Source organism: Camelimonas lactis (assembly GCF_004342915.1).
Taxonomy (GTDB): domain Bacteria; phylum Pseudomonadota; class Alphaproteobacteria; order Rhizobiales; family Beijerinckiaceae; genus Camelimonas; species Camelimonas lactis.
Genome location: NZ_SLWL01000007.1, coordinates 115,344 through 173,014, shown reverse-complemented (window position 1 = coordinate 173,014; position 57,671 = coordinate 115,344). Strand labels below are relative to the sequence as shown.

Annotated in this window: 44 protein-coding genes (2 of these 44 cut by a window edge); 21 read left to right on the top strand and 23 right to left on the bottom strand. The window is 65.9% G+C overall.

Annotated elements, in window-relative coordinates:
* A protein-coding gene (locus EV666_RS09845; protein WP_132006838.1) for a multidrug efflux RND transporter permease subunit crosses the window boundary here: on the top strand, positions 1 to 1,614 show its 3' portion. The gene continues 1,578 nt to the left of window position 1, outside the view; only the last 1,614 of its 3,192 coding nucleotides appear in the window; its start codon lies off the left edge, out of view; the stop codon is at positions 1,612 to 1,614.
* A gap of 87 nt (positions 1,615 to 1,701) precedes the next feature.
* Here EV666_RS09845 and EV666_RS09840 read toward each other — a convergent pair whose 3' ends face one another.
* The 3 genes from EV666_RS09840 to EV666_RS09830 all read right to left on the bottom strand — a co-directional run bounded on the left by EV666_RS09840 (position 1,702) and on the right by EV666_RS09830 (position 7,224).
* Complete coding sequence (locus EV666_RS09840; protein WP_207906389.1) at positions 1,702 to 2,799, bottom strand: Zn-dependent alcohol dehydrogenase; 1,098 nt, start codon at positions 2,797 to 2,799, stop codon at positions 1,702 to 1,704.
* A 131-nt stretch (positions 2,800 to 2,930) separates the two neighbouring features.
* Positions 2,931 to 5,483 (bottom strand): spermidine synthase, encoded by a 2,553-nt coding sequence (locus tag EV666_RS09835; protein ID WP_245514332.1) that lies wholly within the window; start codon positions 5,481 to 5,483, stop codon positions 2,931 to 2,933.
* A gap of 148 nt (positions 5,484 to 5,631) precedes the next feature.
* Positions 5,632 to 7,224, bottom strand: a complete 1,593-nt coding sequence (locus tag EV666_RS09830; protein ID WP_132006832.1) for an arylsulfatase — start codon at positions 7,222 to 7,224, stop codon at positions 5,632 to 5,634.
* A gap of 368 nt (positions 7,225 to 7,592) precedes the next feature.
* On the opposite strand from EV666_RS09830, the gene EV666_RS09825 reads away from it, so the two are divergent.
* The 3 genes from EV666_RS09825 to EV666_RS09815 all read left to right on the top strand — a co-directional run bounded on the left by EV666_RS09825 (position 7,593) and on the right by EV666_RS09815 (position 9,907).
* Positions 7,593 to 8,612, top strand: a complete 1,020-nt coding sequence (locus tag EV666_RS09825) for a SphA family protein (protein WP_165909960.1) — start codon at positions 7,593 to 7,595, stop codon at positions 8,610 to 8,612.
* A 114-nt stretch (positions 8,613 to 8,726) separates the two neighbouring features.
* Complete coding sequence (locus EV666_RS09820) at positions 8,727 to 8,972, top strand: DUF3302 domain-containing protein (RefSeq protein ID WP_132006826.1); 246 nt, start codon at positions 8,727 to 8,729, stop codon at positions 8,970 to 8,972.
* A complete protein-coding gene (locus EV666_RS09815) occupies positions 8,969 to 9,907 on the top strand; it encodes an HlyD family secretion protein (RefSeq protein ID WP_132006823.1) in 939 nt (312 codons plus the stop codon). Before EV666_RS09820 ends, EV666_RS09815 begins: the two co-directional genes overlap by 4 nt.
* Positions 9,908 to 10,011: 104 nt before the next feature.
* Here EV666_RS09815 and EV666_RS09810 read toward each other — a convergent pair whose 3' ends face one another.
* From EV666_RS09810 to EV666_RS09785, 6 genes are all read right to left on the bottom strand, one after another.
* The gene (locus tag EV666_RS09810; protein WP_132006820.1) at positions 10,012 to 10,803 is read right to left on the bottom strand and encodes an SDR family NAD(P)-dependent oxidoreductase; all 792 of its coding nucleotides are present in this window, start codon (positions 10,801 to 10,803) and stop codon (positions 10,012 to 10,014) included.
* 52 nt (positions 10,804 to 10,855) lie between these two features.
* The gene (locus EV666_RS09805) at positions 10,856 to 12,403 is read right to left on the bottom strand and encodes an acyl-CoA synthetase (RefSeq protein WP_132006817.1); all 1,548 of its coding nucleotides are present in this window, start codon (positions 12,401 to 12,403) and stop codon (positions 10,856 to 10,858) included.
* Between the two features lie 43 nt (positions 12,404 to 12,446).
* Positions 12,447 to 13,613 (bottom strand): acyl-CoA dehydrogenase family protein, encoded by a 1,167-nt coding sequence (locus tag EV666_RS09800; protein WP_132006814.1) that lies wholly within the window; start codon positions 13,611 to 13,613, stop codon positions 12,447 to 12,449.
* Positions 13,614 to 13,728: 115 nt separating this feature from the next.
* Positions 13,729 to 14,790, bottom strand: a complete 1,062-nt coding sequence (locus EV666_RS09795) for an acyl-CoA dehydrogenase family protein (RefSeq protein WP_132006811.1) — start codon at positions 14,788 to 14,790, stop codon at positions 13,729 to 13,731.
* 1 nt (position 14,791) lies between these two features.
* Positions 14,792 to 16,048 carry a CaiB/BaiF CoA transferase family protein gene (locus EV666_RS09790; RefSeq protein WP_132006808.1) on the bottom strand — a complete coding sequence of 419 codons (1,257 nt, stop codon included), beginning with the start codon at positions 16,046 to 16,048 and terminating at the stop codon, positions 14,792 to 14,794.
* 369 nt (positions 16,049 to 16,417) lie between these two features.
* Positions 16,418 to 17,179: an IclR family transcriptional regulator gene (locus tag EV666_RS09785; protein ID WP_132006805.1), complete on the bottom strand. Its 762-nt coding sequence runs from the start codon at positions 17,177 to 17,179 to the stop codon at positions 16,418 to 16,420.
* A 175-nt stretch (positions 17,180 to 17,354) separates the two neighbouring features.
* Here EV666_RS09785 and EV666_RS09780 point away from each other — a divergent pair, with 175 nt between their 5' ends.
* On the top strand, positions 17,355 to 18,185 hold the full coding sequence (locus EV666_RS09780) for an SDR family oxidoreductase (protein ID WP_132006802.1): 831 nt from the start codon (positions 17,355 to 17,357) through the stop codon (positions 18,183 to 18,185).
* Between the two features lie 58 nt (positions 18,186 to 18,243).
* Here the strand turns inward: EV666_RS09780 and EV666_RS09775 are convergent, their stop codons facing one another.
* Positions 18,244 to 19,476, bottom strand: a complete 1,233-nt coding sequence (locus EV666_RS09775) for an MFS transporter (protein ID WP_132006799.1) — start codon at positions 19,474 to 19,476, stop codon at positions 18,244 to 18,246.
* 230 nt (positions 19,477 to 19,706) lie between these two features.
* Complete coding sequence (nikR, locus tag EV666_RS09770; protein ID WP_132006796.1) at positions 19,707 to 20,114, bottom strand: nickel-responsive transcriptional regulator NikR; 408 nt, start codon at positions 20,112 to 20,114, stop codon at positions 19,707 to 19,709.
* A 348-nt stretch (positions 20,115 to 20,462) separates the two neighbouring features.
* Here nikR and nikA point away from each other — a divergent pair, with 348 nt between their 5' ends.
* From nikA to nikE, 5 genes are all read left to right on the top strand, one after another.
* Positions 20,463 to 22,070, top strand: coding sequence for a nickel ABC transporter substrate-binding protein (gene nikA, locus EV666_RS09765; protein WP_132006793.1), 1,608 nt, complete (start codon positions 20,463 to 20,465; stop codon positions 22,068 to 22,070).
* A 71-nt stretch (positions 22,071 to 22,141) separates the two neighbouring features.
* Positions 22,142 to 23,086: a nickel ABC transporter permease subunit NikB gene (gene nikB, locus EV666_RS09760; RefSeq protein ID WP_132006907.1), complete on the top strand. Its 945-nt coding sequence runs from the start codon at positions 22,142 to 22,144 to the stop codon at positions 23,084 to 23,086.
* Positions 23,083 to 23,991 (top strand): nickel ABC transporter permease subunit NikC, encoded by a 909-nt coding sequence (nikC, locus tag EV666_RS09755; RefSeq protein ID WP_132006790.1) that lies wholly within the window; start codon positions 23,083 to 23,085, stop codon positions 23,989 to 23,991. Before nikB ends, nikC begins: the two co-directional genes overlap by 4 nt.
* On the top strand, positions 23,988 to 24,776 hold the full coding sequence (locus tag EV666_RS09750; RefSeq protein WP_376884255.1) for an ATP-binding cassette domain-containing protein: 789 nt from the start codon (positions 23,988 to 23,990) through the stop codon (positions 24,774 to 24,776). Before nikC ends, EV666_RS09750 begins: the two co-directional genes overlap by 4 nt.
* Positions 24,773 to 25,567 carry a nickel import ATP-binding protein NikE gene (gene nikE, locus EV666_RS09745; RefSeq protein WP_132006787.1) on the top strand — a complete coding sequence of 265 codons (795 nt, stop codon included), beginning with the start codon at positions 24,773 to 24,775 and terminating at the stop codon, positions 25,565 to 25,567. Before EV666_RS09750 ends, nikE begins: the two co-directional genes overlap by 4 nt.
* A 163-nt stretch (positions 25,568 to 25,730) precedes the next feature.
* On the opposite strand, the gene EV666_RS09740 is transcribed toward nikE, so the two are convergent.
* From EV666_RS09740 to EV666_RS09710, 7 genes are all read right to left on the bottom strand, one after another.
* Positions 25,731 to 27,875 carry a TonB-dependent receptor gene (locus EV666_RS09740; RefSeq protein WP_207906388.1) on the bottom strand — a complete coding sequence of 715 codons (2,145 nt, stop codon included), beginning with the start codon at positions 27,873 to 27,875 and terminating at the stop codon, positions 25,731 to 25,733.
* A 200-nt stretch (positions 27,876 to 28,075) separates the two neighbouring features.
* The gene (locus EV666_RS09735) at positions 28,076 to 29,884 is read right to left on the bottom strand and encodes an ABC transporter ATP-binding protein/permease (protein WP_132006784.1); all 1,809 of its coding nucleotides are present in this window, start codon (positions 29,882 to 29,884) and stop codon (positions 28,076 to 28,078) included.
* Positions 29,881 to 30,771 carry a ChaN family lipoprotein gene (locus EV666_RS09730; RefSeq protein ID WP_132006781.1) on the bottom strand — a complete coding sequence of 297 codons (891 nt, stop codon included), beginning with the start codon at positions 30,769 to 30,771 and terminating at the stop codon, positions 29,881 to 29,883. The genes EV666_RS09735 and EV666_RS09730 overlap by 4 nt, the downstream gene beginning before the upstream one ends.
* Before the next feature lie 126 nt (positions 30,772 to 30,897).
* Entirely contained in the window at positions 30,898 to 31,605 is a 708-nt protein-coding gene (locus EV666_RS09725) for a ChuX/HutX family heme-like substrate-binding protein (protein WP_132006778.1), read from the bottom strand.
* Between the two features lie 178 nt (positions 31,606 to 31,783).
* The gene (locus EV666_RS09720) at positions 31,784 to 34,150 is read right to left on the bottom strand and encodes a TonB-dependent hemoglobin/transferrin/lactoferrin family receptor (protein ID WP_132006775.1); all 2,367 of its coding nucleotides are present in this window, start codon (positions 34,148 to 34,150) and stop codon (positions 31,784 to 31,786) included.
* 416 nt (positions 34,151 to 34,566) lie between these two features.
* On the bottom strand, positions 34,567 to 36,156 hold the full coding sequence (locus EV666_RS09715) for a fatty acid--CoA ligase (protein ID WP_132006772.1): 1,590 nt from the start codon (positions 36,154 to 36,156) through the stop codon (positions 34,567 to 34,569).
* Positions 36,157 to 36,226: 70 nt separating this feature from the next.
* Positions 36,227 to 37,435, bottom strand: coding sequence for an ABC transporter substrate-binding protein (locus tag EV666_RS09710; protein ID WP_132006769.1), 1,209 nt, complete (start codon positions 37,433 to 37,435; stop codon positions 36,227 to 36,229).
* A 299-nt stretch (positions 37,436 to 37,734) separates the two neighbouring features.
* Between EV666_RS09710 and EV666_RS09705 the strand changes: the two genes are divergently transcribed.
* Positions 37,735 to 38,490, top strand: coding sequence for a TetR family transcriptional regulator (locus EV666_RS09705; RefSeq protein WP_132006766.1), 756 nt, complete (start codon positions 37,735 to 37,737; stop codon positions 38,488 to 38,490).
* 173 nt (positions 38,491 to 38,663) lie between these two features.
* Here the strand turns inward: EV666_RS09705 and katG are convergent, their stop codons facing one another.
* On the bottom strand, positions 38,664 to 40,838 hold the full coding sequence (gene katG / locus EV666_RS09700; protein WP_132006763.1) for a catalase/peroxidase HPI: 2,175 nt from the start codon (positions 40,836 to 40,838) through the stop codon (positions 38,664 to 38,666).
* A 146-nt stretch (positions 40,839 to 40,984) separates the two neighbouring features.
* Between katG and EV666_RS09695 the strand changes: the two genes are divergently transcribed.
* From EV666_RS09695 to EV666_RS09675, 5 genes are all read left to right on the top strand, one after another.
* On the top strand, positions 40,985 to 41,935 hold the full coding sequence (locus tag EV666_RS09695; RefSeq protein ID WP_132006760.1) for a LysR substrate-binding domain-containing protein: 951 nt from the start codon (positions 40,985 to 40,987) through the stop codon (positions 41,933 to 41,935).
* Between the two features lie 227 nt (positions 41,936 to 42,162).
* A complete protein-coding gene (locus EV666_RS09690) occupies positions 42,163 to 42,627 on the top strand; it encodes a hypothetical protein (RefSeq protein ID WP_132006757.1) in 465 nt (154 codons plus the stop codon).
* 16 nt (positions 42,628 to 42,643) lie between these two features.
* Positions 42,644 to 43,297, top strand: a complete 654-nt coding sequence (locus EV666_RS09685) for a L,D-transpeptidase (protein WP_245514331.1) — start codon at positions 42,644 to 42,646, stop codon at positions 43,295 to 43,297.
* Between the two features lie 120 nt (positions 43,298 to 43,417).
* Positions 43,418 to 44,455: an amino acid ABC transporter substrate-binding protein gene (locus EV666_RS09680; RefSeq protein ID WP_132006754.1), complete on the top strand. Its 1,038-nt coding sequence runs from the start codon at positions 43,418 to 43,420 to the stop codon at positions 44,453 to 44,455.
* Between the two features lie 254 nt (positions 44,456 to 44,709).
* Positions 44,710 to 46,011, top strand: a complete 1,302-nt coding sequence (locus tag EV666_RS09675) for a class I SAM-dependent methyltransferase (RefSeq protein ID WP_132006751.1) — start codon at positions 44,710 to 44,712, stop codon at positions 46,009 to 46,011.
* A gap of 27 nt (positions 46,012 to 46,038) precedes the next feature.
* Here EV666_RS09675 and EV666_RS09670 read toward each other — a convergent pair whose 3' ends face one another.
* Both EV666_RS09670 and EV666_RS09665 read right to left on the bottom strand, forming a co-directional pair.
* Positions 46,039 to 47,685 carry an AMP-binding protein gene (locus EV666_RS09670; RefSeq protein WP_132006748.1) on the bottom strand — a complete coding sequence of 549 codons (1,647 nt, stop codon included), beginning with the start codon at positions 47,683 to 47,685 and terminating at the stop codon, positions 46,039 to 46,041.
* 185 nt (positions 47,686 to 47,870) lie between these two features.
* Positions 47,871 to 49,091 (bottom strand): ABC transporter substrate-binding protein, encoded by a 1,221-nt coding sequence (locus EV666_RS09665; protein ID WP_132006745.1) that lies wholly within the window; start codon positions 49,089 to 49,091, stop codon positions 47,871 to 47,873.
* A 309-nt stretch (positions 49,092 to 49,400) separates the two neighbouring features.
* On the opposite strand from EV666_RS09665, the gene EV666_RS09660 reads away from it, so the two are divergent.
* The 3 genes from EV666_RS09660 to yghU all read left to right on the top strand — a co-directional run bounded on the left by EV666_RS09660 (position 49,401) and on the right by yghU (position 53,921).
* Positions 49,401 to 50,462, top strand: a complete 1,062-nt coding sequence (locus tag EV666_RS09660; protein ID WP_132006742.1) for a glycosyltransferase family 4 protein — start codon at positions 49,401 to 49,403, stop codon at positions 50,460 to 50,462.
* 246 nt (positions 50,463 to 50,708) lie between these two features.
* A complete protein-coding gene (locus EV666_RS09655; protein WP_245514339.1) occupies positions 50,709 to 52,886 on the top strand; it encodes an amylo-alpha-1,6-glucosidase in 2,178 nt (725 codons plus the stop codon).
* A gap of 162 nt (positions 52,887 to 53,048) precedes the next feature.
* Entirely contained in the window at positions 53,049 to 53,921 is an 873-nt protein-coding gene (yghU, locus tag EV666_RS09650; RefSeq protein WP_132006739.1) for a glutathione-dependent disulfide-bond oxidoreductase, read from the top strand.
* Between the two features lie 62 nt (positions 53,922 to 53,983).
* Here yghU and EV666_RS09645 read toward each other — a convergent pair whose 3' ends face one another.
* Both EV666_RS09645 and EV666_RS09640 read right to left on the bottom strand, forming a co-directional pair.
* Entirely contained in the window at positions 53,984 to 55,033 is a 1,050-nt protein-coding gene (locus EV666_RS09645) for an NAD(P)-dependent alcohol dehydrogenase (protein WP_245514338.1), read from the bottom strand.
* Between the two features lie 92 nt (positions 55,034 to 55,125).
* The gene (locus tag EV666_RS09640) at positions 55,126 to 55,917 is read right to left on the bottom strand and encodes a PaaX family transcriptional regulator (RefSeq protein WP_132006733.1); all 792 of its coding nucleotides are present in this window, start codon (positions 55,915 to 55,917) and stop codon (positions 55,126 to 55,128) included.
* Positions 55,918 to 56,068: 151 nt separating this feature from the next.
* Here EV666_RS09640 and EV666_RS09635 point away from each other — a divergent pair, with 151 nt between their 5' ends.
* Both EV666_RS09635 and EV666_RS09630 read left to right on the top strand, forming a co-directional pair.
* On the top strand, positions 56,069 to 56,857 hold the full coding sequence (locus tag EV666_RS09635; RefSeq protein WP_132006730.1) for a crotonase/enoyl-CoA hydratase family protein: 789 nt from the start codon (positions 56,069 to 56,071) through the stop codon (positions 56,855 to 56,857).
* Positions 56,858 to 56,910: 53 nt separating this feature from the next.
* Positions 56,911 to 57,671, top strand: partial view of a class I adenylate-forming enzyme family protein gene (locus EV666_RS09630; RefSeq protein ID WP_132006727.1) — the beginning only. 769 nt of this gene lie beyond the right edge of the window; only the first 761 of its 1,530 coding nucleotides appear in the window; the start codon lies at positions 56,911 to 56,913; its stop codon lies beyond the right edge, outside the window.

Genomic DNA, 57,671 nt, shown 5'->3' with positions numbered 1-57,671 from the left:
GGCGCCGGGGTGGCGCGGCTGCTGAAGCGCTCCGGCCGGGTGATGGTGGTTTACCTGATCCTGCTCATGGGCCTCGGCTACGCCTTCGTGCGCATGCCGGAAGGCTTCCTGCCGCTGGAGGACCAGGGCTTTTTCACCGTCGATATCCAGACGCCGCCAGGCGCCTCGTTCAACCGCACCCTCGCGGCGGTGAAGAAGGTGGAGGAGCATCTGTTGGCCCAGCCAGGCGTCGCCAGCGTCACCATCGTCAACGGCTTCTCGTTCTCGGGCCAGGGGCAGATGACCTCGCAGGCGTTCGTGACGCTGAAACCGTGGAAGGAGCGAAACGCGGCCAATTCGGTGAAGAACCTGGTCGATGGCGCGAACCAGGCGCTTGCCTCCTACAAGGATGCGGTGATCCAGGCGCTGGAGCCGCCGCCGATCGATAACCTGGGCAACGCCTCCGGCTTCAGCCTGCGTCTGCAGGATCGCGGCCAGAAGGGCTATTCCGCCCTGATGGCGGCCCAGGAGCAGTTGCTGTCGCTGGCGCGCAAAAGCCCGATCCTGCGCAACGTCTATGTGGAGGGCCTGCCGCCGGCGCCCCAGGCCGAACTGGTGATCGACCGGGAGAAAGCCGCAGCGCTGGGCGTCAACTTCGAGGACGTCAACAACACCATCCAGGTCAATCTGGGTTCGGTCTATGTCAACGACTTCCCCAACCGGGGGAAGATGCAGCGCGTCATCGTCCAGTCGGCTGACATGCAGCGCCTCAACCCGTCCGACATCCTCAATTACGGGGTAAAGAACGCCCAGGGCGCCATGACCCCCATTTCATCGTTCGCGGAACTGAAATGGAGCATGGGCCCGGCGCAGATCGTCGGCTTCAATGGCTACCAGTCGGTGCGTTTCACCGGCGAGCCGGCCCCGGGGTACACCTCGGGCCAGGCGATCGCCGAGATGGAGCAACTGATGAAGCAGTTGCCGCGCGGCTTCGGCTACACCTGGACTGGCCAGTCGCAACAGGAAAAGGAAGCGGGATCGCAGGCAAGCCTGCTGCTTCTGCTGTCGATTGTCATCGTCTTCATGTGTCTGGCGGCGTTGTATGAAAGCTGGTCGATCCCGTTCGCGGTGATGCTGGTCATTCCGCTCGGCGTCGTTGGCGCGGTGCTCGCGGTCAACCTGCGCGGCATGCCCAACGACGTTTATTTCAAGATCGGCCTGATCACCATCATTGGCCTGTCGGCCAAGAACGCCATCCTGATCGTGGAGTTCGCCAAGGAACTCTGGAAGCCCGGCGTATCCCTGATCGACGCCACGGTGGAGGCGGCGCGGCTGCGTTTCCGTCCGATCGTCATGACGTCGCTGGCCTTCATCTGCGGCGTCGTCCCGCTGGCCATCGCCACCGGCGCCGCCTCGCAAAGCCAGCAGGCGATCGGCACGGGCGTGATGGGCGGCATGATCACCGCGACCGTGCTGGCGATCTTTTTCGTGCCGGTGTTCTTCGTGGTGGTGATGCGCCTCTTCGGGCGCAAGGAGCACGCTGCGGAAGGCGCCGCGCCGGAGAAAACCCCGCAGGACGGGCCGCAGGCGCAACCCGCCCCCTCCGGCGACGCCATCGCCAGCGCGGAGCGTTGACGCGACAGGCGCGGCCCGCGCGCCGGGCCGCGCCTGCTGTTCCAGCGCATCTCCCACCACGTCGGGTTCCAGGAAACCCGTCGGCGATCAGAAGCAGGTAATGACGCTTCGGGCGATCGCGCCCTGCTTCAGTTCCTGATAGGCCTCGTTGATCTGCGAGATGTTGATTTCGCGTGAAATCAGATCGTCCAGGTTCAGGCGCCCCTGCAAATACAGCTCGGCGTACATGGGGATGTCGTGCTTGATATTGGTGGAGCCCATGACAACGCCGCGCACGCCGCCCTGATTGGCGATGAGCTCGGCCAGCACGTCGATGTTGATTTTCCCGCCCGGCTTGTGCAGGCCGATCATGTAAGCCTCACCGCCCTTGCACAGCATGCGGACCGCCTGCTCGGAGGTCTGCTGCAACCCGATAACCTCGAACGCATGGTCAACGCCCCCGTCGGTCAGGGCCCGCGTCGCCGCCACAGGATCACCGGCGCCGGCGTTGACGAAGTCGGTGGCGCCGAACCGGCGGGCCAGCTCCTCCTTCGACGGTTGCAGGTCGATGGCGATAATCCGCGCCGCGCCCGCCAGCTTCGCCCCCGATATGACATTGAGGCCAACGCCGCCGACGCCAATGACGGCGACGGTGTCTCCTGGCCGCACCCTGGCCGTATTGATCGCCGCGCCGATGCCGGTGATGCAGCCGCAACCGAGGATCGACGCCTGCGGAAACGGCAGGGCTTTGGGCACTTTGGCGAGCTGGTTTTCATGGACAAGGGCGTATTCGGCAAAGGCGGCGGTGCCGAACACCGGGGTGAGCGGCTGGCCATCGCGGGAAAGCCGCTGCGGCTCCTCCGGCGTCCGCAGGGTCGCCTCGGGATGGGCGCACTGGTAGGTTTTACCGGCAAGGCAGGCCTTGCACTGTCCGCAATACTGGATCAGTGAGCCGACCACGTGGTCGCCGACGGCGAACTCACGCACATCGGGACCCACTTCCTTCACGACGCCCGCCAGCTCATGGCCCAGCACCGCCGGGAGGACGACGCCAAAATTGTTCTCGGCGAAATGAAGATCGGAATGGCACAGGCCAGAGGCCTTTACTTCAACCAGAACCTCCCGCCCCCGCGGGGCGTCGACCTCAACTTCCTCAACGTCAAATAGTCCATTGAGGGCATTGAGTACAGCCGCCTTCATTTTCATGAGCGTCCTCCATATTTATTAAGGCTCGCATGCTAGGGCGGGAATTTCCGACTGTCAGCACAGAAAACGGCAAATTGAGCCGTTTCGCCGCCACGGCGTCTGCCGGCCGCGATGCGGCTCGCTGACGCCGCTCACCCGGCGCCGGGGCCCCTTACCCCCGCGCCGCCGGGGGCGGCTGATCCCCCCGGCCGGCGGGGCCCGCCCGTGAACCAGCTGTAGTAAGGATTGTCGCCGTCGAGCCGCATCAACCGGACAATATCCCGCCGCCATGCCTCGCGCTCGCCGGCCTGCGCATGCAGGCCCGCCGCGTAAAACAGATCCAGCCGTTCCCCTTCCGCGGCGATCGCGGCGGTCAGTTCGTCGCCGGGGTTAACCACGGGCGGCGGCGTCCGCAGGGCCAGCAACGACGGCAAGGTCTGCTGGAAGACGCCGGGCCGCAGCCATGCGCCATATTCGATGCGCGGATGGTCATCGGTGACCGCCGGGACATCCCCGACCCATGCGGCAAGCCCCTTGCGGTCGGTCACCCAGGTCGCCAGCAGGGCCGCTGGCGAAGCAACGCCGACCTCGGCCAGGGTTGCCGCCACCTGTGGTTCAGCCATGCGGCTGGCGATGCGGCCGGCGTCCAGCTCCATTGGCGTCATTGATCCGACGAGCAGCATCTCGTGAAAATCCGTGGTCCACAGCGAGGCGTGCGGGAATACATCGATAAAGGCCCGGACAAGGGAACGGGTGTCCTCGCCATTCTGCGTGGCCAGCGGCAGCCATTGCGCAACCATGCCCCCGGCGTTGAGCCTGTCGCGGGCAAGGGCGTAAAAATCGCGGGAATACAGATTGACCACGCCGGCGGCGGCGGGCGGCGGCGGCTCCAGGGTGATCAGATCATAACGGTCGTTGCTGCGCAGCAGTTCGCGCCGGCCATCCCGCATGCGGATGTCAACGCGGGGATCGGCGGCCACGCCATAATTGCCGGAGAACTGCGACGCCGCGCGCACCACCGCCGGCAACAGCTCAGCAACGACGCGCTTTTCCAGCCCCGGATAGCGCAACAACGCGCCCGCCGTGATGCCGGTGCCCATACCAATGACCAGGGCGGATCTGGGCTCGCCCGAATGGATGACCAGCGGCAGCAGGGCCTGCAGGCGCATGTAGCGCAGCGACGGCATGGCGTCGCCAGAGTTGGACACGCCCTGAATATAGAGCCGGCGAAACCGGTTGCGGCCCATGCTTTGCTCCAGCACCGCCACCGTCGCCCCACGCGTCTCCTCATAGGCGACAAGGGCGCCGCGCCGCGATTCCGTCAGCAGTTCGGCCAGGCGTCCGGCGGGCGTCGTCGTCGCCAGCAAAACGGCGACCGCCAGGGCACCCCAGCCGCCCGCCCGGGCCCGGCGCAGCGCCGGCTTCTCACGCCAGACCGCCAGCAGCCCCAGCACGGCGGCGGCGAGCGCCAGCAGGGCCAGCGTGCGCACCAGGCCAAACGCCGGGACCAGCACAAGGCCGGTGACCAGCGCGCCAAGGACGCCGCCAAGGGTGTTGACGCTGACGACGGCGCCCACATGGCCGCCGGTGCGCCCCGCCTGGCCGCCGGCCACCAGTCGCAAGGCCAGCGGGAACGCCGCGCCGAGCAACAGGGTCGGCGCCAGCACAATGCAGCTCGCGGCGACAAGGAAACGGGCGCTGGCTCCCGCCAGGGCGTTGCCCGTCCAGGTCAGCATCATGGCTTCGGCCGCGGTCTGGGTTCCGGCCAGCCAGCGCCCAAGCAAGGCGACCTCCGCCAGCGCGATCACGCCGGCGCCAGCGAGCAACAGGCCGAAGACCGCCCACGGCCGCCGGATCCGGTCGACGAAACGCGCCAGGATGGCGGCGCCCACGGCAAGGCCGGCCAGATAGGTGGCCAGCACCACGGAAAAGGCGAAGGCGCGGGTGCTGATGAACTGCACGATAACCTGCGACCACACCACCTCATAACCGAGCGCCAGCCCGCCGGCGATGGCGTACAGGCCAAGCGCCAGCCGGGCGTCGGCGGACATGACCGCGCCTGTCGGCGCCGGGGCGCGTCTGGCCGTGGATCGGGCCGTGGGTCGGTCCGTGACGGCGAGCGTCCCCTTAGCGGGTGTCGGCGAAGGCGCCGGCAAAAGCAGCGCGCCCAGACCGGCCGCCACATTGAGGCCCGCCGCCGCCAGCGCCGCGCCCTGCACGCCAAAGACCGGGATGAGGATGAATACCGGGGCCAGGGCGCCAACGACGGCGCCGGCCGTATTGGCGGCGTAGAGCGCGCCGCCCACGAAGCCGGCGCGACCGGCGGCGGGGGCGAGCGCCCGCGCCAGCGCCGGCAGGGTTCCGCCCATCAAAAACGCCGGCGCGCCCACCAGGACAAACACGCAGGCCCACGGCAGCGGCGCGAACCACTGCTCCATGGCGGCGAAGGCCGGCGCGAAGCGCGCGAGAACAAGGGTGGTGATGACAGCGCAAGCGGCGATGGCCAGTTCAAGCGCCAGATAGAACGCCGCCGGCCGCGTCGCGCGGTCAGCCAGCCGGCCAAGCACGAAGCCGCCGAGGCCGAGCCCGGCGAAGAAGGCGCTGACGGCGGTGGTCACCGCATAAACGTCAACGCCGACGACCAGGGAAAGCTGCTTGATCCAGATAATCTGGAAAACGAGGGCGGCCACGCCCGACAGGAACAACAGGGCGCCGGCGAGCCGTTGACGCTGTTGGCGCGGTTCTGGCGCCGTTGTCCGCTGTGGCGCCGCGCGCCGCCCCCGTCCCATGGCCCACCCTCATCACTGGGAGACAACAGCGCTGGCCGCCCAAAGGGGGCGACCAGCGGCGTGGCTATTGCAGGCCGCGTTTTTTGAAGGACTCGTCAATCTTCTCGTCCACGCCGCGACGGATCTGGTCAATGCTGAAACTGGCGACCCGCTGGCTGGGCGGATAGGCGACAAAGGTCTGCAGGAATTCAGCCGCCTTCATCACGCCATTGAAGACCAGGTAGGCGTTCTCGACGCGCCATTGGTCATAGCCGCTGCCGGATATGTCGGCGTGTTCGTACGGATCCATCCGCAGATTATACATCTTGGGCACGCGCAGTTTCGTGAATGGATGGGCCCAGACGTCGAACTGGCCCGGCTGCTCCTGTTTCTCGAACACAAACTTCCAGTCCCCGGTGCGGGTCGCAACCAGATCGCCGTCATCGTTGAAATAGAAGAACTCGTTGCGGGCGCTCCTGTCCGCCTTGCCGGTGAGGTAGTCGAGCTGGTTGAAGCCATCGAGATGGTTGTGGAATGTCGTCTGGCTGCCCCTGGGTTGCCAGCCCTTCAGCAACCGCTCCTTGACATCCGTGTCGCCAGCGGCCGCCAGCAATGTCGGGAACCAGTCAAGACCCGAGACAATGCCATTGCTGATTTCGCCAGCCCTGATCTGCCCCGGCCAGCGGATCATCGCCGGCACGCGGAACGCGCCCTCCCAGTTGGTGTCCTTCTCCGAGCGGAACGGCGTCGTCGCGGCGTCAGGCCAGGTGAAGGCGTTCGGGCCGTTGTCGGTGGTGAAAATGACGATGGTGTTCTTTGAAACGCCCATGTCGTCCAGAGCTTTCAGAAGCTTGCCGACGTTCTGGTCCATCTCCCACATGCCGTCGGCGTATTCATTGCCAGGCATGCCGCTCTTGCCGCGAAAATCCGGACGCACATGGGTGAAAATGTGCATGCGGGTGAAATTCATCCAGGTAAAGAACGGCTTGTTGGCCTTTGCCTGACGTTGCATGAAATCGATCGCGGCGCCGGTGGTTTCATCATCCACCGTTTCCATGCGCTTGCGCGTCAATGGCCCGGTGTCTTCGATCTTGCCGTCGGCGGACGCTCTCAACACCCCGCGCGGCGCATATGCCTTGATAAAGGCGGGATCATTCTTCGGCCAATACGGACGCTCAGGCTCTTCTTCTGCATTCAGGTGATACAGATTGCCAAAGAACTCGTCGAAGCCGTGATTGGTCGGCAGATATTCGTCGCGATCGCCGAGATGGTTCTTGCCAAACTGCCCGGTCGCATAGCCATGCGCCTTCAGCGCCTGGGCGATGGTGATGTCGCCCTTCTGCAAACCGACTGGCGCTCCCGGAACGCCCACCTTGCACAGTCCGGTGCGCATGCAGGCCTGGCCGGTAATGAAGGTGGAGCGCCCGGCGGTGCAACTGTTCTCGGCGTAATAATCCGTGAACATCATGCCTTCTTTGGCGATCCGGTCGATGTTCGGGGTTTTGTAGCCGACGAGGCCATGGGTATAGGCGCTGATATTCGACTGGCCGACGTCGTCGCCAAAGATGACAAGGATGTTGGGGGGCGCGGAGGCGGGCGCCTGGGCTTTCGCCCCGCCGGCTCCCAGACCAACGACGATCGCTGTCGCAGCCGCCGCCAGAAACGTGTGTGGTTTCATGGGACAGTACTCCTGCTCGTGGAATCGCGCCGGTCCAGATCACCGTGGGTCCGCTTGGCGTTTGGGGGCCGCGGCGGCGCGCCGGAGCAGGCTCGCACAACGTCGCGGCCGTCGCCATCGATTACAGCGTGATCTCCCGAACAGGGCGCGTCGCCGGTATTTCACACCGGCGCGCCCGTTTGCGCACCATGCGCCAGCGCCTCCCGGCAAGGGGCTGGCAAAACAGGAAAATTACGCGGCGGCGGCAACAGTCAGGCCCGGCTGAACGGCGCCGGGCCGGGAGCTTCACTTTTTTGTGTGAGCCTTCCCGTGTACTGGTGAACCATCGCATGATGGAACAACAGATGGCGTATAGGGGTAAAAAGCCGATGAAAGCGCATGACAAATTTCTTGCCTGCGCTCTGGCGTATGCTTGCATCAGCCTCGCCCCCTCCATGGCCCACGCCACTGAAAGCGGCGCCAGCCTGTACGTGCCCGGCTTCAAGAGCGCGGTCGCGGGCATCACGCCGCCGCCGGGATTTTACTTCGAAGCCGACGGATATTCGTATTCCGGCCGGCTTTCGGCAGGCAAAACCACGCAATTGGGCGGCGCTGTCCTCGCCAATGTCAAAGTGCAGGCGCGCGCGGGCTTCCTCACCGCCACATGGGTGACGCCAGCGGAAATCCTCGGCGGCAATCTCGGCTTCGCCGCAACCTTGCCGCTGGGCGATCCGCGCGTGAGCGCCGGAGCCCTGGTTGTCGCGCCCCGCTTCGGCCGGGTGCTCGGCGGAAAAATGCGGGATTCGGAGTTTCTGGTTGGCGACCCCGTCCTGACCAGCTTCATCGGCTGGCGCAAGGGCAACTTCAACTGGCAGATCGGCGCGTCGGCCAGCATTCCCTCCGGCTCCTACCGGGACGACGCCCTGTCGAACCTGTCGTTCAACCGGCTGATCGGCGACCTTTACGTGGCCGCCACCTGGCTTGATCCGAAGATTGGCCTGGAGGTGTCGGGGTCGGCCGGCTATGAAATGAACGGGCGCAATTACGCCACCCAATACACCAGCGGCAACGCCGTCCACGCCGATCTCGCCGTCAGCCAGTATCTGACGAAGGATCTGTCAATTGGTTTTCTGGCCGCCCACTATCAGCAGGTGACGCGCGACAGCGGCGCCGGCAATCACCTTGGCTCCTATCGCGGGCGCGTGACAGCCATTGGCGGAACGATTGCATATACGCTCAACGTGGCGGGCGTGCCTGTGTCCACCCGTCTCAAGGTTCTGCGCGAGGTCAAGGTGGAGAACCGTCCGCGCGGCGCGATCGCCCTCCTCACCATCGCGCTGCCTCTTGGCGCGCCGGCGGCGCCAGGAGGCGCCCCGGCGGCGACGCCCGCAGCCCTGCATGATGACTGAAGGCCTGGGCCCGGGAAATATGGAGCGCGGTTTGACGAAAATGGCGGGCGGGCGCGCCCGCCGTCTGATGCGCCGGCATGGCCCGACGCCATGCAGCGACTGCCGGAGGCGACCATGAGTGGGCTTGATATCTTCGCCTGGATTGTCCTGATCGTCCTGGCGGCCAGCACAATCGCCGTTTTCTGCATCGCCGGCTGGTTGCCTGGCCACATCGCCAGCGAGCGGGGTCATCCCAACGCCCAGGCTGTCCGCGTCGCCGGCTGGGTCACCCTGTTCTTCGGCTTCGCCCTCTGGCCGCTGGCCCTGATCTGGGCCTATGTCGACGTGCCCGCCGCCCGCGCCGGGGAGGCTGGCCGATGATCGTCTTTCTGCTGAACGTCTACCTGGTTATCCTGTTCGTTATTGTGAAGGTGGGGCTGGTCCGCTTCAACCTGTTCTGGAAATGCTCGCCCTTCATCGTGTTGCTGCTGCTGATGGTCGGCCTGTTCATTCCCATGGGCTGGGGCGCGCCGTCGGGCGCCACGCTGCTGGGGCGCCAGTCCGTGGCCATCGTGCCCGACGTCGCCGGCGAGGTCATCGACGTGCCCGCCCAGCCGAACATGCCCCTGAAGGCCGGGGACGTGCTGTTCCGTATCGATCCGGCCCCCTATGAAGCGCAGCTGAAAGCGGTTCAGGCCCAGGTGGCGCTGGCGGAACTGCGGTTGACGCAGATGCAGCACCTGCAGCGCGCCGACACGGGACGGGCGTTTGACGTCCAGCAGCGGGATGCGGAAGCGAAACAGTTGCGCGCCCAGCAGGACGCCGCGCAATGGAACCTCGACAAAACCGTGGTGCGCGCGCCCGCCGATGGCTTCGTCACCAACGTGGCCCTGCGCAAGGGCGCCCGCGTGTCGAACCTGCCGCTGTCGCCGGTCATGGCGTTCATCGACACGTCCGCGCCCTTCCTTGGCGTCACGATCAGCCAGAATGACGCCCGCTACATCGCGCCGGGCCAGACGGCCGAGGTCACCTTCAAGTTTTTTCCGGGGCAGATCTTCACCGCAAGGGTGGAGAGCGTGTTGCAGGCGATTTCGGCGGGCCAGACGCAGGTTTCCGGCTCGGCGGTCACCCCGCACGCGCTGCAGGCGTCGCCGCTCGTGGTGAAATTGACCCTCGACAACGCCGACATCGCCCGCCAGCTACCGGCCGGCAGCGTCGGTTCCGCCGCGATCTACACGGATCGCGTGCTCGCCAGCCATATCATCCGCAAGGTCCTGCTCCGGCAGGAGGCCATCATGAACTACGTCCTGCCCTGACCGTCAGCCCAGGATCGGCGGACAACACATGAAAGCAGCGGAACGTGGGCAGGCTGGAGCCGCCGGAACCGGCGCCCGCGGCCTGCCTGGTCCGCTTCTCCGCGCTACAGGGCGAATGAATAGCCGCCATTCACCGGGATGGTCTGCCCGGTCACCCAGCTGCTGGCGTCGGAGGCGAGCAGCAGGACCATGTTGGCAATGTCGTCAGGCTCGCCCATACGGCGGATGACGTAATGGCTCAGCATCTTCGCCGCCATTTCCGGATTACCGGCGCGGGCCGCCGCCACGCCAGGCGTGTTGATGGCGGCGATGGCCACGTTGTTGGCGCGGATATTGTGCCGGGCCAACGTCCGGGCCATGGCGCGGGTCAAACCCGCGGCCCCGGCCTTGGCGCCGGAATAAACCTCGAGGCGCACCTCGCCCATCCGCCCCGCGTCCGAAATGATGGTGACGATGCGGCCGTCCTTCTTTTCGATCATGCCGGGGATGACGGCGGCGCAGGCGTTGAGCACGCCATAGAAATTGACGCCGATGAACGAGTCCCAGTCGGCCCGGTCAGCCTCCCAGAATGGTTTGCGGGCGCCGCCAGTGGGCGTGGCGCCGGCGTTGCCGGCATTGTTCACCAGGATGCTCACCGGACCAAACTTCGCCGCCCCCTCCGCCACCATGCGGTTCACCGCGTCACGATCGGTGATGTCGGCGGCGACGGCCATGGCCTCGCCGCCCGCGGCGGTGATTTCCCGGGCGACCTCTTCGGCCCGCTCCGCGAAGTAATCGTTGACGATCACCCGGGCGCCGTGCGCCGCCAGGTGCAGGGCGATCTGCCGGCCCACGTTCTGGCCGGCCCCCGTCACCAGGGCCGTGTGTCCGCCGACGTTGAGAATACTGTCTGCCATATTTGTGCGTTCTCCCTGAATTGTTTTTGCTTTTCGCGCACGCAAACGCGCGTTATCGCAAGTTATTGCTGGCCAGATACTGGTCGCGCAACGCCTTCTTGTAAAGTTTCCCGGTGGGCAGGCGCGGCAACTCCTCCATGAATGCAATCACGCGCGGCAGGGCGTAACGCGCGACCTTGTCGCCAAGAAACGCGAGCAACCGCACGACCATGGCGTCATCGCCTTCCTCGCCCGGCCGCAGCTGCACGATTGCCCGCACCTCCTCGCCCATCTCCGGGTGTGGAACGCCAATGACGGCGACGTCGGCCACCGCCGGGTGCATCACCAGCGCATCCTCGATGGCCTGGGGGTAGATGTTGACGCCGCCGGAGATGATCATGAAGCTCTTGCGGTCTGTCAGATAAAGATAGCCGTCGCCATCGAGCCGGCCGATGTCGCCGACGGTCAGCCAGTCGTCATGACGGGGGTGACGGGACGCGGCCGTTTTCTCCGCGTCGTCATGGTAGGCGAAGCTGGCGCCGGCCGGCTGCTCGAAATAGATCACGCCAGCCTTGCCTGGCGGCAACTCCTCGCCGCCGTCGTCGCATATGTGGATGGCCCCGCCCCCGGCGAGCCGACCCACCGACCCCGGATGAGCCAGCCATTCCTGGCTGTCGATGCGCGTACGGCCAATCCGTTCGGTCGACGAATAATATTCCCATAGAATTGGCCCCCACCAGGCGATCATGCGCTGCTTCACTTCCACCGGACAGGGCGCGGCGGCGTGGATGGCGACGCGATGGCTGGACAGGTCCCGGGCAAGGCGGATCGAATCCGGCAGCTTCAGCATGCGCACGAACATGGTCGGAACCCACTGGCTGTGGGTGACCCGGCGGGCTTCAATCAGCCGCAGCGCCTCCTCCGCGTCGAACCGCTCCATCACCACCACGGTTCCGCCAAGTTGCAGCACCGCCAGAACATAGCCGAGCGGCGCGGCGTGATAGAGCGGCGCCGGCGACAGATACACCGACCGGTCATCGAGCCCATAGACAGACAGGCCCGCCAGGTCAGCGGTCGCGCCGAAAGGACCGTCCGGCAACGGGCGTTTGATGCCCTTGGGCCGCCCGGTCGTGCCCGAGCTGTACAGCATGACGTCGCCAGCCGTTTGCGGCGGATCATCGGGCGAAGCGCCAGCGATCGCCGCCTCATAGCCAACGAAGCCATCGGCGGCGCCATCCTGGTCCGTCACCAGGCGCAAACCGCACAGGGCGTTGCCGGCAAGCGCCGCGCCGGCCACGGCGACATGGGCTGGCGACGTGACGATCGCCCGCGCGCCGCAATTGGCCAGGATATAGGCGACCTCGCCGGCGGTGAGGTGGTGGTTGACCGGCGTCACATAGAGGCCGGAGCGCACGGCCGCCAGCACCACCTCCATGAAGCGCGGATGGTTTTCCATCAGCAGCGCCACATGGTCACCCTTGCCGAGGCCGTGTCCCGCGAACAGATTGGCCAGGCGGGCGCTGTTCATCTCCAGTTCGCTCCAGGATACGGTCTGTCCCCCGGGCTCGAAGATCAGCGCCGGCCCGTCCGGATTGACCCTGGCGTGGTGGCTGACTGGCATGATGGCGCTTCTTGCGGGTCGCAATGACACGGATGACGGGGGTTCACCGCAGCCCGAGGCCCCGGGCGATAATTCCGCGCAGCACTTCCGTGGTGCCGCCCTGGATGGTCAGCTTGGGGGCGGCCTTCAGATAATATGACAGCCGCTGGCCGAACTGTTCGCGCCAACCGTCGTCGTCCGCCAGCGGGATCAGCGCCGAAAGCTCACGCGCCCGTTGCGGCAGGGCCTGCTCCCAGAGCGTGCCGAGATCCTTGACGATCGCCGCCTCGACCACCGGTTCGCGGCCCTGCTCGAGCATGCCGGCGACCGAGACGGACATGCGGCGCAGGGCATGAAGCTGGGCGGTCAGCTGGCCAAGACCGGCGGCCACGCGCACGTCCGGCTCCGTCCCGGCCAGGCGCGTCACGCCGGCGAGCGCCCCGTATGTCTCCAGGAAACGCTCCGGCCCGCTCCGTTCGTAGGCCAGTTCGCTGGTCGCCTGTTTCCAGGCGCCGTCGATTTCACCAATGACATGATCGTCCGGGATAAACACATCAGTGAACGCCACCTCGTTGAAATCGCGGTGACCGGTCATCATGCCGATGCGATTGCAGACAATCCCCGGCGTCTTCATGTCGATCAGGAAAGACGTCAGGCCGTGGCGGCGGTTTTCCTTCGTCGGCGGCGCGGTGCGGAACAGGCCGATCATGTAGTCGGCCTGGTGGGCGTTGCTGGTCCAGATCTTGCTGCCATTGAGCAGCCAGCCGCCCTCCGTTCGCGTCGCCCGGCTTTGCACGGCGAACAGGTCCGATCCCGAGCCGGGCTCGCTCATGCCGATGCAGAAACAGAGCTCGCCCCGCACGGCGCGCGGCAGGATGCTCTGGCGGATCGCCTCGCTGCCATAACGGATCAGGGTGGGCCCGCTCTGGCGGTCAACAACGAAAAACCGGCGGGTCGGCGCCCGGGCGACGCACATCTCCTCGGTCACGACGTAGCGCTCCAGGAAGCTGCGTTCGCCGCCGCCATATTTCTTCGGCCAAGTCATGCCGATCCAGCCGCGTTCGCCCACCCGGCGGGCGAACGCATCGGCGTTGGCGGAGCCGCTTTCAGGATTGTCAGGATCGAACACGCCATTGGCGATTTCTTCGGCGAGGAACTCACGCACCTCCCGGCGCAGTTCCTGACAGCGCGGCGGCAGGCGAAGGGGATCGAAGCGAAGCGCGGTGGTCATGAAAGTCCCCTGGAGCAGAACCGGTTCACATGAAACCAGCTTTTGCTATATCTGATTGAATTAACGCATAATTTTTTCAAGAAATGGCGGCCATTGCGTCTGCAAAGCGCGCCCGTCAGCGTGAGGCCAGCAGCGGCCAGAGCCGCTGGTCGCCGCCCGTGGCGACAAACTGGCCAAGCCGGACGCTCCACCAGGTTTCGTTGCCGAAATCATCGCGCCAGCCGAGCGCGCGCAATGTGAGCCGATGCAGCACATGCTCATCGGTGAAACCGATGGCGCCATGCACCTGGTGGGCGATGGCCGATCCGGTCCCGGCGGCCTCGCTGGCCCGGATCCTGGCCGACGCCGCCTCCAGCAGCGCCGCATCGCCCCTGACGCCCGTTTCACTGACCGTGTCCGCCGCCGACGCCGCGACAGCGACGGCGGCTGCAACCTCGCCGCCAAGCCTGGCGAGGTTGTGCTGCACGGCCTGAAATTTGCTGATCGGCTTTTCAAAGGCCACCCGGTCCATGGCGTAGCGAACCGAAAGGGCGAGCATGGTTTCCAGGGCGCCGGCAATCTGCTGGGCCCGGACAACAGCGCCCATCAGCATCAGGTCTTCGATGGCGATATCGACCGGCGCGAACTGGACAGGCTCCACAGCCGTGAACGACACGGTATTGGCGGGATCGCCGCCGAGGCCGGAGCCCGGCGCAACCTTCGCGTCCGCAGCGCGAACAAGCGCCACAGCCATGCCGTCCGGCCCATGGGCCAGCACGGCGAAATGCCCGGCTTGGGCGCCGAAGGGGATTGTGCGCGCGGAGCCGCTCAGGCGCCCCTCGGCGTCCATACGCAGGGGCGCGGCGTCCGGCGCCGCCGGAACCACGGTCATGGGACCGGCTGGCGCGGCCATATCCGCCTGCGCCAGCAACCATCCCGCCAGCATGGTCTCCGCCAGCGGCGCCGCCAGAGCGGCCCGGCCCGCGGCGCGCAATACGCCGAACGCCTCATCGAGCGGCGCGCCGGCGCCGCCCAGCGCTTCGGGAACCCAGGCGCGCGTCAGGCCCGTCTGCTCCAGCTCCGCCCACAGCCGCTGTTTCCAGGCGTCGGAGCGCGACAGGATGATGGTTTGCAGATCGGCAAGGTCGGCGAACATCCTGTCCGCCATGTCCACGATGAAACTGTCCGTATCCGCCATGTTATTTTCCTGATGACGCCGGGCTGGCGCCGGCGGGCTGTTGTTCGGGAAGCGGGCCGATCACGCCATCGGCCCGCAGCGCGGCGATCTCGGCTTCCGACATCTGCAACTCGTCCGCCAGCACGGCGTCCGTATCGGCGCCGAGCTGCGCCGAAATCGCGCCCGGCAGGCGGTCCGCGCCATGAAAACGGATGGGATTGCCCGGCAGGACAATGCGTCCGTGCTCCGGGTGGTCGATCCATTCCAGCATGCCGCGCGCGTGCATGTGCGGATCGTTGACGACCTCCACAAGGTCCCGGACCGGGGCGGACGGCACCTTGTGCCGCCGCAGGATGTCGCCAGCCTCGGCCCGGGTGAGATGTTTCATCCAGCCGGCGATCAGCCCGTCGGTTTCCTCAAGGTTGCGGACACGGGCCGTGCGCGTGGCGAAGCGGGGGTCATCGCGCAGGTCTTCCCGCCCGATCGCCGTCAACAGGTTGTCCCAGTGGGCCTCGCGGACGCCGATGATGGCGATATGGCCGTCGCTGGCCGCGTAGACATTGTATGGCGCGACGGCGAGGCCGCCGTGGCGGTTGCCGGTGCGCGGCGGCGTTGCGCCGTTGTTGTAGAAAAAGGTGAGATTGGAGGCGAGCGTCGGAAACAGCGTTTCCTGCATCGCCACCTCAACCAGCCGGCCAACGCCGGTGAACTGGCGCTCGTAAAGCGCGGTGACGATGCCGGCGTAAAGGTGGGTTCCGCTGAGGAAATCCGCCAGCGCCGGCCCCGCCTTCACCGGCGGCCCATCAGGAAAGCCGGTGACGCTCATGACGCCAGACACCGCCTGCACGGTGATGTCCATGGCCAGGTTGTCCCGGTCGGGACCAGACAGTCCGTAGCCGGTTCCCGACGCATAGATGAGACGCGGATTGAGCGCGCTGAGTTCGGACCAGCCTGCCCCGAACCTGTCCATCACTCCCGGCGCGAAGTTCTCGAGCAGAACGTCGGCGCCGCGCGCCAGGCGCTTCAGCACCGCGACGCCCTTCGGCGACTTGAGATCGAGGGTGATGCAGCGTTTGTGGCCGTTGAGCATGGCGAAGGGCGCGCCAGCGCCGCGGCTGACGCTGTTACGCTGGCGAACCGGCTCGCCGGTCAGCGGTTCGATCTTGATGACGTCCGCGCCGGCCTTCGCCATGAGCCAGGCGGCATATGGACCCTGGTAAACCTGCCCGAGGTCGATGACCTTCACGCCGTCAAGCGGCATGTTGCGCCGGGTCGCCATGGCGCGCGCTCCTTCACGAAACGGGCCAGCCGCCGCGCCGCCGTCGCAGACGGCAGGCGTAACCAACCCTGCAAAATATTTACGGGAGATATGATGAAGCTGGGGCTGAAGACCGCGCTCCGTCAGCCTTCGCGCGTCATCGCCGCCAGATAGCAGTGCAACGATGCGGCCAGGAACAGCCGGCATTTCCGTTATTGCTTTGCGCAGACATCGCCCAGCAACGATCTATATATGCTTTTTTCGCGCGCTCACGACGCTTCTCCCACTATCATCATCTGTTTACTTGCGATGTTGCGGGCAGCATGGGGCGAAGCGGCGGGCAAATCCACCTTTTTCAGGTCGATGTCGTCATTTGCATATATCTGAAAATTAATGGGCCATGTCCTCCCCCGGCAGAAACCGGGCGATGCCGTCGCGCATGGCGTTGAGAATATGATCCTGCTTTTCCAGCAATCGTTCGGAAGGACCGCCAACACCCACCGCCAGCAACCGGCCATGGCGCCGCTCGGGCAACAGCATGCCGATCACCCCGGCGCCCTCTGTCACCGTGTTCAGGGAAATGACATGACCGGCGGCGCGGATGTCGCGCAGGCGCTGCATCAGATCGGCGAAGACAATGCGTTTTTCGGGCGCGTCTTCCTCGATATTGATCCGGCGCACCAGCCTGTCGACGGCCTCCTCCGGCCGTGCGGCGAGGATGAGCTGGCCCAGACCCGACCGGGCCAGCGGCCGGATCGTTCCAGGCCGCATGGAAAACTGGATGGCGTGCGACGACGGCGCCACGTGCACATATTGCATGTAGAGGTCGCTTTGCGTGCCGATAATGACCGTCTCTTCCGTCTCCCGGTTCAGATAACGGATGAGGGCCATGATGCTGCCCTCGCCAAACAGCGCGCCCTGGACCCAGCCGCCCAGCTGCACGATGCGCATGGTCGGCATGTAGGTGCGCGTGTAGCGGTCGTAATCGAGGTAACCGAGCGTCACCATGCTCTTGAGCAGGGCCGAGGCGCTGGAGACGGGATAGTCAAAATAGCTGGAAACGTCCTTCAGGCTCAGCGGTCGCTGGACCACGTCGAAGTATTCGATAATGGCGAACAGCCGTCGCGCGGTCTTGATGACGTCGTCCGCCATGACGTGTCCGTCCCCTGTTCAGTTTCACATACATGAAACATTCATTCGAAATGACATGCAAGTTTCCTCCCCCGACGGCCGGCGCTATGACGGGACAGGTCCAGCGGCCATGGGCGACGCCCGGTGGGCGCGGCTCAGGACCCAACGCTTGGCAATCATCTCCGGGAGGATGTCCATGTTTCAGCCCGATCTGCTCGCCGGCAAGCGCGTGCTGGTCACCGGCGGCGGAACCGGCCTTGGCCGCGCCATCGCCCACCGCTATGCGGAGCTTGGCGCATCGCTGGTCTTGTGCGGTCGCCGCGGCGAGGTGCTGGCGGCGACGGCCGCGGAGATCACCGCCGCGACCGGCGCGAAGGTCGATGCGCAAACCTGCGATATCCGCTCTGGCGAGGCGGTCGAGGCCATGATGGAGCGCATCTGGCAGGATGGACCGCTCGATATCCTCGTCAACAACGCCGCCGGCAACTTCCTGGCGCGCACACAGCTGTTGTCGCATCGCGCCGTCGACGCCGTGTTGAACACGGTGCTGCACGGCGCGGCCTATTGCACCATTGCCTGCGGCCGGCGCTGGATCGCGGAGGGACGCCCGGGCGCGGTGCTCAGCATCCTGACCCTGTCCGCCCTGCAGGGCGCGCCGTTCACCGCGCCGTCGGCGATGGCCAAGGCCGGGGTGCTGGCGATGACCCGCAGCCTCGCTGTCGAATGGGGCCGCCATGGCATACGGCTCGTGGCCGTGGCCCCGGGCTCATTTCCGACGCCGGGGGCATGGAAGCAGCTCATGCCGGAGGAGCGGCGGAAGGCGCCGCTCGGCCGATCCATTCCCCTTGGCCGCCACGGCGAACACGCCGAACTGGCCAATCTCTGCGCCTTCCTCGTCTCGGACCAGGCCGGCTACATCACGGGCGAGGCGGTGGTGATTGACGGCGGCAAACGCTTTCTCGGCGGCGCTGGCCCCAGTGAACTGCTGGCCTGGACGGACGCGCAATGGGAGGCGTTGCGCGCCTGACCGCCATGTGCGGCCAGCGCCCACGCCCCGCGCGCCCGCCAGGGTCGGGGCGCGCCGGTCACGCCGCCCGCAACGCCGGCGGGCGCGACGGCCGGATGAGCGCGAACGTGATCTGCACGACGCCGCCGGTCAGGCCAAGCGCCACGCCCAGGCGCCAGGCCATGTCGTAGGAGCCGGACGCGTCGTACAGCAGCCCGCCGCCGAAGGCCCCGAGGAAGCTGCCGAGCTGGTGCACCATGAACGACAGCCCCTGGATCATCGCCTGCCAGCGGATGCCGAACATCTCGGCCACCGCGCCCGCCGCCAGCGGACTGACGCCCAGCCAGAGGAAGCCCATGATGGCGCCGAACAGCAGCGTCGAGCCGGGCGTCGGCGGCAACATGAAGTACCAGGCCAGGGTCAGCGAGCGCAGCACATAGATCAGGCCCAGCAGCGCGAGCTTGTTCCAGCGCTGGCCGGCCCAGCCGAAAAACAGGCTGCCGAGCACATTGAAGCCGCCGATCATGCCAAGGGTCTGGGCGCTCAGCATCGGGTCCATGCCGCAGATCGTCAGGTAGGACGGCAAATGGGTCGTCAGGAACACCAGCTGCATGCCGCAAACCATGAAGGCGACGCTCATGACCACGAAGGACATGTTGCTGTAGGCGGTTTTGACCACCGTGAACGGACTGACCGCGCCAAGCTCGTTCGCCGACGGTTTCGGCAATGGGATTTTGTCAACGCGGCCGGCATACCAGCTTGCCGGGAGCATCAGCAGCGACAGGACGACGAACCCGGCGAGCCCCGCGCGCCAGCCAAAACCGTCCATGAGCATCTGGCCAAGCGGCGCCGAGACCAGGGCCCCCAGCGAACCCGCCGCCGAGACGATGCCGAGCACGGTTGAGCGCACCGATTCCGGCACGGCGCGCGTGGTCACCGACATGCCAATGCCCGTCGCCGTGCAAGCCAGCGAGGCGCCGATCAGCACGCCGGCGCCAATGGTGACGCTGATCATGCCATGGGCCGTGGCCAGCAGGACAAGCCCGGCGCAATAGAACAGGGAGCCGATCACCATGATCGCCCGGAAGCCATGACGCACCGTCAGGGCGCCGGCGACCGGCTGCAGGAAGCCCCACGCCAGGTTCTGCACCGCCACCGCGAGGGTGAAATCGGAAACCGAAATGCCGATGTCCCGGGTCAGCGGCTGCATGAAGATGCCAAGGCTCTGCCGCAGGCCCATGCTGAGCGTCAGCATGAGGGAGGCGCCGATCAGGATCGGCAATGTGGGACGCAGGACTCGCAGCAACGCCATGGTTTCGTTTCCCCCAGGACCCCGGCGCCATCAGGGTCTGACGGTCGCTCCCGGGCCACGCCATGCTTTGCGCATGTGCGTTGTCATTCCCGGGCCAGCGCGTTGCCGCCCGCGATCATTCCGCAGGATGCACCCCGGCGCGGGCGATACAACGTCCATATTTGCAGGGGGGCAACGCGGCGGCGGCATTGCTGCCGGCGCCGCAGATTGCAGCGGCGCGCGGCTACCCCTCAGTCGCCCTGCTGGGGGATGATCTTCAGCTCCCCGTGCGCCACCGATTTCTGGGTAGTGATCCCGTCGGCGAAATGGCGGACGTCGGCGGCGGAGCCCTTGAGAATGCTGACTTCCAGGCAGCGGCCCGCATCGATATGGACGTGCAGCGACGCCACGGAAATATCGTGGTGATGATGGTGCGAACTGGTCAGGCGGCGCGCCAGATCGCGGGCTTCGTGATCGTAGACGTAGCTCAGAACGCCGAAGCAGGCGCCCATTTCGCCCTCGTCGAGCGCGACCTGCTTCATGCCGGCGCGCGCCAGGTCCCGCAGCGCTTCGGAACGGTTGGGATAACCGCGCCGGCGCATCATCTCGTCCAGTTCGACGAGAAGGTCGTCATCGATGGTGATGGTGATCCGCTGCATGCCGGCGCGGCCTCCTTCAGGTCAGTGGCCCAATACCCGCGCCCGCTGTTCGCGCCGGGCCCGGAAACTGTCGGCTCCCGGTTGCGGGCGCCCTCTGCATCCGGACCGGATCGCCAGCCCGGTCCTGTCCAGCGCGCCGGCGGCATACGCCGCGACGCCGCGAACCGCAATTCCCATCCGGTCATGGCGGCGCCGGTCAATGACCTTCAATCAATAGCCTGGTCTGTGGTTTTTCGGAATGCGGGGATGGACGCGCCACCCATATGATGTTTCGTTGAAAAATGCATACTATGGGGCAAACAGCCTCCCGCACGCCTGCGCCGGAACGGGCGCCAACCGGGATCCCGCATGATAAAACGCCTCATCATCGCCGTCCTGTTCGCGTCCAGCCTCGCGCCGGGCGCCGGCCCTTCCGCGATCGCCGCGCCAGCCGGCGCCGAGGGCCAGGCGCGCCTGAATTTCGCATGGCCAACCAACGTCGGGCCACTCAATCCGCATCTTTATGCGCCGAACCAGATGTTCGCCCAGGCCATGGTGTATGAGCCGCTGGTGCGCTACCAGGCTGGCGGGGCCATCATTCCCTGGCTGGCCACGTCATGGGACATCTCGGACGACGGCAAGGTCTATACCTTCCATCTGCGTCCCGGCGTCACCTTCTCCAACGGCGAGCCGTTCAACGCCGACGCAGTTGTCGCCAATATCCGGGCCGTGCTCGACAACCGCGCCAGCCACGCCTGGCTGGAGCTGGCCAACCGTATCGCTTCGGTGGAGGCGACGGGTCCGCTGACGGTCCGGCTGACGCTGCGTGAGCCGTACTATCCGGCCCTGCAGGAACTGGCGTTGCCACGGCCGTTCCGTTTCATCGCGCCGTCCCAGTTCCGCAACGGCGGCACGAAGAGCGGCGTCATTGCCCCCATCGGCACCGGCCCTTGGGTTCTGGCCCAAAGCGCGCCTGGCGAACACGACCTGTTCCGGCGCAATGAATCCTATTGGGGCGCCCGGCCGGGTTTCGCGGAGGTCGACGTGAAGGTCATGCCAGACGCCAACAGCCGCGCCCTCGCCTTCCAGACCGGCGCCATCGATCTGATTTATGGCTCTGAAGGCGCCGTCTCACCGGACGCCTTCGCGCGGTTGCGCCAGATGAAGGGCGTCGCCGCCAGTGTTTCCAGACCCATGGAGACGCTGGTGATCGCCCTGAACAGCAACGCCGCGCCCACCAATGACATCGCCGTGCGCAAGGCGATCAACCACGCCGTCAACAAGGACGCGCTGGTGACGCGGGTGCTGCACGGAACCCAGACGCGGGCCGACGCGCTGTTTTCGGCGGACACGCCATACGCCGACATCAACCTGAAGCCTTACGCATACGATCCGGCGCTGGCGGCGAAACTGCTCGATGACGCGGGCTGGCGGCTGGCGCCAGGGGCGCGCGTGCGAACGCGCGACGACGTTCCGCTGGAGGTGGATCTGGCCTTCACCGGCACGGACGCCCAGTCCAAAGCCATGGCCGAGGTCATCCAGTCGGATCTGGCGAAAACCGGCGTGCGGGTCAGGCTGGTGGGCGAAGAAGAGAGCAGCATCAACGCCCGGCAGCACGACGGCCGCTTCGGCATGATCTTCAGCCGCACCTGGGGGCCGCCCTATGACCCCCACGCCTTCGTCAGCTCCATGCGCGCGCCGGCCCACGCCGATTACCAGGCGCAGCGCGGCCTGCCGGACAAGGCCGACATCGACCGGCTGATCGGCAAGGCGCTTGGCGCCAGGGATGAGGCGGAGCGTCGGGCGCTGTACCGGGACATTCTCACGCGCCTGCATGAAGCGGCCGTGTATCTGCCGCTGACACACCTCACCGCCATCGCCGTGGCGCGCCCGGGCCTTGGCCCCACGCCGTTCGGCGCCATGGCCAGTGAAATCCCCTTCGACCAGATGGGCAAGACGCCGGAGAGCCGGCCATGAGCGCCCTCGCCGCAAAAAACCGGGATACAGAAGACCTGAATGTGAGAGCCCGGCGCAGGCGGGACTGGACCATGGCCGGCTTCATCGTGCGGCGCCTGCTGCTGCTGCCGGTGATGCTGCTGGCGGCGTCCGTCGTCATCTTCCTGATGTTGCGGCTTGGCCCGTCCGATCCGGCGCTGGATTACCTGCGCCTGTCGCGCGTGCCGCCGACGCCGCAGGCGCTCGATGAGGCGCGGCGCGCCCTTGGCCTCGACCTGCCATTGATCACCCAGTACGCCGACTGGCTATGGAAGGCGTTGCGGCTCGATTTTGGCCAGTCCTACGTGACCAGCCGTCCGGTGCTGCCGGATCTGCTGCATTATTTGCCCGCGACCCTGCAACTGGCCGGCGCGGCCCTGGTCATCACCCTCGCCATTTCAGCTCCACTTGGCGTGTGGGCCGCGCGCTATCGCAACGGGCTGCCGGACCAGATCGTCCGGCTGATCGCCGCCATTGGCGTGTCGATGCCCAACTTCTGGCTGGGATTTCTGCTGGCGCTGCTGTTCGCCGTGCACCTTGGCTGGCTGCCGGCCATGGGGCGCGACGGCTGGCGCACGCTGATCATGCCCGCCGCGGCCATTTCGTTCATGACCCTGTCGATCAACGCCCGGCTGCTGCGCGCCAGCATGCTGGAGGCGGCCGGCCAGCGCCATGTGACCTGGGCGCGGCTGCGCGGGTTGTCGCCGCGGGCGGTGGAGCGGTCGCACGTGCTGCGCAACGCCCTGCTGCCGGTGATCACCGCCACGGGCATGTATGTGGGGGAACTGATCGGCGGCGCGCTGGTCATCGAAAGCATTTTCGGCTGGCCAGGCGTCGGACGTTATGCGGTTTCGGCGATTTTCAACCGCGACTATCCGGTGATCCAGTGCTTCACCCTGCTGATGGTCGCCATTTTCGTCATCTGCAATCTCATCGTCGACATTATCTACGCGTGGGCTGACCCGCGCGTGCGGCTGGCGGCGGAGGGCGCGCCATGAGCAGTCTGGACGCAGAACTGGCGGGCGATCTCGCCAGCCATGACCTGATCCCGCCGCATGCCCATGGCCGGCGCGGCTTCTGGCGCGAGGCGCGCTGGCCGGCGCGGATCGCGGCCCTTGTCGTTGGCGCCCTGGCGCTCATCGCGCTGCTGGGCGCGTGGATCACCCCACACGACCCGGACGCCGTCGATCTCGCCATCCGGCTGCAACCGGCCGACGCGGCGCACTGGCTCGGCACGGATCATCTGGGGCGCGACATCCTTTCCCGCCTCATGGCCGGCGCCACCATGTCCCTCGGTTCGGTGGCGCTCGCCATGGCGCTGATCCTGACGGCCGGCGTGATCCTCGGCGGGACGGCCGGCTTCGCCGGCGGGCGCGTCGATCAGATGATCATGCGGGTGGCGGACGTATTCCTCACCTTCCCGACCATTGTCATGGCCCTGTTCATGGTCGGCGTGCTCGGCGTTGGCCTGACCAACGTCATCATCGCCATCGCCGTGACGCACTGGGCCTGGTACGCGCGCATGGTGCGCGGCATCGTGCTGTCGCTGCGGCGGCGGGATTTCATCGCCGCCTCGCGCCTCGCCGGCGCCAGTCCGACGCAAACCTTCATCCGTCACCTGCTGCCGGCGACCATGGCGCAATTGCTGGTGCTGGCCACGCTCGATATCGGCCACATCATGCTGCACGTCTCGGGGCTGTCGTTCCTTGGCCTTGGCGTCAGCGCGCCAACCGCCGAGTGGGGCGTGATGATCGCCGATGCCCGCGAATATGTCTGGACCGAACCTTTGCTGATGTTCTGGCCGGGCCTGGCGCTGTTCATCAGCGTCATGGCGCTGAACACTCTCGGCGACGCCCTGCGCGATCGCCTCGATCCCTCCCTGCGCGCGGAGCACGGACATTGACCCCTTCCTGTCTCGCCATCCGCGGTCTGGGCGTGGAAACCACGCGCCACGGCGCCGCCGTCAGGCTGGTCGACGACGTGTCGCTCGAGGTGCGCGCCGGGGAAACGCTTGCCCTCGTCGGAGCCAGTGGCTGCGGCAAGTCGCTGACCTGCGCCGCCAGCCTTGACGCCGCGCCGCCAGGGGTGCGGCGCACGGCCGGAAGCATCGCCATCGACGGCGTTGAACAGGCGCCGGCGGACATCCGCGGCCGGCTCGTCGCCACCATCCTGCAAAACCCGCGCAGCGCCTTCAATCCGGTGCGGACCATGCGCCAGCACGCCATGGAAGGCCCGGCGGCGCGCGGCGTTCCGGCGTCCGGCCGCGCGCAGCGCATCCGCGTCGCCATGGCGGACGCGGGGCTGGAAGACGCTGACCGCATTCTGGCGCTGCACCCGTTCGAAATGAGCGGCGGCATGTTGCAGCGCATGATGATCGCCCTGGCGCTCGCCAGCGGCGCGCCGTTCCTGTTCGCCGACGAGCCGACCACCGATCTCGACCTCATCGTCCAGCGCGACATCCTGGACCTGTTGCTGCGCCTGACCCGGGAGCAGGGCCTTGGCGTGCTGCTGGTGACGCACGACATGGGCGTCGTGGCGGCGCTGGCCGACCGGGTGGCGGTGATGGACGCCGGGCGCATCGTCGAAACCGGAGCGGTGATGGACATCTTCCACCGCCCGGCCCATCCGGTGACGCGCGGCCTGCGCGACGCCCACCTTTCCCTCTACCGCGACAGGAGCGCGGCATGAGCCTTCTCGCCGCGCGCCAGCTGTCGCGCGTCTACCGCAGCGGGGTCACCGGGCGTGACCGCAGGACCGTGCTCGACCAGGTCACCCTGGATATGAGCCCCGGCGAATGCGTGGCCCTGCTCGGCCGCAGCGGTTGCGGCAAAAGCACCCTGGCGCGCCTGTTGGCGGGGCTGGAGCAACCCGACGCCGGCGAGGTGCGCTTCGGCGGGCGGCCGCTGCCGACATTCGGCAAGGCCGATTGGCGCGCCTTCCGCCGCGCGGTGCAACTGGTGTTCCAGGATCCGGTGGGGGCGGTGAACCCGCGCGAAACCGTGGCGCAGATTATCGCCGAGCCCCTGCGCCATCTGCGCGGCCTGACCGGTCCGGCGGCAATGGAGCAGATACAGGGGTTGCTGCGGGCGGTGGACCTGCCGGCCGACGCCGCCGGGCGGCTGCCGCAACAGCTCAGCGGCGGCCAGCTGCAGCGGGTCTGCATCGCCCGGGCCCTGGCGGCGCAGCCGCAACTGCTGATTCTGGATGAAGCCGTCTCGAACCTCGATCTGCATCTGCAAATCCAGATGCTGGACCTGTTCGCCCGCCTGAAGGCTGACCGGGGCGTGAGCTATCTGTTCATCACCCACGACCTGCGGCTGGCGGAGCGCTTCTGCGACCGCGTGCTGGTGATGGACGACGGACGCATTGTCGAGGAAACCAGAGTGGGCGGAGCCTTCGCGCTGACGTCAAGGGAGGGCCGCGCGCTCCAGAACGCCGTCTTGCCAGCCATGCCGCCCCGGCGCGCCATGGCGGGATAATCCCCGGCTCATTTGCAGGTCAATTCCATTTCCGGGCCATTCCATTTCCGGGCCATTCCTGGCGGCGGCGGCCCGGGATCAAACGCCGCCCGCATGGAAACGGAGCCTCCCTCGGCGCTCCGGTTGGCGCGACGGCCTGGCGCCGCCCTGTCGAGGCCGCTCGTCAGAACGTCATGCGCAGGGTCAGCGAGGCGGTGCGCGGCGGGCCGAGACGCCACATGGATGAGGACAGTTCGTGATGCGCGGCGCCAGAGGTGGCGTAGATCGTATCGAACAGGTTGGAGACGTTGAAGTCGAGCTGCAACATCTCGTGCGGCTTCCAGCGCAGGCCGGCGTTGACCACCGTGTAGGCGGGCCGCGTCATGGTGTTGGCGTCATTGGCCCAGGTCTTGCCGACGTATTGCAGGCCGCCGAACACGGTCCAGTTGTCGAGGAATGTCCAGCTGGCCCAGATGTTGGCGACCCGGCGCGGCACATTGGCGGGCGTTTTACCAGTATAGTCGCCGTCGGCCTGGACGAAGTCATCATAACGGGCGCGCAGCATCACGCCATTGGCGTCGATGCGCAGGCCGTGCCCCAGATCAAAGCCGATGGCGGCCTCGACGCCTTCCGACGACTGCTGCCCGACCTGGCGCACAATGTTGTAGTCAAGCGGATCGCGCGACAGCATGTCTTTCTTGACGATGTGATAGGCTGAAAACGTCGCCTCGCCCCGCCCGCCGAGGAACGTCGCCTTTAACCCGCCCTCGATCTGCTCGCCTTGCGGCAGCTTGAAGTCTTTCAGGGCGTCCGTAAAGGAAATCAGGCTGGCGACGGGGTCGCTCGCCTTCGAATACTGGGCGTAGACCGCGAGATCCTTCACCGGCGTCCAGACCACGCCAATGCGCCAATTGACGGAATCCAGGGTTTTCGTCAGCGTATCGCCGGTGAACGGATTGTCCCGGCGCAGATGCGGGCTGTCGTAACGGACGCCGCCGATAATGGCGATCTGCTCATTCAGTTTCAGCCGGTTGTCGACGAACAGCGAATACTGGTCGAGCGTCGCGTCGATGGTCTGCTTGATCGTATAGGGACCGAAAAAGCCCGGCGCGCCGCCGAACAGCGGCACGATCGAGGAGCCGGGATAGGGCGAGTTGTCGTACTTTCGGAAATCCACGTGATTGACGTCGAAACCAACGACAGTCTCGTTGGCCATGCCAAGGATATTGCTGCGAACCGTTGCGTCAGTGCGGTTGCCGATCTGCCCGAATTCATGCCGGATGGCGATATAGTCATTGCGGATGATGTCGCGCGTCGCCGGCTGCCAGGTGTAATTCTCGACATTGCGCCAGTTCTTGTAACTGGAGACGTAATATGTGCGGCTGTTCACCTCGACGGTGTCGGAAGGCGTCCAGCGTGCGTGCAGCTGGGTGAGATTGTCCTTGAAGCGCAGGTCGTTGTCGGCAACGTTGAAATTACGCTTGCGCAGGCTGGAAAGCAGTTCGCCGTTGACCAGCGGCGTTGCGTAATAGGCCGTCGGTTCGTTGTAACCATAGTCTTCCGACAGGGTCAGTTGCAGGTCTTCGTTGACCTTCCAGGCGATGGCCCCCGAAAAGGCGAGCGAACGCGTGTCGTCGCCTTCGACCCAGCCGCGACTGCCCCGGGTGACCAGGCCGATATTGTAAGCGACGCGGTCGTTGATGGGGCCATTGCTGCTGACGCCAAGGCCAAACATGCCGAAGGAACCGGCCGACGTCATGATTTCATTGCGGCGTTTGTCGAACTGCGGCTTTTTCGGAATCACATTGATGGCGCCGCCGATGGCGCCTTCGCCGTACAGCACCGAGGCGGGGCCGCGCAGCACGTCGATGCGATCCACCGTCCAGGTGTCGAAGGGGAAGGTGATGGCGCCGCCGCCCGCATACATGCGCACGCCGTCATAGAGGCGGGTGATGGAGGTCGCGCCGGTGAAGCCACGCATGGACAGCGCGGTTCCGCCGTTGCCGGGCTCGCCGATGAACGTCACGCCGGTGGCGTTCTGGGTGATGGCCTGTTCAATATTGGTCTGGCCGCGATCCTGGATGGTCTGGCCGCTGATGACATCGACGCTGGCCGGCGTTTCCATGGGCGTGAGGTTGAGGCGGCTGCCGGCCTGGGTCGGCGTGTTGAGATTGAGACCTGGCCCCGGTTGCCCCTGACCGGTAACCGAAATGGTGTCCAGCGCGATCACGCCCGCGGCGGTTCCGCCCTGCTCCTCCGCGCCCGCCGGATTGGACGCCAGCGCGCCCGCCATGGCGAGGCTGGCGACAGCCGAAAAACAACGCAACATGCCCTGCCCCCAAGTATGACGTTTTAAACTGAACATCATACCTGAGATTTGTCCATAGCCTGCGCGCAAGGCGGCATGAATTGCAGCTGCAACGTTTCCGCCGGCGCAGCAACGGCTGGCGACGCGATCGCCAAAGACAGGACCGGGCAAAGCGGCGCCCGCCTTGCCCGGAAGCCTTCCGCAATCGCCGCCTTCCCGCCCTATGCCGTCGCCGCGCGGAGCCGGGCTACATCCACGGCCTCCTCCGGCTCTGCCCAGGACAGGTCAATGGTCCGCACCGGGCCGGACAGGGGCGGCGGCCGGTGGGTGACGATGACCAGGGTCGCGCCGGGCAGACGGCGTCTCAGCAACTGGAACAGCTCGCGCTCGGCCTCCCGGTCAAGCGCGCTGGTCGCCTCATCGAGAAACACCCAGTCCGGCGCCGAGGCCAGCACGCGGGCCAGCATCAGCCGCTGCTGCTCGCCGCCAGAAAGCCCCTGCGGACTGCTGTGGGCGATGCAACGGCCGTGCGCGCAGGCGGTTTCCGCGCTGGCCGGCGCCCAGGTCGCGGCGCGGCCGCCAAGGCCGACAAGTTGCAGGAGCGCCTCCGCCTCGGCGATGGTGAACGCCCGTTCTCCCGGCCGGGCCATCTCACCCTCCGCAAGCAGGCGCGCCGGATAGACCGCAGCCTGGTGCAGATCGCCGAGGGGCAGATAAGGGTGTTGCGGCAGGAACATCGTTCTGCCCGAGGGGCAGACGATGTGGCCCTCGCCATGGCGCCACATGCCGGCCAGCGCCTTGAACAGGGTGGATTTTCCCCGCCCCGAGGCGCCGCGCAGCCACACCGTCTCGCCGCGCGACACGGTGAAATCCGGAATGCGCGCGATAACGCCGCCGTGGGGCGATGTCAGGGCAAGGCCGCGCGTCTCCAGCCGCTCAACATCGCCATGAGTGACGGCGATGCCGGAGGGCGCGCGCGCCGCGTCGCCCATGCGGATGCGGAAACCATCTAGCCGCCGCGCCGCCGAGACGAACTCAGCCAGGTCGTGATAGGAAAAGATGAACCACGACATGGTCTGGGTCACCTGCTGGAAGGCGACATTGAGCTGCATCAGCCCGCCGAGCGTCACATTGCCGGCGAAGTAGGCCGGCGCCGCGAGAAACAGCGGCAGGCGCATGGTCGACATCATGTAGGGCCGGATGAAGCAGCCAACGATGAACTCACGCCGGATGAGGTGGCGCCAGTTATCGACGATGCGGCCAAAGCGCTGGTCGAGAATCCGCCGCTCGGCCGGTTCGCCGGCCTGCAGGCTGACGGCGCTGCTGGTTTCCCGCAGCCGGCTGAGCGCATAGCGGAAATCCGCCTCGCGATGCTGCTGTTCCATGTTCAGCGTCATCAGTCGCGCGCCCAGCACATGGGTGGCGAGGCTGGACAGCAGCACATAGACCGGCGCCGCCCACACCATGTAGCGCGGAATTTCCACGTCGAGACCGATGAAGCCAAGCGGCAGCGAGAAGGTCGACAGCGACCACAGCACGCTGAAATAGGTGAACAGCCCCACCACCATGGTGATGACGTCAAGCGCCTCATTCAGCAGCCGGCGCACGAAAATCTCGCAATCCTCGGCAATGCGCTGGTCAGGGTTGTCGATGTGATTGTCCGGGTGGCCGGCGTGGGCCAGGCGCCAATGGGCGCGGGAGTTGAGCCAGGCGTCCAGCATCGCGCTGGTGAGGGCCTTGCGCCAGTGCATGATGCCGATCTTGCGCACCCAGATGGCAAGCAGCGCCTGGCCAGACCCCAGCGCGATCAGGATCAGGAACACGCCGATCTGGGTCAGCGCCGCCGCCGCGTCCATCTTCTGCAACGCATTGTAGAACGCGGCGTACCACGCGATCATGCGCACGCTGATGTAGACGCCGGCAAGGTTCAGCGCGAGCACCGCGCCGAAACAGATCAGGCCCGCCCGGCCCCCCGACCCTGACAGGCACAGGCGAAACAGCCCCCAGATGCAGATGACGAGGGTTTTCATGACGCGGCCTGGCCGCCTGCCGGAACTGGCCGTGGCTTGCGCTCCGCCGGCGGCTCTGGCGGATCAAGCCGGAACAGGGCGTCGGCCATGCCGCGGGTCTTCTCCAGCGCGATCGCGTCCGCGCTGCCCGGCAGCAGCACGCCGATGCTGTCAACGCCGAGATCCCTCAGCTGGAACGGCGTTCCGTGGCCAAACTCCAGATGGCCACGACCGATGACGCCGATGACCAGCAGGCCGGGATCAGCCGTCAGGGCGTTGGCGATGTTGCAGGCGAAAGCCCGGTCCCAGCACTGCTGGGCGCGCCAGAAGCGCGCGAAGGCCGGGTCATCCGGGCCAGAGACGGCGGAGCGGCGAACGCCCAGACCCCACAGATAACGGCGATATTCCGCTGTCGCAGGCGCGGCGGGGGTAAGACCATCGCGCTCGCCTTCCGGGATCGCGTCCCAGCCTTCGACGCCGACGCGCGTGACCAGCGGACGGTGGCAGTTCAGCGCCAGCATGCGTACCTTCTGCTGCCGGCAGAAATAAAACAGCGGCAGATAGATCTCCGGCGGAAAGCCCCACACCGCGTCCCATTCGCTGGCGACGAGGAATTCCGCCGTGGTCAGTTTGCCGTCAACCCATTCGTCCAGTACGGGCTGCAGCCGGCGCGGAAACATCTCGAACCCCACGGCCATATGCGGGCGCAGGGTATGCAGGAAGGCGCACATGTGCGTCTGCCAGCGATGAATTTCAGCGATATCGTGGGTTTCGCCGAGCAGCACCACGCTCTTGCTCGCCATCGCCCGCAGCACGGCGTCCTGTGGAATCTGCAGGCCCGTGTCCGGAGAGATCCAGGTGGCGGGCGCATGGGCGGCGCGTGACGGGGAAACGGCCTGGCTGGTCATGGCGACATCCTGTGCGATGAAGGAACTGGCGGCTGCGGGGCTGACATCGGCCCCGCCCTGGTCGCGATCTCGGGTAACCGTGGGTCGGGAGCGCCCGCCGCATGGCGGCCGCCCCAGGCCATGGCCTCAAAGGCCGATGTCGCCGCGCACGGTCAGACCGGTCGGCGCGCCATGCGCGTCGAGGGCCGTCCAGACCGCCTCGCCACCGGCGCCTTCGCGACGCCAGTCCGCGACGGCCCCGCCCTTCAGGTGCAGATGGAAATCGGGACGCATCACATTGATGAAACCCATGCCGGGTTTGACGCTCTCCGCAATCCCGCTCCATGCCTGGCGGAACCCCGGACCCTGCACGGCGATGGTGATCGGGGCCGCCTTCTCAACGGCGCGTGCGAAAGGCGACAGACCTGGATCCTGTTCATCCAGTTCCTTTCTCTCAGGCGTTTCCCGGGGATCGGCGGCCGGCGCGGCGCTTTCCGAAAGACCCTCGAGCGCGGCGTTGAAGCTCTTCAGGCCGCCTTCCATGACGATAATGCTGAAGATGACCTCGCCGGATTTGTCGCGAAAATCGATGCGCGGCAATTCCAGGTCCTTCATCTTCCCCGAACGGTCGGCAATGACGGAGGCGATCGCGCTGGCGCGAACGCGGGCGTCATGGCAGGCGCCGCCGCAGACGATGTCGTCGCCGTCCCTGGCGACAGTTTCCAGGCGACCGATGCGCTCGTGGGTGGCGCCGCCGAAGCGGAAAACCTGCATCACCCGTGGAATCGCCGGCACGCGCCGCAGCACGTCAAAGGCGGTTTCGTTGATGAGGGTGCGTTCAGAAGCAGTGGTCATGTCGGCATATCCGCAAACTGTGGGCGGGCGCGGAACGAAGCGTTCACGCCCCAGGAGGCTTTCGGGAGAGGACGCCGGCGGCGCCATGCCTGTCCGGAGGTTGACCGACCGGTGGCGACGCCGGCGGCGGGAGCGTCTGCCGAGAGGGCAAACGCTCCTGCCTTCAGTCTTGCGTCGGTCAGAAATTGGCGACGGCGCTGATGCGGAAGGTGCGGCCTGGCGCGGTCTGCAGTTCCAGCGGGTTCTGGATCGCCACGGCGGTGGACGGAACCAGCGCGTAGTTGCCCCACAACGGCGCCTTGAAGTACCGGCGATCGAACATGTTCAACATCGCCGCCCGGATCGTGAAGGTGTCGTTGATCTTCCAGTTCACGTAGGCGTCGAACACCGCATAGCCGCCCGGCCTGTAAATGCTGTCCGTGCTGGCGCGGCTCACGCCCTGGGCCAGAATGCTGCGCAATTCCGCCTCAAGTCCCCATTCCGGCTTCATCCACTTCACGCCAAGCGCGCCATTGAGCGGCGAAACGGAATCATAGGGAACATAGGCGTCGCCCGCCTCGTATTTCTGCTTGCCATACTGGTAAGACAACGCGCCATTCACCGCCCAGTTTTCGTTGAACTGGTATTCGGCGGAGGCCTCGATACCCCAGATCTTCACCGAACTGAGATTACGATAGGTGTATGTATTTGGGAATATTTCGTAGAAACTCTGGATGAAATCGGTGTAATCCGCCTTGAACGCGCCGACAGAGAACCAGCCCTTCTCGAACTTCCCGCGCAGGCCGGCCTCGTAGGACCGGACGCTTTCTGGCTTCAGATCAGGGTTCGGAATAATGGTCGAGGAGACCGACGGCAGCGAGGAGAACAATTGCTGGGCGGTCGGCATCTTGAAGCCTTCCGCATAGCGGCCATAGATCGAGAAATTCTCCGTCAATTTAAAAACAGCGCCGATTTGCGGAATGATCTTGCTGGAATCCAGTTCACGCGGCTCGCGTCCCTGCACGATCTTGTAATCGCTATCCGGGCGTGGGCTGATATTGTAGTTGGCCCACCGCACGCCAGGCGTGACGATCAGCCGGTCGCCGAACATTCTGATCTCGTCCTGGATGTAGAGGTCGGCGCGCCAGGTGTCGGAATTGGCGAAATTGAAGCCACCGGCGCGGGTTTCGGTCGTGGTGTTGCGGGTGCGATTGTAGACCGTGCTCTGACGGAAATAATCCGTGGTGGTGTAGTCCCCCTGGAAACCGTAGGTCAGGTTGTGGCGCGCGCCCAGCAGGTCAAAGTGCGAAGACAACTGGACGTCGCCCTGCAGGAAGTCTTCCTGGTAATCCAGAATATCATTGGTGACGACATACTGGCGCGACGCGTTGATCTGGTGACGCCAGCTGTCGAGCGCCCGCTTCTGCGGCGAATAGGAGACGTTCCAGCGCACATTGTCGAGGAAGGGCGCATTGACCTTCCAGTCATGGGTGAACGCGATGCGGTAACGCGTCTGGTCCTGATTCCGGTTATACTCGCCATTGTAGGCGATCGCGCCCTGCCGGCCGTAGTCATACATCTGGAATACGGTGGCGTCTGACGAAAACATTTCGCCAGTCAGCTTGAACTCGTGATCGGCTGTCGGGCGGAACACCAGCTTGGACAGCATGTTCCAGGTGGTCCCACTGAGTGGGTTCAGTTCATTGCAGCGAATGGCGTCGGCGAGGCGGGGGCACCCCCAGAACCCACCGTCGGCGCGGGCGCGGCCCAGCTTGCCCTCATTGTAGGTTTTCTGGTTGACGACGACGATGCCCTGCCATTGCGGATTGAACTGGGCCGCGAACATCGCTGTCTTGCTGAAGGAATTGTCGAAACTGTCGAATGACGTTTCGACACGGCCAGCCCATGGCTTGCCCCTGTTGCCCAGCAGGTCGTCCGGATCAAGCGTGCGGAAGGCGACGATGCCGCCCAGCGCGTCCGCGCCCCACAGCACCGAGCCAGGCCCGCGCACGATCTCCACCGCCTTCAGCGTCGGCATGTCGGTGAAATTGCGGTTGCCGTCGGTGATGCGTTCCTGGATGCGCGCGCCATCGATCTGCATCTGCACCCGGTTGCCGCCCACGCCACGAATGGTGAAGCCGCCCAGATTGCCCCAGGGATCGGTGGCTGTCGTCTGACGGTCGACCGAGACGCCGGGCTGGTAACGCACCAGTTCCTGATTGTTGTTGATCTGGTGCTGGTCAATGGTCTCGCGGCTGATGACATTGACCGTGCCGGGAATGTCCAGCAACTGCGTCGGCTGGCGCGTGGCGGTGACCGAGATCATGTCGAGCTGGATCTCGGCGCCAGCTGGCGTTTCCGCTGCCGGAGACGCCTGGTCTGGAACCGCCGCCTGTCCCTGCCGGGGTTTTTGCGGCTGCGCGGCGGGAGCCGCGCTCGCGGCCGCGCCGCCGGCCGTCCGGCTCCCCGTTTCCTGTGCGATCGCCGGCGCCATGAAAGCGGCCATCAGCGCCGCCACGCTCGCGCCCCGCGACAGGTAACCTGCCGCCCCATAAATCTGCGTCACCTGACGTCCCCTGCCGGTTTCCGTAATACTGGCAGCCTTAAAACGGGAGTCCGCGACAGGAACAACGTTTATCTTTTAGAATAGAACAGATGTATATCTATTCTAAATTGAACTAATTATTAGATCTTTGAATCTAAATGAATTTTGTTCTTATTAGATTTGGAATTATTTCAATAAAAATCAGGAGATTCGATATTTTCTGTGGATAACTCATCAAATCTCGCTCATTTTGAAAGACACGGCGACGCGAATTTGCCGTTCCGTAAATCGGCGCGCGATCAACGCGCCCGACGTGCGGAGCGACCATGCCGGCCTCCTGATGCATCCAGGCGGCGCGTCCCGCGTCCTCCGCCCATAAAAAAGCGCCGGCGCGAAACCGGCGCCGGCGCACAGTGCGTGTTCCCCGTTGAGACCGTTCAGTTCACCTGACGGGAATAACCGGCCCAATAGGGCTCGCGCAGGGTGCGGCGCAGGATCTTGCCCGAGGCGTTACGCGGCAGCAGGTCAATGAAGTCGACGGACTTCGGCGCCTTGAACGCGGCGATCCGGGTGCGCACGAAGCCGATCAGCTCCTCTTCCGTCACCTCCCTGTCCGGCCGCAGGGCGACGATGGCTTTCACCTCCTCGCCCCACTTCTGCGACGGAATGCCAATCACCGCCGCCTCGGCCACCGCCGGGTGGCTGCTGATGGCGTTCTCGACTTCCGCCGGATAGATGTTCTCGCCGCCGGAGATAATCATGTCCTTCATCCGGTCGTGGACGTAGAGATAGCCGTCCTCGTCCATATAACCAGCGTCGCCGGACTTGAACCAGCCGTCAGCGGTCATGGCCGCCGCCGTGGCTTCCGGCAGGTTGTAGTAACCCACCATGTTGGATGGCGACCTGATGGCGATCTCACCGATTTCGCCTGGCGGCAAGGACTTGCCATTGTCGTCGAGGATGGCGATCTCGACTCCCGGCAGGGCCTTGCCGGCGGAGCGCATGCGCGGCGTCTCCTCCATGGTGTGATCTTCCGGAGGCAGCACGGTGACCGTGCCGGTGGTCTCGGTCAGACCATACGCCTGGATAAAACCGCACTTGAACACTTCCATGCACTCCATCAGCAGGGCGTGCGGCATGGGGCTGGCGCCATAGGAAATTGAGCGCAGGCGGGAGTAGTCGATCTCCCGGGCGCGCGGCTGGCGCACGACGAACTGCAACGCCGCGGGCACCATGAAGAACTTGTTGACCCCATCCTTGTCGATCAGGTCCAGCACCTGCATCGGGTCGAATTCGCGGGTGATGATGGCCTTCACGCCGTAATACATCACCCAGATGCCGAAGCCGGTGCCGCCGATGTGACCGTTGGGCATGGCGACGAGGCCGATATCGTCCTCGTACCAGTGCATCCATTCGTCCTCGGCCTCATCCTGCAACCGCCGCATGCCGAGGAAATTGTTATGGGTCAGCAGGGCCCCCTTCGGGCGTCCGGTGGTGCCGGAGGTGTAGAGCTGGAGGAAAGGCTCGCCGAGGGCGCACTCGCGATGCGGATCCGTATCCGGCTGCGCCGCGCGCCATGAGGTGAGGTCAGCCCATTCCGGCGCGCCGCCCTCCATGGCGACGACGCCCTGCAGGCCGGAACATTCAGCGGCCACCTGACGGCCAAGGTCGATGAATTCGGGGCCGACGAACAGCAGCTTTGCGCCGGAGTCCTGCACGATGTAGGACACCTCCGGCGGGGCAAGACGCCAGACCACCGGAACGAGGACAACCCCAGCCTTCATGCAGGCGAACACCAGCTCGAAATAAAGGTCCGAGTTCTTGCCCACATGGGCGACGCGGTCCCCCGGCTTCAGACCGGCCGCAATCAGGGCGTTGGCGATCTGGTTGATGTGCCGCTCACGCTCCGCATGGGTCGTGAACCGCCCCTCGAACTCGGTCGCGATCGCATCGCCGCGCTCGCGCGCGTGCACCCGGGGGATATCCGCCAGCGTCGTCAGGTCATCGTGAAGCTTGATGTTCTGCATGGGTCTTCTCAACAGGAGGCCTGGAGGGCGGGAAACGCCCCGGACAGCGGCCGCGTCCGGAGCATCAGGATTATCGCGCGCTGATGACGTCGCCGACCGGAACCCAGTCGTCTTTCTCGAAGCGCATCAGCTGCATTTCACGGATGGGCGCGAAATTTTCAGGATTGTTGGTGTATTTCACGCCTGGCCGCAGCCCGGGGATTTTGACGTCCTTCAGGTTGGTGGCGATCTTGATGATATTTTCACGCGTCAGGTTGTCGCCCGCCTCGCGCAGGACATGGGCCATGACATGCGACAGCATGTACATGGAGAAACCGATTTCATTGGAAATATCTTCGTTTGGCAGATACTTCTTCATGAACGCCAGATAGCCCTTGACGTCCGGGTCATTGGCCCAGTTCGGGCTGGAGATCTGCTTCATGGCGCTGGCCGTGAGCAGACCCTGGACGTTCTCCAGTCCCGCCGCGTTCAGATAAACCCGCCCGGCGGACGGGCTGCAGATGAAATGCATCGGCTTCCAGTTGATCTCGGCCAGCTTCTTGAGCGACTGCGAGGTCGCCTTGCCGAGCGTCACATTGAAAAACACATCCGCGCCGGTGTCGCGCGCCGCCAGGATCTGGCTATCGATTGTCGGATCGGCGAGTTCATAGGTGAGCTCCTTGACGATCATCCTGTCAGCCCTGTCGCCAAGACCGCGCTTGAGGCCCGCCACGTAATCCTTGCCGAAGTCATCATTCAGATACAGAACGACGATCTTTGAATCCGGCTTTTCCTTTGCCAGATACTTGCCGTAGATGACCGCTTCATCAATGTAGCTGATGCTGCTTGGCGTCGTCCACGGAAAGGCCTTGGGCTGATTGAACTTCGACGCGCCGGTGCTGACCATCAGCTGCGGAATTTTCTTCTGGTTCAGATAACGCTGCACGGATGTCTGCGCCGCGGTGCCGACGCTGGCGAAGGTGGCCAGCACCTCGTCCTGCTCCACCAGCTTGCGGGTCTGCTCGACGGTCTTCGGCGGCGAAAAGGCGTCGTCCAGCGAGATCAGCCGCACCTTGCGGCCGTTGATGCCGCCCTGCTCCTCGTTGAGCATCCGGAAGTAGGCCTGCTCGACGCGGCCCTGAATGCCATGGGCTGAAAGCGGCCCACTGTAGGGCACGGTGTTGCCGAGCCTGATCTCGGTGTCGCTGGCGCCCGTGTCGTACTTCTTCTCAGCCTGCGCGGCGCTGGCCGCAAACATGAGTACGGCCGCCGCAGCCGTGGCGGTGCGCAGAAATTTCATTGCTGGTCCTCCCAAACCCTGACTTTTTCATTTTTTGCGGTCTGTCGCCGGAGGCCGCCATGGACGACGGAAACGACGCCAGAGCGCCACTGGCTTAACCCAGTTTTGTAACGCGTTCCACTTTTCTCACACAGCCTGCGCCGCGTGAACCTGGAGCCTGTCGCGCGGCAGGCATCAAGCCAGGCTGCCTGGCCAGCGCCGGCGACCGCGGGAACATGTGAGAGATCCGCCGAACGTTCGGCAACGCCTTGTAAATTCGTACTTTTTATAATTGATCTATCACTTGATATACGAACTATATGAAGAGAATCCACCGGGCGCAAGCGCTGCAAGGCGGGAACTCAATGTTTGAAGAACACCAGCACGTCCGACGACAGCGGCGGAAAAACGGAACGGCGGCGCGCCCAAGGCGCCAGCCGCCGGCCGACACGCGCCCGCGTATTCTGGACGCGGCGATGGAGTGTTTCGCGCAGCGGGGTTTTTCCGGCGCCACAACACGCGCGATCGCAGCGGAGGCCGGCGTCACCCTGCCGGCGATTGCCTATCATTTCGGTAACAAGGAAGGGCTGCATCACGCCTGCGCCCGGGTCATTCTCGGCCGCTACCAGGACCGCATGTCGCCAGTAGTCACCGCAGCGCGGGCCGCCGTGCGATCCGGCGCGCTCACGGCCGCTGGAGCACGGGACATTCTGCTCGAGATCATGCAAGGCCTGATCGAGGCGTTCATGCAGGAGGCGGGCGAGACACACCAGAGTCGTTTTGTGTCGCGGGAATTGAGCGACCGGGGGCCGGCCTATGAATACCTGATGAAGGAACTGTGGCGACCTGGCGTGCTGCTGGTGGCGGACCTGCTGGCCATCGCGTCCGGTCGCGACGCAACCACCGACAGGGACAAGACTGCGGCGCTCATGTTCCTGTCATCCCTGACCGCCCTGTCGAACCAGTCGGCGATTTCGCTGTCCATCCTCGACCGCAGCCGGTTTACCGACAGCGACAGGGTGATCGCAGGCCAGCTGGCCGGCGGAATGATCGACGGGCTGCTGGAACACGGATAACCCGCCCCGGATCACGGGGTGGCCGGCGCGTGTCTGCAGACCAGGCTCCGCAGGACCTGTCGATGACCTGGCCAGCCAGCGCCGCCAGCGCCATGCACCGGACCGGACGAACGCCGCGCATAAAAAAAGCCCGCCGGAATACCGGCGGGCCACCCTGGACTGGACGCCAGGGATTACGCGACGTCGAAACGGTCGGCGTCCATGACCTTCACCCAGGCGGCGACGAAGTCGTCGACGAACTTCCGGGCGTTATCGTCCTGGGCGTAGACTTCGGCGTAGGCGCGCAGCACCGAGTTGGAGCCGAACACCAGGTCGACGCGGCTCGCCGTCCACTTCACCGCACCGCTCTTGCGATCACGGATGTCGTACCGGTTGGCGCCGGTCGGGTCCCAGCTGTAGGCCATGTCGGTCAGGTTGACGAAGAAGTCGTTGGTCAGCGCCCCGACCCGGTCGGTGAACACGCCGTCCTTCGAACCGCCATGGTTGGCGCCGAGCACGCGCAGACCGCCCACCAGCACCGTCATCTGCGCTGCCGTCAGGCCCAGCAGCTGGGCCCGGTCGAGCAGCATCTCTTCGGGCATGACCGCATAGTCCTCCTTCTGCCAGTTGCGGAAACCGTCAGCGAGCGGCTCCAGCACGGCGAAGGATGCGACGTCGGTCTGGGCCTCGGTGGCGTCGCCACGGCCCGGGGTGAACGGAACGGTGACGTCAAAACCCGCGGCCTTGGCCGCCTGCTCGACGCCGACGTTGCCGGCCAGCACGATGACGTCCGCGATGCTGGCGCCGGTTTCGGCGGCGATCGGCTCCAGCACCGACAGCACCCGCGCCAGGCGCTCCGGCTCGTTGCCGGCCCAGTCCTTCTGCGGAGCCAGACGGATACGCGCGCCATTGGCGCCGCCGCGCTTGTCCGAACCACGGAAGGTGCGGGCGCTGTCCCAGGCCGTGGCCACCATGTCGGCGGTCGAAAGGCCGCTGTTCATGATCCTCGCCTTGACGGCGACCACGTCATAGTCCGTGCGGCCAGCCGGCACGGGATCCTGCCAGATCAGCTCCTCGGCCGGGACGTCCGGTCCGAAATAACGCGAGCGCGGTCCCAGATCGCGGTGGGTCAGCTTGAACCAGGCGCGGGCGAACGCATCCGTGAACGCCTCGAAGTCGTTCATGAAGCGCAGCGAAATTTCGCGATAGATCGGATCGACCTTCAGCGCCATGTCCGCGTCGGTCATCATTGGCATGACGCGGATGGAGGGATCTTCGACGTCCGCCGGCTTGTCCGCGTCGGCGATGGTGATCGGCTCCCACTGATAGGCGCCGGCCGGGCTGCGGGTCAGCGTCCACTCGTGCTTGAACAGCATCTCGAAGAAGCCATTGTCCCACACCGTCGGGTTCGTGGTCCAGGCGCCTTCGATGCCGCTGACGACCGCGTCGCGACCAACGCCGCGGCTGGTGCGGTTCAGCCAGCCAAGCCCCTGATCTTCAATGGCCCCGCCTTCCGGCGCCGGGCTGAGAAGCCCCGCGTCGCCATTGCCGTGGCCCTTGCCGACGGTGTGGCCGCCGGCGGTCAGCGCAACGGTTTCCTCATCGTTCATCGCCATGCGGGCGAAGGTTTCCCGCATCATGTTGGCGGTTTTCTGCGGATCCGGCTGGCCGTTGACGCCTTCCGGGTTCACGTAGATGAGGCCCATCTGCACGGCGGCCAGCGGATTGGCCAGGGTTTTGGCGTCGGCGAGATCGCCATAGCGGCTGTCGCTTGGCGCCAGCCACTGCTTCTCGTCGCCCCAGTAAATGTCCTTTTCCGGGTGCCAGATGTCCTCGCGGCCGAAGGCGAAGCCGTAGGTCTTCAGGCCGGCGCTCTCATAGGCGATGGTGCCGGCGAGCGCGATCAGGTCGGCCCAGCTGATCCGGTTGCCGTATTTCTTCTTGATCGGCCACAGCAGGCGACGCGGCTTGTCGGTGTTGGCGTTGTCCGGCCAGGAGTTCAGCGGCGCGAAACGCTGGTTGCCGGTGCCGGCGCCGCCGCGACCGTCGGCGATGCGGTAGGTGCCGGCGGCGTGCCAGGTCATGCGCACAATGGTGCCGACATAGTTGCCCCAGTCAGCCGGCCACCAGTCCTGGCTGTCGGTCATCAGGGCGCGAAGGTCGTTCTTCAGCGCCTCAACGTCGAGCTTCTTCAACTCCTCGCGGTAGTTGAAGTCCTTGCCCATCGGGTTGGTCTTGACGTCGTGCTGGTGAAGAATGTCCAGGTTCAGCGCGTTCGGCCACCAGTTGGTGACCGAGGATCCGGTCACGGTCAGTCCGCCATGCATGACCGGACATTTGCCGGCCTTTTTTGCTTCGATGCCATCCATGCCATTTCCCTTCAGAGCCTGCTGCGTTGACGTCGCGTCATGTCCAGGCGACCGGATCCGCTGGCGACGTCTGCCTTGAATGGTTCTAGGCAAATGCGGTCATAATGAGAACTTGAATTTTCAAATAGCGTCGATAATTATTTCAAATGATATCGATCCGCCATCTCCGCTATTTCGCCGCCCTCGCCCACCATCGCCATTTCGGCCGCGCCGCCGACGCCTGCGCCATCAGCCAGCCGGCGCTTTCCCTGCAAATCAAGGACCTTGAGGAGCTGCTCGGCGCGCCGCTGGTGGAGCGCGACCACCGGCAGATCCGGCTCACCAGCCTGGGCGAAGCTTTCGCCAGCCGCGCCCGCGATATCCTGCGATCCGTGGATGAGCTCGCCGATCTTGCCCGCGCCTCCAGCCAGTCGCTGGCCGGCGACCTGCGCATCGGCATGATTCCCACGGTGGCGCCTTACCTGCTGCCGGCGGTGATCCGGCGGCTCGGCGACCTGTTCCCGGCGGTGGACCTGCGGCCGCGCGAGGCGGTGACGCAAAAACTGATCGAGGATCTGACCAACGGCCGGCTGGACGTCGCCATTGTCGCCCTGCCGGTGCTGGAGCCGGTGTTGCAGGAGCTGCCGCTGTTCGAGGAGGAGTTTGTCCTTGTCCGGCCGTCCGCCGACAGGATGAAACCTCCCCCCTGCGCGGATGCGTTGCGGGAAATGCGGCTGCTGCTGCTGGAAGAAGGCCACTGCTTCCGCGATCAGGCGCTTGCATTCTGCAACATGGCGCCCGGCGCGCCGAAGGACCTGATGGAAGGCAGTTCGCTCTCAACCCTGGTGCGCATGGTCGGCGCCGGCATCGGCGTCACCCTGATCCCCGAAATGGCGGTGGCGCCGGAAACGGCTTCCATTGATGTGAGCACGGTCCGGCTGGCGCAACCGCGCCCGTCGCGCACCATCGGCATGGTCTGGCGCAAGACGAACCCGCTGGCGGAGCGGTTCGCGCAGATCGGCGAGGTGGTCTGCGAGGAACACGCGAACCTGCTTGCGAATCCGCCAGCCCCGGGGACCTGTCAGGCGAACGGGGCTGGCGCGCAGGACGCCCCCTGAAACCGGGAGACCGCATCGGCCAGGTCGCGGATGCCGGAGCGGCGGCGGCGATGTTTCCGCAAGGAGATGTCCACTTTTTGGGATCATGCTCTGGCGTTCCGGCCCCCCGCCGTCCAGGATGCGGCAAACAGCTGGCGCGCCGTTGCCCGTTTCCGGGAGCCGGGCGCCGGATGATCATCATGTGGGAGAGGGAACGTATGACACAGACATGCGACGAGGACGCGTGGATGAAGCGTCCAGGACTCGCCGCCCGCGCCTGCGCCGTGGCGCTGCCGCTTGTGCTGGCCGCCTGCAGCCTGGGCGACAGCCTGTCGCCGACGGCGCGGGCCCCCAGCCCAACCGGCGTCTCGCGCGACGCGCTCGTGGGCAGCTGGGGCATCGCCTCATTCCACACCGACAAGGACCGCAAGCGCACCGAGGCCCAGGCCAAAGCCCAGTGCAGCCAGCCGTACAAGATCGTTCGCGGCCCCAATGACGGCGTGATGATGCACGTGGCGGATGACGCCAAGCTCTATGAGCTGCGCCTGAAAGCCGGGCCCGACGGCCGGACCTATGTCGGCTTTGAATCCCCCGCCGGCGATCCGCAGGACCGCGAGCTGCTGTCCATCACCCCCAATGTGCTGACCATGCGGTTTGTCGATCCCGACGCGCACCGGCGCTATGGCACCTTTGTCTTCGTCCGTTGCAGCTGACGGGGAGCAGCGCGTCATGAAATCCGATCGAAATATCTTCCATCGTCTTGTGAAGCCCGGCCTTGTGATGTCCGGTCTTGCGCTGGCCTGTATGGCCGCCGCGCCCGCCTTCGCGGCGCCGCAACCGCCGCGCCCGCCGGCCGAGATCCGCGAAACCATGGATATCGGCGACGAGCCGGGCCGCATTTCCACGGAGGAGGTGCGCATCACCGACGGCCCCTTCGCCCGCCAGATGGTGCTGTACCGCACCAGCGAGGCCCCGGGCACGGTGATCATCCATTCCGACGAGCGCTTTCTCTACGTCGTGCAGGGCAATGGCCGGGCGCTGCGTTACGGCATTGGCGTGGGCCGCGAAGGCTTCACCTGGTCCGGCAAGGTTCAGGTCACGCGCAAGGCCGAGTGGCCGGACTGGCGGCCGCCGCCGGACATGCTGAAGCGCCAGCCGTACCTGCCGCGCTTCATGGCCGGCGGCCCTGGCAATCCCATGGGGGCCCGCGCGCTCTATCTGGGCTCCACGGTGTTCCGCATTCACGGCACCAACCAGCCTGAAACCATCGGGCAGGCCATTTCGTCCGGCTGCTTCCGGCTCGCCAACGGCGACATCATCGACCTGTACGAGCGGGTTCCGGTCGGCACGAAGGTCATCATTCGCCACAAGGCGACGCTGTAAGCCGCGCATCGACGGGCGAAGCCAACGCCCCCCAAACGTCTCTCAACATTGAGGAGGGGCCCGGCGCCAGCAGGCCGGCGTCCGCTCCAGACCGCAAATATGCGAAAGGGAAAGGGAGCCATGTCCAAGTCCCCATGGACCAGCCTGCGCCGTTTCAGCGGCGTCGCCGCTGGCGTGATGGCCGGCGTCTTCGCCATGTCGGCCCAGGCGGGAACGCTTGATACGGTCAAACAGCGTGGAACGCTCAACTGCGGCGTCAGCGAAGGCGTCATCGGCTTCTCGGAGAAAGACGACAAGGGCGTCTGGCGCGGCTTCGACGTCGACTTCTGCCGCGCCGTCGCGGCCGCGGCGCTCGGCGACGCCAGCAAGGTCACCTTCACCCCCCTGTCCGCCAGCCAGCGCTTTGACGCCCTGAAGGACGGCAAGGTGGACCTGCTGTCGCGCAACACGTCGTGGACGTTGGGCCGCGAAGCCGGGCTCGGCCTCGCCTTCGCCGGCATTACCTATCACGACGGCCAGGGTTTCCTGGTGAAGCGCGCGCTGGGCGTCGACAGCGCCCTGTCGCTGGACAAGGCGAAGGTCTGCGTCGAGGCCGGCACCACCAGCCAGCTCAACCTCGCCGACTTCTTCAAGGCCAATTCCATGACCTATGAAGAAAAGGTGTTCCCGAACGCCGCCGAGGCCACCGCCGCCTTCGCTGACGGCAAATGCGACGTGCTGACCCGCGACCAGTCGGCGCTGCATGGCGAGCGCCTCAAGCTGCCGAAGCCGGCCGACGCCGTGGTGTTGCCGGATGTGATTTCCAGGGAGCCGCTGGGGCCCGTGGTGCGCAGCGATGACTTCCCGTGGTTCAACGTGGTGAAGTGGGTGAATTTCGCCCTGGTCAACGCCGAGGAACTGGGCATCGCCGCCGCCGACGTGGAGAAGGCCCTGCAATCGCAGAAACCTGAAGTGCGCCGCTTCACCGGCGCCGAAGGCAATTTCGGCAAGGCGATGGGCCTCGACCCCGACTGGGCGATCCGCGCGGTGAAGGCCACAGGCAATTACGCGGAAATCTACGAGCGCAACCTGGGCTCCGGCTCGAAGCTCGGCGTGCCGCGCGGCCTGAACCAGCTCTGGAACATGGGCGGCGTGCTCTACGCCCCGCCGATGCGCTAGGCGCGCCTGGCGCCTCCTTCGCGGTTTCGTCGACAAGCCGGCTTTCATGAAAGGCTCCGGGGCGTTCAGCCGCCCCGGGGCGGCGGGTCATGTGGCCCGGCCGACGCCTCACGCGCGGCGCCCACCAGCTGGAGCGGAAACAACCGCGACGCCACGTTGCGTTCGCGAACGCGGCGGTACAAAAAGACGGAGCCGAAACCGGTTCAGTCCGACCGGTCGCGGCGCCGGTCCCGGGCGGCCATACAGGAACCGACATGTCAGCCGAAAAACGCCTCGCCACGTTGAAACAGCTACTGACCCACGTGCGGGAGCGGCTGCAACTGAAGCCAGGATTTTTCCTCTGGGACGGGTCGCGGGTTCCGGCGGACTACCCGGAAACCGGCCTCGGCGTTTATCTGGGCGACGAGGGCGTGGTTGGCGCGCTGGTCCGGCGCCCCTCGGTCGCCACCCTCGCCAACCTGTGGGCGGCGGGCCGGGTCGATATCCGCAATGGCGACGTGTTCGATCTGGTGGCGGCGAAACCGGCCGTGCGCACCCGCGAGTTCCGCCGCACCCTCGACCGCAAGCTGGCCCTGCGCGCCGGCGCGCAGTTCCTGTTCACGCCGCGCGGCGGCCCATGGCCGCTGGAAGACATCGCCAGATCCGCGCCGAGCGACGGCGACGCTGGCGAGAACCGCAAGAACATCAGCTATCACTACGATGTCTCCAATGATTTTTACCGGCTCTTCCTTGACGAGCGCATGGTCTATACCTGCGCCTATTACAAGGACTGGGCCAATTCGCTGGAACAGGCCCAGGTCGACAAGCTCGACATGACCTGCCGGCGGCTGCGTTTGCAGCCTGGCGAGACTTTCCTCGATATCGGCTGCGGCTGGGGCGCGCTGATGGCGCACGCCGTGACCTGTTTCGGCGTCACGGCGCACGGCGTCACCCTGTCCGAACAGCAGGCGCAGCTGGCGCGGGCGCGGTTCGAGGCGCTGGGCATCGCCGACCGCTGCACGGTGGAGCTGATCGACTACAGCAAGCTGCCCGGGGCGGAGCGCTTCGACAAGATCAGTTCACTGGGCATGATCGAGCACGTGGGCATCGCCAATTATCCGACCTATTTCAGTACGATGCAGCGCCTGCTGAAACCCGGCGGCCTGTTCCTCAACCACGGCATTGTCCGGCCTGGCAAAAGCGCCACCAGAAAGAAGAAGCGCGCGGATTTCGCCGCCCTCACCCGCTACATTTTCCCCGGCGGCGAATTGGAGACGCTCAGCGGCACGCTGACGGCCATGGAGCGCGGCGGCTTTGAAATTCGCGATGTGGAATGCTGGCGCGAGCATTACATGCGCACCTGCCGCGCCTGGCACGACAGGCTGCTGGCCAATCGCGACGCCGCCATCGCCGAGGTCGGCGAGGTGAAATACCGCGTCTGGCTGATGTATCTGGCCGCCTGCTCCATCGCCTTCGAGCGCAACAATGTCGGCATATACCAGACGCTGGGCCAGAAGCGCCTGAAGGGCCCGTCCAACCTGCCGCCGACCCGCGCCGACCTGTACCGGGTGGTGTGAGACGGCGTTAGCATCTCCCCCCGCCGCCTACCCCCGCCTTTTCAGACCCCGCAGATCGATCGTCCCATCGGCCTTGCGCGGATCGGCCCCGGCGGCGAACAGTTCGCTCTTTTGCACCTTCTGGGTGCTGGTTTTGGGCAGCGCATCCAGAAACAGCACCCAGCCCGGCGGCTTGAAATAGGCCAGCCGCTCGTTGGCCCACGCGAACAGGGCCCGCGCCGTGTCCTCGCTGGCGGTTTCAGGCGCCCGCAGCACGATGCAGGCGAAAACTTCCTGCTCGCGCACCTCGTCGGGCGCCGCCACCACCGCCACTTCCGCAACGTCCGGGTGCGCCAGCAGCGTCGCCTCCACCTCGGCGGCCGCGATGTTCTCGCCGGAGCGACGGATGATATTCTTGTTGCGGTCGACGAAATACAGCATGCCGGTTTCGTCCTGGCGCACCACGTCGCCGGTGTGGAACCAGCCGCCGCGCCAGGCCTCCGCCGTCGCTTCGGGGTTCTTGAGATATTCCCGGAACATGCCAAGACGCGGATTATCGCCGCAACGGCGCACCAGCAACTGTCCCTCCTGCCCCACCGGCAAGTCATGGTCGTCGGCGTCAACGACGCGGGCGTCGAGGTCCAGCCCCGGCCGGCCGAGGGGCCGGCCCATGGCGCGGGTGTGGATCATGCGCGGCTCGGTATCGGCGAAGAAGCCGCCGCCGGTTTCGGTCATGCCCCACAGTTCGAGCAGCGGCGCGCCGACGCGTTCCTCGAAGGCGCCATGAATCTCCGGCTCGACGCCGGCGCCCAGCATGAAGCGCAACCCGTGCGCCTGGTCTTCTGGCGTCGGCTCCAGTTTCATCAACATGCCGGGGATTACGCCGAGATAGTGGGCGATGGTGGCGCGGCTGTCGGCCAGCTCCCTCCACCAGCTGTGCGGATGAAAACGGTCGGGCAGGATGACGCAACCGCCGGTCATCAACGCCGCCATGAAGCTGAACACGCCGGCGTTGATATGAAACAGCGGCAGGGGATTGTAGATGCGCTCCAGCCCCTCGCGATATCGTCCGAGGCCGGTATTGCCGCAGCAGCCCCGTCCAACGCTGACGTAATACTGGTTGGTGGCGACGCAGCCCTTGGGCCGGCCGGTGGTGCCCGACGTGTAGTAAAGGCAGGTTTCCGTATCCAGATCCGGCGTCGCCGGTCCGGCCGGGGTGCGCGCCGGCGCAAATGGCGCGTCCGACGTGACGTCGTGCAGCGGCGGTGGGTCGGCGCACAGGTCGAGCGCGCGCCGCGCCTGCTCCAGCCGCTCGGGCAAGGCGACCAGCAACGATGCTTCCGCATGCTCAAGCAGATAGCGCATTTCGTCGGGCCGGTAGTCCGGGTTCACTGGCGCGAGCGATACGCCGAGGCTGTTGAGGGCGAGAAAATGGAAAAAATGCTCCGGCCGGTTTTCCAGCAGAACCGCGACGCGATGGCCAGGCCCATAGCCGGCGGCGCGATAACGGGCGGCCAGATCATCGACAATGGCGCGGGTGGCGGCGTAGGTGTATTCCACCCCCTCCGGCAGATACGGCCGCGTCGCCAGCGGCCCGACGGCGATGAACGCATTGTCCGGGTAGAGCGAGGCGACGTTGCGGAAGATGGCGAAAACCGTGGGCGCGGCAAGCGTCTCCGGCGTGATGCGGTTCATGGCGGCGTTCCTGCCCTGGGGCGTTCTCCGGCGGCGCGGAGGCCGCCTTGTGTCAGGAAAACGCGTCGAAACATGCGGTGGCGCAGAACCTGTCCGGCCTGAACGGTTCTGCCCGTGTCCTTTCGCTGGAGAGCTTGCCGGCGACGTCCAGGGATGGCGGCGCCCCATGAACAGCCGGCGCGCCGTCAGCGTTTTTTCGATGAATCAATCACCGGCCCAAACCGCACGTACTGCTTTCCGTCAAAGCGGATGAGCTGCAACTGTTCGATCGGATAGTGATCGTCCGGCGCCGTGTTGATCTCGATGCCTGGCAGCAGCAGATCGGAGCGGAAATGCTTCAGATTGGCCGCCTGCTTCATGATGTTGGCGGGGGTCACGTCGTCGCCCGCCTGACGCAACACCTGCTCCATCGTCTGGGCGGCGACATAGGCGTAGACGGTCAGCGCGTCCTTGCGGTCCGCGTCGGGCAGATATTTGTCATAGAAGGCATTCCATTTTTTGAACGCCGGATCGTCCTTCCACTCCGGATCGTTGGCGTCCTTCAGATAGGCGCTGGAAATAATGTCCTTTGCATTGTCCAGTCCGGCGGGGCCAAGCACGGCAGCGATGGAATTGGCGTTGCTACCCAGATAGTGCGTCGGTTTCCAGCCCAGTTCAGCGATCTTGCGAATGGCCTGGGCGGCGAATTTCGGCGTGGTCATGTTCATGAACACGTCGGCGCCAGAGGCTTTCAGCTTGACGATCTGGGAATCGATAGTCGGATCGGTGGATTCATAGGAGGCTTCGGCGACGATCATCTTCGCCTTGTCGCCAAGACCATCCTTGAAGCCCTTGAGGACGTCGCGGCCAAAATCGTCGTTCTGATACAGAACCGCGATCTTCGCATCCGGCCTGGTCTGGAGAATATTCGCCGCGAACGCCTTGCCCTCGGTCTGGTAGCTGGGCTGGAAGCCCATGGTCCATGGCCATGCGGCCTGGTCGCCAAATTTCGTCGCGCCGGAGGCGATGAAGATGTGCGGAATCTTGTGGCCGTTGAGATATTTCAGCGTCGCGGAGCTGGTCGGGGCGCCCAACGATCCATACATCACCGCCACCTGATCGTTTTCCACCAGCTTGCGGGTCTGCTCCACGGTCTTGGGCGGACTGTAGGCGTCATCATAGGTGATGAAGCGTATCTGGCGCCCGCCAACGCCGCCCTGATCGTTCATCATGCGGAAATAGGCCGCCGGAACCTTGCCGAGCACCGCATAGACCGCGGCGGGGCCGCTGTAGGCGTTGACGTTGCCGATGCGGATTTCGTCCTTGCCAGCCGGCTTGTCCTGCGCCTGCGCGCCGCCCGCCAACGCCAGCGCCAGCGCGCCCGCTGCGGCGCACAGCGCCGTTCCTGTCCGCGCCGCGCGCAGCATTGCGTGGATTCTGCCTCTGCCGGCCATCCCGTTTCCTCCACCTGTCATCTTTACCTGCGCCGGTGTTCCGGCTTGTGGCGGGAGTGTCGGCTATTGTCGCCGGGCGCGTCAATCAGAACGGCGCCGCGCCGCCGCGCCGCATCCCGTGCGACATAGCGCCATACCACGACGCCCGGTGGAACGTTTTCATGGTTAACGCCGTTGTCCGGTTGGCTTGCCAGAAACAGTTGCCGCTGCCGTTGCAAAGACAGCCGGCCCGAGAGGTTCTGCGCCGCGTGTCCGCGGCTTCCCAGTGCTGACGGTGACGCCATGAAAATTGCCCAGATCGCGCCCCTGGCCGAGCGCTGTCCTCCGAAATTCTACGGAGGCACTGAAAGAATTGTTTCCTATTTGACCGAACAACTTGTTGATATGGGCCATGATGTGACGCTGTTCGCCAGCGGCGATTCCGTCACCGCGGCCCAGTTGCGCGGGTGTTCCGGGATGGCGCTGCGGCTCGATCCCGACGTCCAGGAACAGTTGCCCTGGCACCTGGCGATGGTGGACCGGGTGCGGCGCCAGGCCCGCGAGTTCGACGTGCTGCATTTTCACGTGGATCTGCTGCATTTTCCGATTTTCCGGGACATCGCCCACAAAACCATCACCACCCTGCATGGCCGTCAGGATTTGCCCGATCTGCCGCCGTTTTACCGGCAGTTCCCCGAATTCCCGCTTGTCTCCATTTCCCATGCCCAACGCACGCCGATGCCGGCCGGGGTAACGTGGGCCGCCAATGTCTATCACGGCCTGCCGGAGCGGCTGCTGACGCCGCAGAACAGCCCGGACGGCGACTATCTGGCTTTTCTCGGCCGGATTTCGCCGGAAAAGCGGCCAGACCGCGCCATCGCCATCGCCGCCAGGGCCGGCATGCCCTTGCGGATGGCGGCGAAGATCGACCGCGCCGACGCCTGCTACTGGGCGGAAACCATCGAGCCCATGGTGCGCGCCTGCGACTGCGTGACGTTCCGCGGTGAAATCGGCGAAACCGAAAAACCGGAGTTCCTCGGCAATGCCCGCGCCCTGCTGTTTCCCATCGACTGGCCAGAGCCGTTCGGGTTGGTGATGATTGAAGCCATGGCCTGTGGAACGCCGGTCATCGCCTGGCCATGCGGCTCGACGCCGGAGATTATCGACCACGGCGTCACCGGTTTTCTGGTCAATTCGATCGATGAGGCCGTGGCGGCGGTCAGGATGGCTGGCGAACTGGACCGCGACAAGGTCCGCGCCAGGTTTGAGCAACGCTTTTCCGCCGCCCGCATGGCCCGCGACTATCTGGCGGTTTACGAGCGCCTCACGAACGCCCGCCCCGCCGCGCCGCTGCTGATCGCCTGACCCATAGCGCCCGAGCGGCTCCGGCGCGGGCCGGTCGCGGATTTTTGGCATGGCCAGAATTTTGCTGCATGTTTTTGTTTGGCTGCATGCCTGTTGTCCGGCTGCCCGCCGACGCCCATGGCGCGCTGCTTGCGCGTTTCCATCACCACGGGGCGGCGTCTGCGCCGCCTGAACAAGCCCCGGGAAATTTCCAGGAGGCCCATCATGGAAACCGCCCGACCGATGTCGCTGACGCCGTCCCAGACGATGGCCAGCGGCGCAGCTTCCAGCGAACCTGAGACCGACCTGTGGTCGGTGCAAAGCGACGCCTCCCTGCAGGAGACGCAGCCGCGCGCCCTCAAGCAGGGCGACGCCTTCGCAGTGTTTGACCATCACGGCGACGCCCTCTCGGGCCCCAGGAGCCCGGAAGGGCTGTTCTGGCGCGATACCCGGCACCTGTCGCATCTGGCCATGACCGTATGCGGGCGCCGGCCCATGCTGCTGTCCTCGATCCTGCGCGACGATAACGCCACGCTGACATGCGACCTGACCAATCCGGATGTGTTTGACCAGGACGGCGAACTGCGCATGGCGCGGGACGCCCTGCATATCCGGCGCTCCTGCTTCCTGTGGAACGCCGCCTGCCACCAGCGGGTGGTGGTGAAGAACTATGACCAGAAGCCGCATCGGGTGATGATCGCCATCACCTTTTCCGCGGACTTCGCCGACCTGTTCGAGGTGCGCGGCTCCCGGCGCGAGCACCGGGGCGAGCGTCATCCACCAGAACCCGCCGCGAACCACGTCCGCCTGTCCTACACGGGGCTCGACCAGCGGGTGCGGGTGACGACATTGGGGTTCGACCCCGAGCCGTCACAACTGACCGGCAATCGCGCCGTGTTCGAGTTCACCCTGGCGCCGCGCGAGAGCCGCACCCTTTACATGGAGGTGAGTTGCAGGACGCCGGGCGTCAACCGTTCGCCTGCGCAGGGCTATTTCACCGCCCTGCGGGATTCGCGGCGCGACCTGCGGCGGCTCTCCGGACGCGCGGCGGCGGTCAGCAGCTCCAACGACGTGTTCAACGAGGCGCTGCGGCGCAGCGTCTCCGACCTTTACATGCTGGTGACGGACACGGAGGACGGCCCTTACCCTTACGCCGGCATTCCCTGGTTCAGCACGGTGTTCGGGCGCGACGCCCTCATCACCGCCCTGCAAACCCTGTGGCTGGACCCGGAGATCACGCGGGGCGTGCTGCGCCATCTCGCCCGCAACCAGGCGACGGAAACCGATGCGCTGGCCGACGCCGAGCCGGGCAAGATCCTGCACGAAATCCGCCATGGCGAGATGGCCGAGCTGCGCGAGGTGCCCTTTCGCCGTTATTACGGCAGCGTTGATTCAACGCCGCTGTTCGTCGCCCTGTGCGGCGCCTATCTGCGGCGTACAGGCGACGTGCGCGCCATCCAGCAATTGTGGCCCCATGTGGTGGCGGCGCTGGACTGGATTCGCACGTCCGGCGACCGGGATGGCGATGGCTTTGTTGAATATGGCCGCCAGACGCCGGACGGGCTGGTGAACCAGGGCTGGAAAGACAGCTTCGATTCCGTTTTTCACGCCAACGGCGCGCTGGCGCACGGCCCCATCGCCCTGTGTGAAGTGCAGGCCTATGTTTACGCCGCCTGGCAGGCGGCGAGGGACATGGCGGCGGCGCTGGGCGACGGCGCGACCGCCGCCGCCTGCGAGACCCGGGCCCGCGACCTGCGGACAGCCTTCGACGCCGCGTTTTTCGATGAGGAACTGGGCACCTATGTGCTGGCCCTCGACGGCGACAAGCGACCTTGCCGGGTGCGCGCCTCCAACGCCGGCCACGTGCTGACCTTTGGCCTCGCCCTGCCGGAACGGGCCGTGGCGGTGGCGAAGACCCTGATGGCGCCCGGCAGCTTCTGCGGCTGGGGCGTGCGCACGGTGCCGGAAACCGAGGCGCGCTATAACCCCATGAGCTATCACAACGGCTCCGTCTGGCCCCATGACAATGCGCTGGTCGCCTATGGGCTGCGTCGCTATGGCTACAGGGCGGAAGCCGGCCAGATTTTTGCCGGCCTGTTCGCCGCCTCCACCTATATCGAGATGCGCCGGTTGCCCGAACTGTTTTGCGGCTTCGCCCGCCAGCGCGGCCAGGGCCCCACCTTCTATCCGGTCGCCTGCTCGCCCCAGGCCTGGGCGGCGACCGCCCCCCTGTTCATGTTGCAGGCCTGCCTTGGCGTTTCATTCGACCCGGCCGGCAACGCCATCTCCTTCACCGAGCCGCTGCTGCCCCCGTTCCTCGACGAGGTCACGATCCGCAACCTGCGCATCGGCGAGGCCTCCTGCGACATTGCGGTGTCGGGGCGGCAATCCATCGTGCACGTGCTGCGCCGCAGCGGCCCGCTGAAGGTGCTGGTGACGGCCTGAGGCGATTTCAAGCCACCAGGGCGGCGTCTGGCTGGCCGCCAGCCATGCGCGGCGGGCATGCGCCGGGGCTTTCAATGGCGGCGTTTGGTGGCGATGATGCTGCCCTTCAGGGAGCCAGCGAAGCATCCAGGCTCCAGATTCGCACCCATGGGAGAGCCCCGCATGAGCGATGCGTCCGAATACACGCCGCCGAAAGTCTGGACCTGGAGCAAGCCGAGCGGCGGCGCCTTCGCCAATATCAACCGGCCGGTCGCCGGCCCCACCCACGACAGGGAGCTGCCGGTCGGCAAGCATCCCCTCCAGCTTTATTCGCTGGCCACGCCGAATGGCCAGAAAGTCACCATCATGCTGGAGGAACTGCTGGCCGCTGGTCACGCCGGGGCCGAATACGACGCCTGGCTGATCCGCATCAATGAGGGCGACCAGTTCGGCAGCGGTTTTGTCGCGGTCAATCCGAACTCAAAGATTCCGGCCCTGCTCGACCGTTCAGGTTCCAAACCCATCCGCGTGTTCGAATCCGGCGCCATTCTGGTTTATCTGGCGGAGAAGTTCGGCGCCTTCCTGCCAACGGAGCCGGCGGCGCGGGCCGAATGCCTGTCGTGGCTGTTCTGGCAGATGGGCAGCGCCCCGTACCTTGGCGGCGGCTTCGGCCATTTCTACGCCTACGCCCCGGTAAAGATCGAATACGCCATCGACCGTTTTGCGATGGAGGCCAAACGGCAGCTCGACGTGCTGAACCGCAGGCTGGCGGAGGCGCCCTGGCTCGGCGGCGACGCCTACACCATCGCCGACATGGCGGTGTTCCCCTGGTACGGCGCCCTGGCCAAAGGCCAGGTCTACGGAGCCGCCGGCGAATTCCTGTCGGTGCACGAATATCCCAACGTCATCGCCTGGGCCGACCGGATTCTGGCGCGCCCGGCCGTCCGGCGCGGGCGGATGGTCAACAACGTCAACGGCAAGCCGGAAAACCAGCTGCACGAGCGGCACGACGCGTCCGATTTCGACACAAAGACCCAGGACAGGATTGGCGGCTGAACCCCATTGTCGCGGCGGGGAAAACCGCCGCGACGCGCGCCGCTCCCGCATCAATGCCCACCTCAGGCCGCGCCCGGCAGCGTCTTCATGTCGATGACGAAGCGATATTTCACGTCGCTCTTCAGCATGCGCGCATAGGCGTTTTCAATCTGGTCCATGGCGATCATTTCGATATCGGCAGTGACGCCATGCTCACCGCAGAAATCCAGCATTTCCTGGGTTTCGGCGATGCCGCCGATAATCGAGCCGGCGAACCGGCGCCGGTTCGGCAGCAGGCTGAAGACATTCACCGGCAGCGGCGCGTCCGGCGCGCCCACCTGCACCAGCGTGCCGTCGCGGCGCAGCATGCCGAGATAGACATTGACGTCGTGCGGCGCGGCGACGGCGTCGATGATCAGGTCGAGCTTCGAACGCCAGGCCGCCATCGCCGTGCTGTCGGTGGACAACACCACCTCATCGGCGCCCAGACGTTTGCCGTCGGCGACCTTGGACGGCGAGGTGGTGAACAGCACGACGCGCGCCCCCAGCGCATGGGCGAATTTCACCGCCATGTGGCCAAGCCCGCCAAGACCCACCACCCCGACGGTCTTGCCAGGCCCGGCGCCCCAATGGCGCAGCGGCGACCAGGTGGTGATGCCGGCGCACAACAGCGGCGCGACGCCGGCCGGATCAAGGTTCTGGGGCGCGCGCAGCACGAAATCTTCCGTCACCACCACATGGCTGGAATAGCCGCCGAAGGTGTGGCCGCCGCTGACCCGGTCCTTGCCGTTGTACGTGCCGGTGGCGCCCTTCTCGCAATATTGCTCCAACCCCTCCCGGCAGTTCTCGCAGGAACGGCAGGAATCGACCAGGCAGCCGACGGCGGCGATATCGCCCACCCGAAACTTCTTCACGTCGTCGCCGACCGCCGTCACCCGCCCGACAATCTCGTGGCCCGGCACGCAGGGATAGAGCGCGCCGCCCCACTCGTTGCGCACCGTGTGCAGGTCCGAATGACAGACGCCGCAATACTGGATTTCGATCAGCACGTCGGATGGGCCGGGATCGCGGCGATTGAACGAAAAGGCGCCCAGCGGCGTTTTTGAATCCCTGGCCGCAAAGCCGGTGCACATGAACATGGCGTTCGCTCCCTCTGGCCTGTCACTGCCCGTCCGAACGACCCGCAGCAACCGCCTGAACCATCATCGCCGCCATGATGGCGGATTCAGGCGGGGTTGAGAACGGCGCGCCAGATATCCCTGCTGCGCGCCTGATACGCCTCAAGCGCTTCGACCAGATGACGGCGCGGCGCGTCCGGCGCCATTTCCGCTGGCAACAGCGGGTCGCGCAGCATCTGGCCGATCAGGGCGCGGCCAAGCAGCAGGCATTCCCGGGCCGCCGCGCGCGGCTCCAGCGCCGGCAGCCTGCGCCCGCTTTCTTCGAGCAGACGCAGCCGGTCCGCATAGTCCGCCGCAAGCGCCCGCACGTCCCACAGGGCGCGAATGCCGGCGCATTGCTCCAGGGTGAATCCGCTGGCGACAAACACCTGCGCGCCTTCCCCAAGCCCCAGCGCCTGCAAATCCGCGCGCAGCGCAAGGACGCCGCCGCGCAGGTTGTCGGGGCGGAGCCACAGCCCGCCAGACCAGCCGCGAAAACCGCGCAGATCCAGCGCCCGGCAGTGGCGTCGCAACAGGGTGCGGTCGCGCCGGCTGACGCCGGCGTCGTGCACGGCGATCCATCCACCCGACCAGGTCGCCATGGCGTCTATCCGCCGCCGCCAGGCGCTGACATCGCGTTGCAACGGCCGTCCGGCGACGTTGAGGGCATAGAGCGCCCGCCCCTGCCGCAGAATTTTTTTCTGACGCAACAGCCGGGTGATGGCGACGCGCGCCACCGCTTCGCCGTGCCCGATGATGGCGCAACCCTCGCACAGATCGCGCGCGGACATGGGCCGGCCTTCGTGGGCCGCGAGCAGATCGAGCACAACGGTGGTGGCGCTGGGCGGGGGCGCATCCATGCGGGGCCTGTCTCCTGATCCATCTACGAACGCTGACGACGCCGGTCGTTCATACGGAACCACCGCCGCCGCGTCACCGCTTGACGGGTCAGGTGCAAAATTTCATTATTTGCCGATTATGTATGAAAAATGAAATAAAAGGAGACGACCCATGACCGATCCTTCCCCGGCCGTGAGGGTTGAACGCAGCGGGCCCGTCACCACGATCATCATGAGCCGGCCCGAACGGCGAAACGCCGTCGATGGCCCCATGGCAGCCGCCCTGCGCGCCGCCTTCCACGATTTCGAGGCCGACGAAAGCCAGCGCGTCGCCGTGCTCTGGGGAGAGAATGGCGTGTTCTGCGCCGGCGCCGACCTCACCGCCGTCAACGATCCGGCCCGCACCCATGATCTCGATCGGGAGGGCGGCGGCGATGGGCCGATGGGGCCGTCGCGCATGGCGCTATCGAAACCCCTGATCGCCGCCGTGTCGGGTTACGCGGTGGCCGGCGGCCTGGAGCTGGCGCTGCTCGCCGACATGCGGGTCGCCGAGGAAGGCGCGATTTTCGGCGTGTTCTGCCGGCGCTGGGGCGTGCCGCTGATCGACGGCGGCACCGTGCGCCTGCCGCGCGTGGTCGGCATGGGCCGCGCCCTCGACATGATCCTCACCGGCCGGCCGGTTGACGCACAGGAAGCCCTGGCCATGGGCCTCGCCAACCGCGTCGTGGCGCAGGGAGAAGCGCGCGCCGCCGCCGAGGAGCTGGCGCGCCAGATCGCCGCCTTTCCCCAGGCCTGCATGCTGGCGGATCGCAAATCGGCGTTCGCCCAGTGGGATATGCCGCTGGCGGAGGCCCTGCGCCAGGAGGGCCGGGACGGCGCGCCCATCGTCGCCATGGAAGGCAAGGCCGGAGCGATGCGCTTCGAACGCGGCGCCGGCCGGCACGGCCGCTTTGGCGAGTAAAATGCGGCGAACGCGCCGGCCACAGTGACAATACATGCAGGGGGAAACTGGCCATGTCCGCTTCAGGCGCGACCTGTCTTGAACTGATCGAACGCGGCGCCCGGCAGAACGCCGCCCGCACGGCGCTGGTCTGGGGCGACCGGTCGTGGACCTTCGCCGAGGTCAACGCTGAGGCCAACCGGCTGGCGCATGCCCTCGCCGCGGCGGGCGCGGCGCAGGGCCAGCGCGTGGCGCTGCTGGTCAACAATGGCCCGCACAGCGTGCCGCTGGACTTCGCCTGCGTCAAAAGCGGGATCAACCGCGTGCCGCTCAATGCCCGGCTGTCGGCGGCGGAGCACGCGCGCATGGTGCAGGAGGCGCAGTGCGCCGTGCTGGTGTTCGGCGACGACCTGATGGAGCGGGCCCGCGAACTTCAGCGCCTGTGCCCCGGCCTTGCCTGCCACGGCCTCGGCGCCGCCCTGCCCGGCGGCGTTGACCTGCTGCAAACCGCCGCCAGCCAGCCCGCCACGGCGCCGGACATCACCGTGCGGCCGGATGACATCCTGCTCACCCTCTACACCTCCGGCACCACCGGCGTGCTCAAGGCGGCGCAACATACCCAGGGGTCTTACGCCGCGGTCTGCCGCAACATTCTCATCAACCTGTTTCCCATAGGCGAGGACGACGTGATGCTGCACGCCGCCTCGCTGATCCACGCCAGCGGCACGTTCGTGCTGCCGTTCTGGCTGCGCGGCGCGCGCACGGTGGTGCTGCCCGGCTTTACCCCCGGCCCGTTCCTGGAAGCGATCGCCGCCCATGGCGCCACCGCCATCAA

What these genes read in the sequence shown, in the direction of transcription:
- EV666_RS09840 (WP_207906389.1), bottom strand. Translation starts at nt 2,799, where the DNA reads ATGAAAATGAAGGCGGCTGTACTCAATGCCCTCAATGGACTATTTGAC.
- EV666_RS09830 (WP_132006832.1), bottom strand. Translation starts at nt 7,224, where the DNA reads ATGAAACCACACACGTTTCTGGCGGCGGCTGCGACAGCGATCGTCGTT.
- EV666_RS09825 (WP_165909960.1), top strand. Translation starts at nt 7,593, where the DNA reads ATGAAAGCGCATGACAAATTTCTTGCCTGCGCTCTGGCGTATGCTTGC.
- EV666_RS09820 (WP_132006826.1), top strand. Translation starts at nt 8,727, where the DNA reads ATGAGTGGGCTTGATATCTTCGCCTGGATTGTCCTGATCGTCCTGGCG.
- EV666_RS09815 (WP_132006823.1), top strand. Translation starts at nt 8,969, where the DNA reads ATGATCGTCTTTCTGCTGAACGTCTACCTGGTTATCCTGTTCGTTATT.
- EV666_RS09810 (WP_132006820.1), bottom strand. Translation starts at nt 10,803, where the DNA reads ATGGCAGACAGTATTCTCAACGTCGGCGGACACACGGCCCTGGTGACG.
- EV666_RS09805 (WP_132006817.1), bottom strand. Translation starts at nt 12,403, where the DNA reads ATGCCAGTCAGCCACCACGCCAGGGTCAATCCGGACGGGCCGGCGCTG.
- EV666_RS09800 (WP_132006814.1), bottom strand. Translation starts at nt 13,613, where the DNA reads ATGACCACCGCGCTTCGCTTCGATCCCCTTCGCCTGCCGCCGCGCTGT.
- EV666_RS09795 (WP_132006811.1), bottom strand. Translation starts at nt 14,790, where the DNA reads ATGGCGGATACGGACAGTTTCATCGTGGACATGGCGGACAGGATGTTC.
- EV666_RS09790 (WP_132006808.1), bottom strand. Translation starts at nt 16,048, where the DNA reads ATGGCGACCCGGCGCAACATGCCGCTTGACGGCGTGAAGGTCATCGAC.
- EV666_RS09785 (WP_132006805.1), bottom strand. Translation starts at nt 17,179, where the DNA reads ATGGCGGACGACGTCATCAAGACCGCGCGACGGCTGTTCGCCATTATC.
- EV666_RS09780 (WP_132006802.1), top strand. Translation starts at nt 17,355, where the DNA reads ATGTTTCAGCCCGATCTGCTCGCCGGCAAGCGCGTGCTGGTCACCGGC.
- EV666_RS09775 (WP_132006799.1), bottom strand. Translation starts at nt 19,476, where the DNA reads ATGGCGTTGCTGCGAGTCCTGCGTCCCACATTGCCGATCCTGATCGGC.
- nikR (WP_132006796.1), bottom strand. Translation starts at nt 20,114, where the DNA reads ATGCAGCGGATCACCATCACCATCGATGACGACCTTCTCGTCGAACTG.
- nikA (WP_132006793.1), top strand. Translation starts at nt 20,463, where the DNA reads ATGATAAAACGCCTCATCATCGCCGTCCTGTTCGCGTCCAGCCTCGCG.
- nikB (WP_132006907.1), top strand. Translation starts at nt 22,142, where the DNA reads ATGGCCGGCTTCATCGTGCGGCGCCTGCTGCTGCTGCCGGTGATGCTG.
- nikC (WP_132006790.1), top strand. Translation starts at nt 23,083, where the DNA reads ATGAGCAGTCTGGACGCAGAACTGGCGGGCGATCTCGCCAGCCATGAC.
- nikE (WP_132006787.1), top strand. Translation starts at nt 24,773, where the DNA reads ATGAGCCTTCTCGCCGCGCGCCAGCTGTCGCGCGTCTACCGCAGCGGG.
- EV666_RS09740 (WP_207906388.1), bottom strand. Translation starts at nt 27,875, where the DNA reads ATGTTGCGTTGTTTTTCGGCTGTCGCCAGCCTCGCCATGGCGGGCGCG.
- EV666_RS09735 (WP_132006784.1), bottom strand. Translation starts at nt 29,884, where the DNA reads ATGAAAACCCTCGTCATCTGCATCTGGGGGCTGTTTCGCCTGTGCCTG.
- EV666_RS09730 (WP_132006781.1), bottom strand. Translation starts at nt 30,771, where the DNA reads ATGACCAGCCAGGCCGTTTCCCCGTCACGCGCCGCCCATGCGCCCGCC.
- EV666_RS09725 (WP_132006778.1), bottom strand. Translation starts at nt 31,605, where the DNA reads ATGACCACTGCTTCTGAACGCACCCTCATCAACGAAACCGCCTTTGAC.
- EV666_RS09715 (WP_132006772.1), bottom strand. Translation starts at nt 36,156, where the DNA reads ATGCAGAACATCAAGCTTCACGATGACCTGACGACGCTGGCGGATATC.
- EV666_RS09710 (WP_132006769.1), bottom strand. Translation starts at nt 37,435, where the DNA reads ATGAAATTTCTGCGCACCGCCACGGCTGCGGCGGCCGTACTCATGTTT.
- EV666_RS09705 (WP_132006766.1), top strand. Translation starts at nt 37,735, where the DNA reads ATGAAGAGAATCCACCGGGCGCAAGCGCTGCAAGGCGGGAACTCAATG.
- katG (WP_132006763.1), bottom strand. Translation starts at nt 40,838, where the DNA reads ATGGATGGCATCGAAGCAAAAAAGGCCGGCAAATGTCCGGTCATGCAT.
- EV666_RS09695 (WP_132006760.1), top strand. Translation starts at nt 40,985, where the DNA reads ATGATATCGATCCGCCATCTCCGCTATTTCGCCGCCCTCGCCCACCAT.
- EV666_RS09690 (WP_132006757.1), top strand. Translation starts at nt 42,163, where the DNA reads ATGAAGCGTCCAGGACTCGCCGCCCGCGCCTGCGCCGTGGCGCTGCCG.
- EV666_RS09685 (WP_245514331.1), top strand. Translation starts at nt 42,644, where the DNA reads ATGAAATCCGATCGAAATATCTTCCATCGTCTTGTGAAGCCCGGCCTT.
- EV666_RS09680 (WP_132006754.1), top strand. Translation starts at nt 43,418, where the DNA reads ATGTCCAAGTCCCCATGGACCAGCCTGCGCCGTTTCAGCGGCGTCGCC.
- EV666_RS09675 (WP_132006751.1), top strand. Translation starts at nt 44,710, where the DNA reads ATGTCAGCCGAAAAACGCCTCGCCACGTTGAAACAGCTACTGACCCAC.
- EV666_RS09670 (WP_132006748.1), bottom strand. Translation starts at nt 47,685, where the DNA reads ATGAACCGCATCACGCCGGAGACGCTTGCCGCGCCCACGGTTTTCGCC.
- EV666_RS09665 (WP_132006745.1), bottom strand. Translation starts at nt 49,091, where the DNA reads ATGCTGCGCGCGGCGCGGACAGGAACGGCGCTGTGCGCCGCAGCGGGC.
- EV666_RS09660 (WP_132006742.1), top strand. Translation starts at nt 49,401, where the DNA reads ATGAAAATTGCCCAGATCGCGCCCCTGGCCGAGCGCTGTCCTCCGAAA.
- EV666_RS09655 (WP_245514339.1), top strand. Translation starts at nt 50,709, where the DNA reads ATGGCCAGCGGCGCAGCTTCCAGCGAACCTGAGACCGACCTGTGGTCG.
- yghU (WP_132006739.1), top strand. Translation starts at nt 53,049, where the DNA reads ATGAGCGATGCGTCCGAATACACGCCGCCGAAAGTCTGGACCTGGAGC.
- EV666_RS09645 (WP_245514338.1), bottom strand. Translation starts at nt 55,033, where the DNA reads ATGTGCACCGGCTTTGCGGCCAGGGATTCAAAAACGCCGCTGGGCGCC.
- EV666_RS09640 (WP_132006733.1), bottom strand. Translation starts at nt 55,917, where the DNA reads ATGGATGCGCCCCCGCCCAGCGCCACCACCGTTGTGCTCGATCTGCTC.
- EV666_RS09635 (WP_132006730.1), top strand. Translation starts at nt 56,069, where the DNA reads ATGACCGATCCTTCCCCGGCCGTGAGGGTTGAACGCAGCGGGCCCGTC.